This is a genomic window from Leuconostoc miyukkimchii (assembly GCF_019656055.1).
Lineage (GTDB): Bacteria > Bacillota > Bacilli > Lactobacillales > Lactobacillaceae > Leuconostoc > Leuconostoc miyukkimchii.
On record NZ_BPKY01000008.1, the window covers coordinates 57,672 to 115,342 of the forward strand.

56 protein-coding genes, 2 tRNA genes, 1 pseudogene, 1 riboswitch and 1 other annotated feature (2 of these 61 cut by a window edge) are annotated in these 57,671 nt (G+C 36.6%); of the genes and pseudogenes, 43 read left to right on the top strand and 16 right to left on the bottom strand.

What is annotated here, in order from left to right; translation table 11 throughout:
- The 3 genes in view from K5Q13_RS08825 to K5Q13_RS08835 are tightly spaced (at most 2 nt apart) and all read left to right on the top strand, a layout consistent with a single transcriptional unit that may run on beyond the window.
- Positions 1–929, top strand: the 3' portion of a protein-coding gene (locus K5Q13_RS08825) for an ABC transporter ATP-binding protein (protein WP_220741326.1). The gene continues 628 nt to the left of window position 1, outside the view; only the last 929 of its 1,557 coding nucleotides appear in the window; its start codon lies beyond the left edge, outside the window; the stop codon is at positions 927–929.
- Complete coding sequence (locus K5Q13_RS08830; protein WP_220741327.1) at positions 929–2,065, top strand: ABC transporter permease; 1,137 nt, start codon at positions 929–931, stop codon at positions 2,063–2,065. Before K5Q13_RS08825 ends, K5Q13_RS08830 begins: the two co-directional genes overlap by 1 nt.
- Before the next feature lie 2 nt (positions 2,066–2,067).
- On the top strand, positions 2,068–3,024 hold the full coding sequence (locus K5Q13_RS08835) for an ABC transporter permease (RefSeq protein WP_220741328.1): 957 nt from the start codon (positions 2,068–2,070) through the stop codon (positions 3,022–3,024).
- Positions 3,025–3,131: 107 nt separating this feature from the next.
- Here K5Q13_RS08835 and K5Q13_RS08840 read toward each other — a convergent pair whose 3' ends face one another.
- The 3 genes and pseudogenes from K5Q13_RS08840 to K5Q13_RS08845 form a co-directional block, all read right to left on the bottom strand.
- A complete protein-coding gene (locus K5Q13_RS08840; RefSeq protein WP_220741329.1) occupies positions 3,132–4,046 on the bottom strand; it encodes a lactate/malate family dehydrogenase in 915 nt (304 codons plus the stop codon).
- A 104-nt stretch (positions 4,047–4,150) separates the two neighbouring features.
- Positions 4,151–4,333, bottom strand: a pseudogene (locus tag K5Q13_RS09610) (ABC transporter ATP-binding protein); the annotation flags it as partial.
- Between the two features lie 24 nt (positions 4,334–4,357).
- Positions 4,358–5,254 carry a helix-turn-helix domain-containing protein gene (locus K5Q13_RS08845; RefSeq protein WP_220741330.1) on the bottom strand — a complete coding sequence of 299 codons (897 nt, stop codon included), beginning with the start codon at positions 5,252–5,254 and terminating at the stop codon, positions 4,358–4,360.
- Between the two features lie 112 nt (positions 5,255–5,366).
- Here K5Q13_RS08845 and K5Q13_RS08850 point away from each other — a divergent pair, with 112 nt between their 5' ends.
- On the top strand, positions 5,367–6,575 hold the full coding sequence (locus K5Q13_RS08850; RefSeq protein WP_220741331.1) for an MFS transporter: 1,209 nt from the start codon (positions 5,367–5,369) through the stop codon (positions 6,573–6,575).
- A gap of 194 nt (positions 6,576–6,769) precedes the next feature.
- On the opposite strand, the gene K5Q13_RS08855 is transcribed toward K5Q13_RS08850, so the two are convergent.
- The 3 genes from K5Q13_RS08855 to trpX are packed head-to-tail and all read right to left on the bottom strand — an operon-like array spanning position 6,770 to position 9,418.
- Positions 6,770–7,525, bottom strand: coding sequence for an ABC transporter ATP-binding protein (locus K5Q13_RS08855; RefSeq protein ID WP_220741332.1), 756 nt, complete (start codon positions 7,523–7,525; stop codon positions 6,770–6,772).
- Positions 7,518–8,417: an ABC transporter permease gene (locus tag K5Q13_RS08860; protein ID WP_220741333.1), complete on the bottom strand. Its 900-nt coding sequence runs from the start codon at positions 8,415–8,417 to the stop codon at positions 7,518–7,520. Before K5Q13_RS08860 ends, K5Q13_RS08855 begins: the two co-directional genes overlap by 8 nt.
- On the bottom strand, positions 8,414–9,418 hold the full coding sequence (trpX, locus tag K5Q13_RS08865) for a tryptophan ABC transporter substrate-binding protein (protein ID WP_220741334.1): 1,005 nt from the start codon (positions 9,416–9,418) through the stop codon (positions 8,414–8,416). The genes K5Q13_RS08860 and trpX overlap by 4 nt, the downstream gene beginning before the upstream one ends.
- 450 nt (positions 9,419–9,868) lie before the next feature.
- Between trpX and K5Q13_RS08870 the strand changes: the two genes are divergently transcribed.
- The 4 genes from K5Q13_RS08870 to K5Q13_RS08885 all read left to right on the top strand — a co-directional run bounded on the left by K5Q13_RS08870 (position 9,869) and on the right by K5Q13_RS08885 (position 13,614).
- On the top strand, positions 9,869–10,465 hold the full coding sequence (locus K5Q13_RS08870; protein WP_246574233.1) for a helix-turn-helix domain-containing protein: 597 nt from the start codon (positions 9,869–9,871) through the stop codon (positions 10,463–10,465).
- Between the two features lie 40 nt (positions 10,466–10,505).
- Positions 10,506–11,234, top strand: coding sequence for an SDR family NAD(P)-dependent oxidoreductase (locus tag K5Q13_RS08875; RefSeq protein ID WP_220741335.1), 729 nt, complete (start codon positions 10,506–10,508; stop codon positions 11,232–11,234).
- Positions 11,235–11,324: 90 nt separating this feature from the next.
- Positions 11,325–11,423: riboswitch (TPP riboswitch) on the top strand.
- A gap of 91 nt (positions 11,424–11,514) precedes the next feature.
- Positions 11,515–12,150: a thiamine phosphate synthase gene (gene thiE, locus K5Q13_RS08880; protein WP_220741336.1), complete on the top strand. Its 636-nt coding sequence runs from the start codon at positions 11,515–11,517 to the stop codon at positions 12,148–12,150.
- 93 nt (positions 12,151–12,243) lie between these two features.
- The gene (locus K5Q13_RS08885; protein ID WP_220741337.1) at positions 12,244–13,614 is read left to right on the top strand and encodes an FAD-dependent oxidoreductase; all 1,371 of its coding nucleotides are present in this window, start codon (positions 12,244–12,246) and stop codon (positions 13,612–13,614) included.
- A gap of 105 nt (positions 13,615–13,719) precedes the next feature.
- On the opposite strand, the gene K5Q13_RS08890 is transcribed toward K5Q13_RS08885, so the two are convergent.
- The 3 genes from K5Q13_RS08890 to K5Q13_RS09690 all read right to left on the bottom strand — a co-directional run bounded on the left by K5Q13_RS08890 (position 13,720) and on the right by K5Q13_RS09690 (position 15,701).
- Entirely contained in the window at positions 13,720–13,995 is a 276-nt protein-coding gene (locus tag K5Q13_RS08890) for a hypothetical protein (RefSeq protein ID WP_220741338.1), read from the bottom strand.
- 463 nt (positions 13,996–14,458) lie between these two features.
- Positions 14,459–14,899 (bottom strand): hypothetical protein, encoded by a 441-nt coding sequence (locus tag K5Q13_RS08895; RefSeq protein WP_220741339.1) that lies wholly within the window; start codon positions 14,897–14,899, stop codon positions 14,459–14,461.
- Positions 14,900–15,500: 601 nt separating this feature from the next.
- Positions 15,501–15,701, bottom strand: coding sequence for an integrase core domain-containing protein (locus tag K5Q13_RS09690; protein ID WP_373306373.1), 201 nt, complete (start codon positions 15,699–15,701; stop codon positions 15,501–15,503).
- Between the two features lie 321 nt (positions 15,702–16,022).
- On the opposite strand from K5Q13_RS09690, the gene K5Q13_RS08905 reads away from it, so the two are divergent.
- From K5Q13_RS08905 to K5Q13_RS08915, 3 genes are all read left to right on the top strand, one after another.
- Positions 16,023–16,286 (top strand): helix-turn-helix domain-containing protein, encoded by a 264-nt coding sequence (locus K5Q13_RS08905; RefSeq protein WP_220741341.1) that lies wholly within the window; start codon positions 16,023–16,025, stop codon positions 16,284–16,286.
- A gap of 236 nt (positions 16,287–16,522) precedes the next feature.
- The gene (locus tag K5Q13_RS08910) at positions 16,523–16,678 is read left to right on the top strand and encodes a class IIb bacteriocin, lactobin A/cerein 7B family (protein ID WP_220741342.1); all 156 of its coding nucleotides are present in this window, start codon (positions 16,523–16,525) and stop codon (positions 16,676–16,678) included.
- 130 nt (positions 16,679–16,808) lie between these two features.
- Positions 16,809–16,985: a class IIb bacteriocin, lactobin A/cerein 7B family gene (locus K5Q13_RS08915; protein WP_220741343.1), complete on the top strand. Its 177-nt coding sequence runs from the start codon at positions 16,809–16,811 to the stop codon at positions 16,983–16,985.
- 658 nt (positions 16,986–17,643) lie between these two features.
- On the opposite strand, the gene K5Q13_RS08920 is transcribed toward K5Q13_RS08915, so the two are convergent.
- Both K5Q13_RS08920 and K5Q13_RS08925 read right to left on the bottom strand, forming a co-directional pair.
- Positions 17,644–18,993 (bottom strand): bacteriocin secretion accessory protein, encoded by a 1,350-nt coding sequence (locus K5Q13_RS08920; protein WP_220741344.1) that lies wholly within the window; start codon positions 18,991–18,993, stop codon positions 17,644–17,646.
- An 18-nt stretch (positions 18,994–19,011) separates the two neighbouring features.
- Positions 19,012–21,159 carry a peptide cleavage/export ABC transporter gene (locus K5Q13_RS08925; RefSeq protein WP_220741345.1) on the bottom strand — a complete coding sequence of 716 codons (2,148 nt, stop codon included), beginning with the start codon at positions 21,157–21,159 and terminating at the stop codon, positions 19,012–19,014.
- A 276-nt stretch (positions 21,160–21,435) separates the two neighbouring features.
- Here K5Q13_RS08925 and K5Q13_RS08930 point away from each other — a divergent pair, with 276 nt between their 5' ends.
- Together K5Q13_RS08930 and K5Q13_RS08935 are read left to right on the top strand one after the other, a co-directional pair.
- Entirely contained in the window at positions 21,436–21,636 is a 201-nt protein-coding gene (locus K5Q13_RS08930; RefSeq protein WP_246574236.1) for a Blp family class II bacteriocin, read from the top strand.
- 150 nt (positions 21,637–21,786) lie between these two features.
- Positions 21,787–21,978, top strand: coding sequence for a hypothetical protein (locus tag K5Q13_RS08935; RefSeq protein ID WP_246574239.1), 192 nt, complete (start codon positions 21,787–21,789; stop codon positions 21,976–21,978).
- A 433-nt stretch (positions 21,979–22,411) separates the two neighbouring features.
- Here K5Q13_RS08935 and K5Q13_RS08940 read toward each other — a convergent pair whose 3' ends face one another.
- The 3 genes from K5Q13_RS08940 to K5Q13_RS08950 form a co-directional block, all read right to left on the bottom strand.
- Positions 22,412–23,137 carry a response regulator transcription factor gene (locus K5Q13_RS08940; protein ID WP_220741347.1) on the bottom strand — a complete coding sequence of 242 codons (726 nt, stop codon included), beginning with the start codon at positions 23,135–23,137 and terminating at the stop codon, positions 22,412–22,414.
- Positions 23,138–23,142: 5 nt separating this feature from the next.
- On the bottom strand, positions 23,143–24,327 hold the full coding sequence (locus K5Q13_RS08945) for a sensor histidine kinase (protein ID WP_246574243.1): 1,185 nt from the start codon (positions 24,325–24,327) through the stop codon (positions 23,143–23,145).
- A 502-nt stretch (positions 24,328–24,829) separates the two neighbouring features.
- A complete protein-coding gene (locus K5Q13_RS08950) occupies positions 24,830–25,081 on the bottom strand; it encodes a hypothetical protein (protein ID WP_220741349.1) in 252 nt (83 codons plus the stop codon).
- A gap of 352 nt (positions 25,082–25,433) precedes the next feature.
- Between K5Q13_RS08950 and K5Q13_RS08955 the strand changes: the two genes are divergently transcribed.
- Entirely contained in the window at positions 25,434–26,315 is an 882-nt protein-coding gene (locus K5Q13_RS08955) for a DegV family protein (protein WP_220741350.1), read from the top strand.
- Between the two features lie 122 nt (positions 26,316–26,437).
- Positions 26,438–27,076, top strand: a complete 639-nt coding sequence (gene trhA / locus K5Q13_RS08960) for a PAQR family membrane homeostasis protein TrhA (RefSeq protein ID WP_220741351.1) — start codon at positions 26,438–26,440, stop codon at positions 27,074–27,076.
- 83 nt (positions 27,077–27,159) lie between these two features.
- On the opposite strand, the gene K5Q13_RS08965 is transcribed toward trhA, so the two are convergent.
- A tRNA-Lys gene (locus K5Q13_RS08965) sits at positions 27,160–27,232 on the bottom strand.
- A 185-nt stretch (positions 27,233–27,417) separates the two neighbouring features.
- On the opposite strand from K5Q13_RS08965, the gene K5Q13_RS08970 reads away from it, so the two are divergent.
- The 7 genes from K5Q13_RS08970 (at position 27,418) to K5Q13_RS09000 (ending at position 34,034) form a co-directional block, all read left to right on the top strand.
- Positions 27,418–28,269: an undecaprenyl-diphosphate phosphatase gene (locus K5Q13_RS08970; RefSeq protein WP_220741352.1), complete on the top strand. Its 852-nt coding sequence runs from the start codon at positions 27,418–27,420 to the stop codon at positions 28,267–28,269.
- Between the two features lie 108 nt (positions 28,270–28,377).
- Positions 28,378–28,636: a binding site (T-box leader), on the top strand.
- Positions 28,637–28,809: 173 nt separating this feature from the next.
- On the top strand, positions 28,810–29,826 hold the full coding sequence (locus K5Q13_RS08975) for a uroporphyrinogen decarboxylase family protein (RefSeq protein WP_220741353.1): 1,017 nt from the start codon (positions 28,810–28,812) through the stop codon (positions 29,824–29,826).
- Between the two features lie 5 nt (positions 29,827–29,831).
- Positions 29,832–30,839, top strand: coding sequence for a uroporphyrinogen decarboxylase family protein (locus K5Q13_RS08980; protein ID WP_220741354.1), 1,008 nt, complete (start codon positions 29,832–29,834; stop codon positions 30,837–30,839).
- A 70-nt stretch (positions 30,840–30,909) separates the two neighbouring features.
- Entirely contained in the window at positions 30,910–31,779 is an 870-nt protein-coding gene (locus K5Q13_RS08985; RefSeq protein WP_220741355.1) for a transporter substrate-binding domain-containing protein, read from the top strand.
- A 26-nt stretch (positions 31,780–31,805) separates the two neighbouring features.
- The gene (locus K5Q13_RS08990; protein ID WP_220741356.1) at positions 31,806–32,528 is read left to right on the top strand and encodes an amino acid ABC transporter permease; all 723 of its coding nucleotides are present in this window, start codon (positions 31,806–31,808) and stop codon (positions 32,526–32,528) included.
- Entirely contained in the window at positions 32,525–33,232 is a 708-nt protein-coding gene (locus K5Q13_RS08995; protein ID WP_220741357.1) for an amino acid ABC transporter permease, read from the top strand. Before K5Q13_RS08990 ends, K5Q13_RS08995 begins: the two co-directional genes overlap by 4 nt.
- Before the next feature lie 19 nt (positions 33,233–33,251).
- Positions 33,252–34,034, top strand: a complete 783-nt coding sequence (locus tag K5Q13_RS09000) for an amino acid ABC transporter ATP-binding protein (RefSeq protein ID WP_220741358.1) — start codon at positions 33,252–33,254, stop codon at positions 34,032–34,034.
- A gap of 9 nt (positions 34,035–34,043) precedes the next feature.
- Here the strand turns inward: K5Q13_RS09000 and K5Q13_RS09005 are convergent, their stop codons facing one another.
- Complete coding sequence (locus K5Q13_RS09005; RefSeq protein WP_220741359.1) at positions 34,044–34,688, bottom strand: NAD(P)H-hydrate epimerase; 645 nt, start codon at positions 34,686–34,688, stop codon at positions 34,044–34,046.
- Positions 34,689–34,823: 135 nt separating this feature from the next.
- Between K5Q13_RS09005 and K5Q13_RS09010 the strand changes: the two genes are divergently transcribed.
- The 21 genes from K5Q13_RS09010 to K5Q13_RS09110 all read left to right on the top strand — a co-directional run.
- Positions 34,824–35,447 (top strand): carbonic anhydrase family protein, encoded by a 624-nt coding sequence (locus K5Q13_RS09010; RefSeq protein WP_220741360.1) that lies wholly within the window; start codon positions 34,824–34,826, stop codon positions 35,445–35,447.
- A gap of 48 nt (positions 35,448–35,495) precedes the next feature.
- Complete coding sequence (locus K5Q13_RS09015) at positions 35,496–37,007, top strand: peptide chain release factor 3 (protein WP_220741361.1); 1,512 nt, start codon at positions 35,496–35,498, stop codon at positions 37,005–37,007.
- A 553-nt stretch (positions 37,008–37,560) separates the two neighbouring features.
- Positions 37,561–38,838 (top strand): uracil-xanthine permease family protein, encoded by a 1,278-nt coding sequence (locus tag K5Q13_RS09020; protein ID WP_220741362.1) that lies wholly within the window; start codon positions 37,561–37,563, stop codon positions 38,836–38,838.
- A 405-nt stretch (positions 38,839–39,243) separates the two neighbouring features.
- On the top strand, positions 39,244–39,969 hold the full coding sequence (gene atpB / locus K5Q13_RS09025) for a F0F1 ATP synthase subunit A (protein ID WP_220741363.1): 726 nt from the start codon (positions 39,244–39,246) through the stop codon (positions 39,967–39,969).
- Between the two features lie 195 nt (positions 39,970–40,164).
- Positions 40,165–40,392, top strand: a complete 228-nt coding sequence (atpE, locus tag K5Q13_RS09030; protein WP_220741364.1) for a F0F1 ATP synthase subunit C — start codon at positions 40,165–40,167, stop codon at positions 40,390–40,392.
- Between the two features lie 26 nt (positions 40,393–40,418).
- On the top strand, positions 40,419–40,928 hold the full coding sequence (atpF, locus tag K5Q13_RS09035; protein WP_220741365.1) for a F0F1 ATP synthase subunit B: 510 nt from the start codon (positions 40,419–40,421) through the stop codon (positions 40,926–40,928).
- A gap of 11 nt (positions 40,929–40,939) precedes the next feature.
- Complete coding sequence (gene atpH / locus K5Q13_RS09040) at positions 40,940–41,482, top strand: ATP synthase F1 subunit delta (protein WP_220741366.1); 543 nt, start codon at positions 40,940–40,942, stop codon at positions 41,480–41,482.
- A 12-nt stretch (positions 41,483–41,494) separates the two neighbouring features.
- A complete protein-coding gene (gene atpA, locus K5Q13_RS09045; protein ID WP_220741367.1) occupies positions 41,495–43,009 on the top strand; it encodes a F0F1 ATP synthase subunit alpha in 1,515 nt (504 codons plus the stop codon).
- A gap of 15 nt (positions 43,010–43,024) precedes the next feature.
- Entirely contained in the window at positions 43,025–43,933 is a 909-nt protein-coding gene (locus K5Q13_RS09050; RefSeq protein WP_220741368.1) for a F0F1 ATP synthase subunit gamma, read from the top strand.
- Positions 43,934–44,137: 204 nt separating this feature from the next.
- The gene (gene atpD / locus K5Q13_RS09055; RefSeq protein ID WP_220741369.1) at positions 44,138–45,538 is read left to right on the top strand and encodes a F0F1 ATP synthase subunit beta; all 1,401 of its coding nucleotides are present in this window, start codon (positions 44,138–44,140) and stop codon (positions 45,536–45,538) included.
- Between the two features lie 15 nt (positions 45,539–45,553).
- A complete protein-coding gene (locus tag K5Q13_RS09060) occupies positions 45,554–46,003 on the top strand; it encodes a F0F1 ATP synthase subunit epsilon (protein WP_220741370.1) in 450 nt (149 codons plus the stop codon).
- A gap of 439 nt (positions 46,004–46,442) precedes the next feature.
- Positions 46,443–47,078, top strand: coding sequence for a LysM peptidoglycan-binding domain-containing protein (locus K5Q13_RS09065; RefSeq protein ID WP_220741371.1), 636 nt, complete (start codon positions 46,443–46,445; stop codon positions 47,076–47,078).
- Between the two features lie 114 nt (positions 47,079–47,192).
- Complete coding sequence (locus K5Q13_RS09070) at positions 47,193–48,428, top strand: NADH-dependent flavin oxidoreductase (protein WP_220741372.1); 1,236 nt, start codon at positions 47,193–47,195, stop codon at positions 48,426–48,428.
- A gap of 109 nt (positions 48,429–48,537) precedes the next feature.
- Positions 48,538–48,609, top strand: a tRNA-Glu gene (locus tag K5Q13_RS09075).
- Between the two features lie 127 nt (positions 48,610–48,736).
- Positions 48,737–51,112 (top strand): RNA polymerase recycling motor HelD, encoded by a 2,376-nt coding sequence (gene helD / locus K5Q13_RS09080; RefSeq protein WP_220741373.1) that lies wholly within the window; start codon positions 48,737–48,739, stop codon positions 51,110–51,112.
- On the top strand, positions 51,100–51,774 hold the full coding sequence (locus K5Q13_RS09085; RefSeq protein ID WP_220741374.1) for a type I pantothenate kinase: 675 nt from the start codon (positions 51,100–51,102) through the stop codon (positions 51,772–51,774). Before helD ends, K5Q13_RS09085 begins: the two co-directional genes overlap by 13 nt.
- Positions 51,775–51,899: 125 nt before the next feature.
- Complete coding sequence (locus K5Q13_RS09090; protein ID WP_220741375.1) at positions 51,900–53,402, top strand: MDR family MFS transporter; 1,503 nt, start codon at positions 51,900–51,902, stop codon at positions 53,400–53,402.
- 1 nt (position 53,403) lies between these two features.
- Positions 53,404–54,081: a DUF4811 domain-containing protein gene (locus tag K5Q13_RS09095; RefSeq protein WP_220741376.1), complete on the top strand. Its 678-nt coding sequence runs from the start codon at positions 53,404–53,406 to the stop codon at positions 54,079–54,081.
- A gap of 127 nt (positions 54,082–54,208) precedes the next feature.
- On the top strand, positions 54,209–55,657 hold the full coding sequence (locus K5Q13_RS09100) for a glycosyltransferase (RefSeq protein WP_220741377.1): 1,449 nt from the start codon (positions 54,209–54,211) through the stop codon (positions 55,655–55,657).
- Positions 55,654–56,487, top strand: a complete 834-nt coding sequence (locus K5Q13_RS09105; protein ID WP_220741378.1) for a glycosyltransferase — start codon at positions 55,654–55,656, stop codon at positions 56,485–56,487. Before K5Q13_RS09100 ends, K5Q13_RS09105 begins: the two co-directional genes overlap by 4 nt.
- 80 nt (positions 56,488–56,567) lie before the next feature.
- Positions 56,568–57,671, top strand: partial view of a phosphoglycerate kinase gene (locus K5Q13_RS09110; protein WP_220741379.1) — the 5' portion only. The gene runs 114 nt beyond the window's last position; only the first 1,104 of its 1,218 coding nucleotides appear in the window; its start codon is at positions 56,568–56,570; the stop codon falls past the right edge of the window.

Genomic DNA, 57,671 nt, shown 5'->3' on the forward strand with positions numbered 1-57,671 from the left:
CTGATACTGTGACGGTGATACGTTCAGGAAAGTCTATTGAAACATTCCCAGTAGCCGGTGTGTCGTCGCAAGAATTAGCAGATTTGATGGTTGGTCGAGAGGTTAGCTTCAAAACAGTCAAGCAAGACGTTGAAACGGGAGATACAGTACTTCGTATTGATAATATTGAGGTGCAAAATTCACGAGAAGTTACTGCTGTTAAAGACTTTTCACTGCAAGTTAAGGCCGGCGAAATCGTTGGTATTGCTGGTATTGATGGTAATGGACAAACCGAATTAATCCAAGCAATAACGGGTTTGACTAAAGTACAGTCTGGTGCTGTTATACTTCAAGGTAAAGATATTACAAATAAAAAGCCCCGACAAATTACTGAAGCCGGTGTGGGGCATATTCCTGAAGATCGGTTACGTTTTGGAATGGAAGTTGATATGACTTTGTCAGAAAACTTAGCATTGCAAACTTATTATAAGTCACCTTTGTCTAAGGGCGGCGTTTTACAGCCTACTGAAATTGATCAGGTTGCCAACAAATTAGTTAAAGAGTTTGATGTCCGATCAGCTGGGATTCAAGTGACTGCAGGATCAATGTCTGGTGGCAATCAACAAAAAGCCGTTATTGCACGTGAATTAAATCGTGATAATGAACTCATTATTGCCGCACAGCCAACACGTGGTTTGGATGTGGGTGCTGTTGAATATATTCATCAACGATTAATAGCACAACGTGATGCGGGAAAAGCAGTCTTGGTTGTTAGTTTCGAACTTGATGAGATACTAAACTTATCAGATCGTATTGCTGTTATGAATGCTGGTAAAATTGTTGGTATTGTTAATGCCAAGGACACAAATAAACAAGAATTAGGTCTGTTGATGACGGGCATGAGCTTAGCAGATGCGCGCGCAGCACTTAAAAAAGAGGTAGATGCCTAATGACTGCACAAAAAAATTCACTTTCAGTTGCATTATTTTCGGTTTTGTTTGGGCTAATTATTGGTGCCATCATCATGTTGGTGTTCGGATATAATCCCTTTTCCGGTTACACAGCATTGCTAAGCTCGGCATTTGGATCAATGCAAGACATTGGTAGTGTGTTGACTCAAATGACACCATTGATATTAACGGCGTTAGGATTTACAGTTGCGCAAACAGCCGGATTTTTCAATATTGGTTTGTCAGGGCAGGCATTAGCTGGTTGGGTTGGGGCTGTTTGGTATAGCCTAAGTTTCCCTGATATGCCTGCTTACTTCATGATTCCTAGTGCCTTAATTCTAGGTGCAGGGTTAGGCGCTTTGGCCGGTGCAATTCCGGGTTGGTTACGTGCACAGTTTGGTGCCAGCGAAGTCATTGTTACTATTATGATGAACTATATTTTGCTTTTTCTAGGTAATGATATTTTGCAAAACACCATGTCTAAAAATATTAAAGAGTCTGCTGAAACAACGAAACAAGTTGGAGCCAATGCTTCGTTACAGATTAAATGGTTGACTGACTTAACACAAGGTTCTAGCATTTCAGCAGGTATCTTCATTTCACTCATCATGATAGTTGTTGTATGGTTCATCATGAAGAAAACAACGCTTGGCTTTGAAATCCGTGCGGTAGGCTTGAATCCTGATTCAGCACGATACGCAGGTATATCAGCAAAGCGTAGTGCCATTGTTGCTATGGCAATTTCTGGTGGTTTAGCTGGTCTAGCTGGAACCATTGAAGGCTTAGGAAATTATTTGAATTTCTTTACACAAAACGGATCACCAGCAATTGGTTTTGATGGTATGGCTGTAGCATTACTAGGAGGCGGTTCATATCTTGGCGTGCTTGGTGCGGCTGCTATTTTATCAGTTTTGAAAATAGGTGGTTTAGGTATGCCAATGTCATCTGGTGTACCATTTGAATTGGTTGATATTGTAACAGCTTCAATTATTTTCTTTGTTGGTGCGAGTTATTTGATTAAATTAATGCAAGCACGTATCAAAGCGATGGATGAAAAAGCTGCCTCAACAGCTGAAGCAAAAAAAATAGCTAAAACAAAATCCGTTCAAGATAATAGTAAGAAAGGCGGTGAATAGAGATGTCATTGATGGCTATGTTCTCACTTGTAATTTCTAGTACGTTAGTCTATTCCGCACCATTAATATTCACTTCAATTGGTGGTACCTTTTCAGAACGTGCGGGTGTCGTTAACGTTGGTTTGGAAGGTATTATGGGCATGGGTGCTTTTGCTTCTGTGGTCTTTAACCTGACACTTGCTGATACGCTAGGTGCTGCAACACCTTGGTTGGGCTTAGTTGCTGGCGCTGCTGTTGGTGTATTATTTTCACTGCTACATGCGGTTGCGACAGTCACGCTTCGTGCTGATCATATTATTTCAGGTACAGTGATTAATTTGTTGGCCCCAGCGTTGGGTGTTTTCTTGATTAAGGTATTATATGGTAAGGGACAGACAATACCAATCTCTCAAGATTTTGGTTACGCTTCAATTCCTGGATTATCAAAAATTCCCGTTCTTGGACAACTATTATTTGAAAAAACATCTGGGCCAGCGTGGTTGGCTATGTTAGTTGCAGGTCTTTCTTGGTATATCATTTTTAAAACAAAGTTTGGTTTGCGTTTGCGTTCAGTTGGTGAAAATCCGCAAGCCGCTGACACATTAGGTCTTAATGTCGCACGATTACGCTATTCAGGTGTTATGATATCTGGCTTGCTTGGTGGTGTGGGCGGTGCAGTGGTAGCACAATCTATTTCGTTAAATTATTCAGCTAGCACAATTGTTGGTCAAGGATTTATGGCAATGGCGGCGATGATATTTGGTCGTTGGAACCCATTGGGCGCACTTGGTGCATCGTTATTCTTTGGGCTGTCACAATCTCTTGCGGTAGTTGGTGCACAATTACCGGGATTGAAAAATGTGCCTTCAATTTGGCTACAAATAGCGCCTTATGTTTTCACAATTATCGTGCTTGTTTTCTTCTTTGGTAAGACACGTGCACCAAAGGCTGATGGTGTGAATTATATTAAAGCTGCTTAGTGGCATCTGAATTTACTCAGTTGTACAAAATTAAATAAACAGCAGAACGCCCTAGAAATGGATACTTCCAATTTTAGGGCGTTCTGCTGTTATTTGATAGATTTAAATTATAGGTAGGCTCTTGTTTTTTCAACGATAGCGTCTGCAGAAGCTTTTAAGGCCGTTTCTTCAGTTGATGTTAACGGTAAATCAAATGTTTTGATGATACCACCACGACCAATAATCGCAGGGGTAGAAATATAACTTTGAAATTTCTCGTCGTAATGGGAGACAATGGCTTCGGTGTGTGCGTTGGATAAAACTAATTGAGCAAGTGAGACAGCGGCATGGGCAATTGCGAAATTAGTATATTTTTTGCCATTGAAAACAGTGAAACCACCAACACGCGCATCTTCTGCAACTTGGTCTAAATCAATTTGATAGGGCTCAACTAATGCTGTGATATTTTTGCCAAGTGCAGAAACTGTAGACCAAGCAGCAAATTGTGAATCACCATGTTCACCTAACATATAACCCTGAATACTACGGGGATCAACAGACAGTTTTTCTCCAAGAACACGTTTAAGACGTGCAGTGTCTAGATAAGTACCTGTACCGAAAACTTGGTTTGTGGGTAGACCGGTTACTTTTTGGTAAATACCAGTAATCACATCAACAGGATTAGAAATAACGATTAAGACACCATTGAAACCGGCATTTTTCAAATCAGTACCGACTTGTTGTACTTCTGGTGTATTTGCCTTTAGTTCTGTAAAGCGATCACCACCTGGTTTGATTAATTCAATATGGCCAAGCGCAGAAATAACAACATCAGCATCAAACAAATCCGCTGCTGTACCTGCATGAACAGTAGTGTGCTGAGCCAATAGACTGGCAGCATCACGAAAATCTAATGTTTCGGCTGCTAATTTTTCTGAATTCTTGTCCACTAAAACCAATTCATCTGCCAACCCTTGGGCAATAATAATATGTGCCACTGTTACGCCAACATGACCAATTCCGATAATACCAATTTTTCTCATGGAGCACCTCATTAATTTAAAATGTGTTATTAGTTAGATTATACACATATTTCGAAAAAAAGACAGCCACTGTTTCACGTGAAACAATGGCTGTCTTTTTTCAATTATGCAATAAAATACTTTAAAATGTGTTCTTCCGTCAATGCTGATTTTTCGTCATTGCGAACATCAAGCACGATGGCACCAGCATTTAAAATAATTAAGCGGTTACCATATTTTAATGCATCTGATAAATTGTGAGTAATCAGTAATGCTCTGAGATGGTTAGGTGTTACTGGTTCAGATGTTCTGGTACTACATGAAACAATATATCATAATTGTTTCATACGATATCGTTGGCTTAGAGGTAAATGGTACTGATAGATTTCTTTAAATACTATATAATCATCATGTTGTAGCGTTTTTAGTATTCTTATAAATTCATAACAGTTCGCTTCATCATTTTTTTGGTCTGATCCTAAATAGAGAAAAATAATCAATCTGGCAAAATCTATAGTAAGTTTAGCTGTAAAGTCAGTTATGGTACTGTAGCAAGAATTATCAGTTATTTTCTGAAAAGTGCTTGAGTTATAGTTAAAATTTGTGAGTTCAATCTGAACATAATTAAGAATAATACTAGCGACACTTTGTTCGATTATATAGGAATATTCTGTAAATCCTTTATATTTTTTATATACTTCATGAACTTTAGTCATACAGTTAAATAATCCTACTGGATCTTTTCTAAAAATGAAAATACCATCAACAAATGCTCTTAATTCGAATACTGACCAATATTTAGTTTCAGTTAAGTGGTTTTTTAATGGATAGGCAGGATCGATATTCATTTTTAAAGGATTATTACCAATAATATATATCTTGATGTACGCAATGGCGGCAAGAATCTGACTGTCTAGAGATGGATTTTTTCTAAATTCAGCATGTTTCTTCATTAACGTGTCTGTTTTTTTCTTACTAGCGTCATTATCAAGTTGACTTAAAATGCTATTAAACCAGTACTCTGAGTTGTTATAGTGAATAAATTGAAACTCATTTGGGGAGATCTCTAATCGTTTTAGAATGGCAAATAACTTTTCAGATTCAACACTGTTGTGTCCATTTTCAAATCGTGATGCGAAGTTTCTAGACACAATTCCCATATAAACTTCTTTTTGAGTTAGCCTCTTTTGTTTTCGAATTGTTTTAATCGTGGCCCCAATTGTTTTCATAAGTTATAACTGCCTCCGCTTATACCTAGTAACGTAAACTATACTACACATATTAACAAAATGTCTAGACATTTTTGATGATAAATTAGAAAAAAGGAAAGGGTGGACGATAATGTTCAACACAATTATAAAGACATCAATAATTAGTCTAATTTTTAATTTATCAATAACCTCTTTAAATTTTTTTTTCGGATTATACTTTCTGCAAATAACTCGGTCGGCTTTTATTTTTGGGACACTAACAATTATTGGACCATTGGTCAGCCTGTTACTTACACCAATTATGACCAGGATTGTAGATACAGTTTCACATAAAAAGATATTATTAATATCTCAAATCATTTCATTTGTATTTCTTTTAGTTTATTTGATCATAGTCAGTGAGCATTTAGATGTTGAGACGCTCGCATATGTCTATGTTTTAATGATTATTATCCGTGTCAGTGAGGAGTTATTTATTGTCACATTAAAAGCTTCGACTACACAATTAGTGGAAAAGCACAACTATCAAAGATTGAACGCATCAGTTCAGTCCGCTACTTCAGTCGCAAATATTATTGCCCCCGTTTTAGGTGGACTAGCATTCAGCTTACTCACATTGCCGTTTTTTATCTCTCTAATAATTTTTCTAGTTGCCGTGTCAATCTTATCCACAAGTACTCTAAAATTAGATGTCATACATAGGGTAATGGATACTGACAAGAATTCTTTTTTGACAATTATAAAATTTATCAAGAGTCGTCCAGAAATTTTATCTCTTGTTATTATTGCGATGTTTATAAATTTATTTGCTTCATCTATAACTATTGGCTTACCTGTACTTGTTATTAAGCAACTATCTCTGTCAAAATTGGTTTATAGTTTTTTGGAAAGTTTAGCTAGTGCTGCAATGGTATTAGGTGGCATCATATTGACTGTTCATACTATTAAGGATAACTTAAAAAGCATGTATCAATCGATGTTATGTTTTACTATCATCATTGTTCTGTTCGGTTTTCCGGAATTAATAACGCGTAATTATTTAATAATCATTGGATTTTTAGGGATATTGGTAGTTGTTTTTGGATTAATAGTTGTACTTGCCAATACTGCAATGACGACGTATTTACAAGTTGAAGTGCCGGAAAATAAGCAGGGTGGGATGTATTCAATCGTCAATGCAGTTTCGCAATTGTTTGTTCCTTTGGGAGGATTATGTTATGGCCTTTTGTTTGATCGCTTTGAAAGCTACCAAGTATTTATTTCATCCGGACTTGTAGCTTTCTTTATTATAATTGGATTGTTACTGCTAACGAAAAAAAGAATTGTTAAAAAGGTATAATTATGACGCCATATAATTATAGTTTTTATGCTTGATGACTGTTTTTTACCGTTTTTATATGACCAATTCCGATAATACCAATTTTTCTCATGGTGCACCTCATTAATTTAAATATGTGTTCTTAGTTAAAATATACACATATTTAAAAAAAGACAGCCATTACTTCACGTGAAACAGTGGCTGTCTTTTTTTAATTATGCAATAAAATACTTTAAAATTTGTTCTTCAGTCAATGCTGATTTTTCGTCATTGCGAACATCAAGTACAATAGTACCAGCATTTAAAATAATTAAGCGGTTACCATATTTTAATGCATCTGATAAATTGTGAGTAATCATTAACGCTGTGAGATTGTTAGTTGTGACTTGTTCATTGGTCGCTAACATCAGTTGTTCAGATGTTTTTGGATCTAATGCGGCAGTATGTTCATCGAGAAGTAATAACTCTGGTTTCACACGTGTTGCCATTAGAAAGCTGAGCGCTTGTCGCTGGCCACCTGATAGATCACCGGTAGCAGTTTGGAGACGGGTGTCTAAATTATTTCCCATTACTTGTGTGATATTAGCGTACGTTGCCAGTTTTTCTTTAGTTAAACCACGGCTACGTAAAGTACGTTTTTGACCACGTTTTTCAGCGAGTAGTAGATTTTCAGCCACCGTCATACGAGGTGCCGTACCCATTTTTGGATCTTGGAAAACGCGCGCAATGTAGTTTGTACGTGTAACGGCTGCTTCATTAGAAATATTGCGGCCATGGTGTAATAATTGTCCGGAATCAATATGTAAATTACCAGCAATTGTGTTGAATAAAGTAGATTTTCCAGCACCATTTGTGCCTAAAACAGTGATAAAGTCACCTTCAAATATATCAAGATTGAGTGATTTGAGTATTTGTACGTTGTCACCAACAGTCACAACAATATTTTTTAGAGAAAATACAGGTTCAGTCATGTGTGGTAACACCTTTCTTGATTACTGAGTCGAGCTTAAGTGCACGACGTAGACGTGGTAACATCATTGCAACGGCCAAAACAATGGCCGAAATAAGATTTAAATCGTTTGTTGAGAAACCAAGTCGTAGCACGGCGAGTAGCACCAGACGATATAAAATTGAACCAACAATAACGGCAACAAGGCGTTCATTGAGTGATAAATCACCAAAGGCCACTTCGCCAATAATAATTGAAGCAAGTGCAATGACGATAATACCAATACCCATGTTAATATCAGCGTAGCCATTATTTTGAGCAATGACGGCACCACCAAACGCAATCAAACCATTGGATAACATAAGTCCCATAATCGTCATACGGTCTGTTTTGATACCAATAGATTGTGCCATTGTCGCGTTGTCACCTGTGGCGATAAAGGCTTGGCCGATTTCTGTTTGTAGGAAGAATACCAGGGCAAGGGTGATAATTGTAATAATAATGAAACCAACAAAAACTGAGTCAAAATACTTTGGTAAATCTTGTAAAAATGCTGATGAGAAAATAGATTTTTGATTTAGGAGCGAAATATTAGCAGATCCCATAATCCGTAGATTGATGGATAGTGAGGCAGTCATAACAAGAATTCCGGCAAGTAAAATTGGAATACGACCTTTGGTGTAAAGTAGTCCGGTTATTAATCCAGCGAGAGTTCCTACAATAAATGCTACTAAGGTTGCCAAATAAGGATTGATCCCATGAGCAATCATGGATACGGCAGTTGAGGCACCTAATGGAAAGGAGCCTTCAACCGTCATATCTGGAAAGTCTAAAATACGGAAAGTTAGAAATAAGGCAACGCCTAGAACAGCCCAAAGTAGGCCCTGTCCAATACTAGATACAATCATACTCATTTGAATACCTCTCCTTTGGTTTCAGCATCTTTAATCATGCTATCAGGTAATTTTAAACCTAATAGTTGTGCTTGTTTCAAATTAACAACCATGTCACCTTTTGTAATTGTCTTGACAGGATAAGTTGCGGTATCTTTACCTTTCAAAACCTTGCCGGCCATAATGCCAGCTTGATAACCAATATCATATTGGCTGACTGAAATGGTTGCAACACCGCCATCTTTCACCATTGTATCAACAGCAGGAATAACAGGAATTTTATTTTTATTTGTCACGTTAATGAGTGTTTTCATTGCGCTTGCAACACCATTATCTTGTGGTGCGTAGACAACATCGACTTGACTAGCCATTGTTTCAGCAACTAATTGCATGTCATTTGTGGTCGAGATAGTGTACATTTTAACATCATAGCCGGCTGCTTGTGCTAGTTTGGCCATATTTTTAGCGTTGTATTCACCGCCATGATCTGAAGTTGTATAAATGATACCAAGTTTTTTTGCATGTGGGACAACTTGTTTGATGACGCCAAGGTGTTGTTCAAGCGGTGAATCTCCAGATGTGCCAGTGATGTTATTACCAGGACGTTTTGTCGTTTTAACCAAATCTGAACCTACGGGATCGGTAATGCCGGCTAAAATTACTGGGTCTGTACCATTTGCTGTTTTAGCTAAGGAAAGTGCTGCTGGCGTTGCAATACCTAATGTCAAATCAGCATTCTCGTTAGCGAATTTTTGTGACATCGTTTTTAAATTAGATTGATTGGCTTGTGCATTTTGGTAATCAATTTTAATTTTGTTACCGGCATAACCTTGTTCCTTTAAGCCTGCAATAATGCCACGATGAATTTCGTCTAATGCGGGATGAGTCACCAACTGCAAGATACCGATGGTGGGCACATAATTTTTCTTCTTAGCATCAGCTGTTGGCTTACTTGTGATAACAAAGGCAATGGCTAGGAATGCCACGATAACAGCAATGCTTGATAGTAGACGTTTGTTCATAGTAAATCTCCGAATTCTTTCTAAAATAAAATTGACCTTGGATGCCATACAAGGCTTTCCAAGGTCAAAAGAAAAGTCTGCACGGCATATTCCCATACAGACTCGAGTGTGTCACAAAATACGTCGGTATGGATAAAACAAATGTTTTAAACATCAGCTTTATCCGTTACCGAAAAGCTGATTTACCGACGCCACCAGGCATTGTTAAGTTGTGCTGATATATTTTGCATGATTATTCTCCGAGTTGTTTATGGATTAAGAATACTAAGAATTTAATGAGTTGTCAATAGTTAATCTGACATTTTTTGATAATGAATCAAATAAATAGATATGTGACGTAGTTATAGGCATCAAATTTTCATAACTTAAAATTTTCTTATAAGAAAATTTTGGGAACACGTCTTATTTTTATTGTATGATAAAGTGCAGATAAGTTAGGAGATTTGGTAGTTGATAGAAAAGAAACAAGATACTTTTTCAGAAGTTCAAAATTTTGGCCGTTTTATTAGGAAAATTAGAGAAGATCGTCACATCAGTGCAACTGATTTAGTGAACGCAACAGGGGTCTCTCGTAGCGTGATTTCAAAATTTGAACGTGGTCAGACAGACATTCAATTTAGCAGTATGATTAAAATTCTAAGTGCATTGTCCTTGACGCTTGATGACCTATGTTACAGTGAGGTATTTAGTGGTTTTGAGGTCAACGAATTAATCGAAAAGGCATATGCTTATCAAAACGACATAAACAGTTTAATTAGTATTTTAGAAAAATTAAACCAGCGTGATATTTTATTGCATCAAGAACAGGTTTTCAAAATTGTGTTAGAAGTACGAATCAATAATTATGATATAGTGCCAAATGAGGTAACAGAATACTTCGATAATCTATCTGTATTATGGCAGTTTGATGCTTATTTAGCGATACTTGCTGCACCTTTTTTACCAGAAAGAATTGGTCTCAGAATCCTACGTCAAACATCACGATATATGGCAGGCAGACCAGCGATTATTGATGAAGTTGCGCTTATATTTGCCAACAAAAAATAATGAGATGACACAATTTATCTTGAAAGTAGGTATAGAATTAATGAAAAATATTGTGATCACCGGTGGTTCATCTGGTGTTGGTTTAGCCATTGCAAAAGACTTGGCAGTAGACAATAACCTCGTCATCGTAGGACGAAATCTAGCTAAAGCGATGCATGTTAAAAAACAATTAGGCAGTCATGTGAACGTTGTAGTGGGGGACTTGTCACAACATTCAGGTGTGAAAGCAGTTATTTCAGGTATTGAAAACCTTGTTTCACATGTTGATGTTTTGATACATTGTGCGGGCATTGTACCTAAAACTGCAACAGATAATATTAACTATAATTTGTTATCGCACTATTATTTAACACTAGGATTAAGTGATATGTTGCATGAGGGGCGTGTTCTAATCGTCACGGGTAATCCTCTTGCCGTTAAAAGGATACCAATATCTGAAAATCAGAGTCATGCATTGTCTCGAGCAGCATGGCTTTTGACACATAAAACCTTGTTAATGTATTTTTTAGCAGAGAAACTGAAAAACCAACAAACTACAGTCAACAGTTTTTATCCAGGTGATGTACGTAGCAATCTGATGCCCTACACGCAAACATTGCAAAATACTGAAGTGCCTGTGGGAAAATATTTAGCTACAAGTACAGATGTTGTCGGTATCACAGCAAATTTTTTTGATCAGCAAGGCAATCCTGTCCTACTAAAATCTAATAAATATCAATTTGAAAATGCTGAAAAAATAATAGGTCGTTACTTAGAACAGCCTATTTAAAGTACACATGAAAATAAGCCATACTTAAAATGATTTTCAAAGAAGATTGACAAATAAAAATATCGTGATAGTATTGACCTGTAATTGAATATAAAATATCTGGGGTGCCAAAAGGATTATCTTGGCTGAGAAATACCCATATAACCTGATCGGATTAGAATCTGCGTAGGAAGATATGACTAATAATAAAAATTTATTATTAAGCTGTTTTTGCGTATGATTTAACGTGAGAACAGCTTTTTTGTCGCTTAAACTAAGCCAAAAATGAGGGAAGAGACATATGAAAGACCACACAATAGACTACAAGCTTTATCTTGTCACAAATCGATATGACTATTCAGATGATCAATTTTTAGACATTATTACAACCGCTTGCAAAAGTGGCGTGACGTTGGTGCAACTTCGGGAAAAATCTGTCAGTTCAAAACGTTATTTTGAATTGGCGTTGGCAGTCAAAAAAATCACGGATCGATTTAATGTGCCATTAATTATTGACGATCGTGTTGATATTTGCTTAGCGGTAGATGCTGCTGGCGTGCATATCGGTGATAGTGATTTGCCAGTGACAGTTGTACGTCAAATGCTTGGTCCGGATAAGATTCTAGGTGTATCAGTTAAAAGTGTTGAAAGAGCAGATGAGATAATCACACAAGGCGCAGATTACTTTGGTGTTGGCGCTATTTATCCAACAAAAACTAAGGTAGTTACCAAACATACGAGTATTGAAACACTAAAAGCGATTGTTTCGCGTGTTAATGTGCCAGTTAATGCTATTGGTGGTATCAAAGAACACAATATTAAAACATTACAAGGATCAGGCATAGCAGGTATTTGTGTTGTGAGTGACATTATGCAGGCTGATAATGTCGAAAGTAAGGTAAAACAATTGCTACAAGCAGTCGAAAAAATTATTTGAGCGATTCATAGCAAATAATTTGTTTTTTATTTAGAATTGTTCTAATATAGTAATTAGATCAACCAATTACTATATTAGGAGGAACTAGATAATATGTCAAAAACAAAAGTTGTTATAGTAGGTGCATCACATGGTGGACACCAAGCGATCTTAGAGTTAACGCGACAATATCAAAACCTTGATATTAAGTTATTCGAATCCGGTGATTTTGTGTCCTTCATGTCATGTGGCATGGTATTATATTTGGAAAATAATGTCACTGATGTTAATGACGTTAGAAATTTCCGACCAGAAGAAATGGAACAATTAGGCGCATCGGTCTATAGCAGTCATGAAGTGACAGCAATTGATGCTGATAACAAGACAGTGACTGTTAAGGACCACACTAATGGCACAATAGAAAAATATGATTATGATAAATTGATTTTAAGCTCAGGTGTCACACCAAAAAATTTACCTGTGCCAGGATATGATTTAGAAAATGTTTACCTCATGCGTGGTAAAGATTGGGCGACTAAAATAAAAGCAAAGTTAGATGATCCGACAGTTGAGAATATCACGGTAATCGGTGCTGGTTATATTGGTATTGAAGCTGCTGAAGCCAGCGTTAAGGCAGGCAAAAAAGTCACGCTAATTGATATGATAGAACGGCCTTTGGGAAATTACTTGGATGCTGGGTTAACAGCTATTTTATCGCAGGAATTAACTAATAAGGGTGTGGAAATTGTTACCGGAGCTCGGATTGAAAGTTATGAAGGTGATGGTAAAGTTACCGCGGTGCAGACAGATAAAGGTCAATATTTAAGTGACGTGGTTATTCAAGCAGCTGGTGTCCAACCAAACACTGATTGGTTAAAAGGTGTTATTGACTTAGATGAGCATGGTTGGATTAAAACCGATGAATATTTGCGCACTAATGTTACAGATGTTTACGCTGTTGGGGATGCGGTTTTGTCATACTCAATTCCTGCACAAACTAAATTACCTATTGCTTTGGCATCGGTCGTGCGACGTGAAGTACGTTATATTGTAGCTCATTTATTTGAACAAAATCCAACAGTGCCATTTTCCGGTGTTGTTGGTTCATCAGCCTTGAGTGTGTTTGACTATCACTTTGCAACTTCCGGACTAAATACAACCACAGCGCAAAAAGCTGGTGTAACAATAAAAAGTTCTTTTTATAAAGACACATTACGACCTAACTATGTGCCAAGCGAAAAAGGTAATCCAGATGTTTACGTGGGGCTAAATTTTGATCCACAGACTCACCGTATTTTAGGTGGTGCAGTGCTGTCAACTTATGATATAACAGCTCAAGGAAATGTTATTGCATTAGCTGTCGAACAAGGACTGCTATTGGAAGACTTAGCACAGGCTGACTTTTTCTTCCAACCAGGATTTGATCGACAATGGAGTTTGTTAAATCTGGCGGCACAACATGCGCTTGGAGAGCCCCAATTTTAGACATACTAAAACCCAATAACTTTTGCGACATTTGTGCTTGAAGTTATTGGGTTCACATCATTTATTAAAAATAAAGCGCGACCTTTTTCATTTTTATAATAAATTTTAGTTTTCAAAAAGTCTTAGGTTGTAGAGTATTCCCATGAACCAATCTTTTTGGTGTAGTTTTTTGAGTAGTATGCGTCCGTCATTTGATAGTTTACCATTAAGTGATAGTCTATGAAGCGAATTCGTCACAAGTGATACTTCTCGATATTGGGATACATTTTTTTCATTTAGTTTTTTAACGGCATCGAAGATAATCTTTTTTTCATTATCGTTTAAACCTAGGTGGCTTTCTACAAAGTCTACTAAGAATTTTTGGTTATCTGTTTTAAACACATTAATCTCCTGTTTATAGATATTGTCCTTTTAAGTAACGATATAGTATCTATCGTTACGTTGATATCGATCAGAACTGTATGAAGAGGTGCATATTTTGGATACCTAGCGGCTATATTTTTCCATTTAATCAAATAGTATATTTTTTAAATTGATAAACGTTTGATTTATTAAAGTTTATCATGAAAAAATTTTTTTAACAATTCCACTGAGAATACTATACAGTGATTACCTTAAATTACTACGGTTGTGGACAGTCTTATACTTTTCGATTGGATTCGCCAGTGCCTATCTTATTAAAAAGTTAGATAAAAGAAGATAAGATAACAGCTCAAGTTAATGTAGCTGTTCAACAAGGACTTTTAGAGCCAAAATTTTATGGCAGTTAAAAAAGCGACATAACTAAAAATAATTTTAAACTTAAAGTCTTGCAAGCATGCTCAGACGGAAAGTGTAGTTATGGCTAGTTACCAGAATCATCGTATGTTTCTTTTGTGTTTGAATAAGTCATTTTGGTCCAACCAGCCGTTTGTGGATCAACCCAGTGATGTTCGCCGTTCGAATCAGTCACATCAAAGGGACCCTCACCAACATAATAGCCGCCACCGTTTGGATCAACCCAACCAGTTTGTGTAGGCGGGGTGTCGTTTGGGTCGGCCAAAGGTCCAATTCTCATTTGATATTCTGGACCATTAGGACGGGATGAACTAGTTGCGGTGTTACTAGTTTGAGTTGATTGCTGCTTTTTTATTGTCCGTTGGCTGAGCTTTTTTGACGAATGAGTATATTGATTACGCGGGTGTTGTAGTAATATATAACTACTAAAAATGACAACTAAGGTAATAATAACTAATATTTTTACTTTTGAGTATTTTTTTGTATGGGCATGATTATGTTTAAACATAAAACTCCTTTGCTCTAGAAAAATTAAGCTGACAGTGGTTATCGGTTAACAACATAATAGTAAGAGTACCATGCAGGATTGTAAGATGCAAATGTCAGTATTTATCTTCTTTCTTAATTAAAGTATAAATTAAGCAATATGCTGTACCCTCAGTGCTAAAATAATACAATATGATTAATTAAATCATAAAAAAAGCTATGCGTTAGTCATTTTCAATCAAGTTTAAAAGTCAAATAGTAATAGTGCATAGATCTAATTTTGACTATTTTTAAGCTTAGTGGTAATCGTCATTGATAGTTAGAAGATCCTCGAATCAGCGACTGTCGGTCGCTATGTGATGAGTTTTGTTAGTAGTGGTGCAGCAGTTGGTATTCTAAGCGTGGTCAATATTGCTACGTTAGTTTTTATTTGCTCATCAGTCAATATTTCGAAGTATTGACTGATGAGCAACCTTTCAGTGCAGTAAACAGACCATTGAGGTCATTTATATATCAAACACTACTTCATGAGCGTATATTGAATATATTCGTTACGCAATGATAAACGTTATATGCTCATAAGTTAATAATTCGGACTATTTTTTATCTAAGGCTGTATTTGTTTAGGCTACTTTCATTTTTCGATTGACAATACTGATTCTGTCGATGCTGAACCAATTAATATACTTAGCTACATCCAATATCAGGTGAGCAATCGATGGCAATCTAAATTGATGAATCATTTCATGCTTTAATAATGAGTGAAAACTTTCAATTTTTGCATTATTGTATGGATGCCCCAACTTTGAATATGAATGTGTAATGTGTCAGGTTGTGACGATTTAAACAGTGCCTGATGTGTTTTAACCTTATTTACTTATAAAATAAAATTAAATTACAAGGATTTCTATTGAGCACACTATAGAAAATAGAGCGATATACGTGGTTGATACAAGCGATATGATTCTGAATTATACCTTGAGCAGAGAAAGTCCTAAAAAATTAGGACTTTCTCTGCTCAAATCAAACTGATTGCCCTTGTTAGAGTTGTCGAATTTTTTTGTTTTCGTATTATATTTATAGAATTAAATTTTTTATATGAAAATAAATACTTAGGTATAGTTAATAATTGATAGGAGAAAGACATGGGTACTTTGAAAAAGTATATGATATTGAAAGAAAATCATTTAGTTAATATCTATGGTGGAGGGGCAGAGCATATTGGGACAAATCTGTTAACTCTTAGAATTACGTCTGGTGTTACTAAATATGAAATAGCTGAAGAATTACATGTTGATCCAACTTCTATTACACGTTATGAAAACGGTTCCAGAGTACCAGATATTGATACCCTTATTAAATTTTCAAAATTATTTAAAACTAGCGTTGAGAATATTATTTATGAATAATACCAAAGTGGTATCGCGTGTAATATAAATATTTGTTACTATTAAAACAAATAAAGGAGGAAATAATTATGAAAAATACTTCGCAATTGCAGGTATTGAATGATACGGTATTATCAGAGACTGTGGGTTGGACATCCATTGCTGATTATTGGTGGATCTGATGCTGAAATTTTTGTAGCTGGAGTAGCCACAGAATACTTAGTAAATAAACGTTAATATAATAAAAGGTGATTTTTATGAATAATGGAAAATTAAAAATGTTAAGCGAACAAGAATTGTCTGAAATTAATGGTGGTGTGTTCTTTATTCCACCTTTGGTTGTTCTAGGTGGTGCATTTACATCTGGATTTGGTTTCGGTGTGGCAGTTGGATTGAACAAAGTAAAGAAGTGATAATAATGAGACAAATATTTTCAGGTATTTTTTTAGATAATTACGATATATTTAGTACGATATTACAAATATTATTTATCGTTAGTTTTGGAATTGGCGTATTTGTAGGCTTAAATTAAAGGGAGAAAAAATGAATTCATTGGATAAGTTTAAAGAACTAAACACACAGGAATTAGATGATATAAATGGTGGAATTGCACCACTTGTAGTAGCTGGAGCAATTTATGCAGGGAAAGCAGCTCTAGGTGCTGGTGTATTTGGTGCTGGTTTGTATGCTGGATATAAATTTGCAACTAAATTTGGTTAATAGAAATAATTATTGATAATAATATATACTAAAGTGAATTAGCATAACACAGATTATGTAAAGTGGAAATCGCCAAACCTTAATTGAATAGGGTCTGGCGATTTTTCTGTGATTTAGAATTGTGATTTTTCTTGTTAGGAATTGGTCTACCTCTTAGAATACTGATACACTCATTTTTACCTTTGTGAATTTTTAATCTGTGAGAGGTTTATGAGCTGTTGAATTTAAGTGTGATTTTTAGTTTTTGTAAAAGGCAAGACGGTCAAGGCACCTCCAAAAAATAATTGATTGAAACAGTCGCTGACAGCCATCGCCATTTAATTTTCTATACCCGAAGTCTAGCGTCTAACTTACTCAGAACAAATTGTGTGGTAACGCTAGTGAAATGGCGATGTTTATTCGCGACATCTAGTGACAAAAATCCGTGCGACCTATGTTTCATAACCTATTTTAGAATAAATAAAAAATAGGCGAAGATAATATCCGTCGAGAACGATCATCACCTTATATGTTAATAAGTTTTATTCTGTCCAAGTTATCAAGTTCACTTCAATGAAAATATAGACGTTGAAGTTTTTTATGCGCGGTGCTTAAAAATTCGTATAATTCACGTGGTGTATTCACTAGCTACGATGTGTAAGGTTAGCAACATATCTCTTTAGCTAGTTAATTTATTTTTCAGGTAAATAAACCAGGTGCTCTTGCCTGTAATAACACTAACAGTACCTTCTTGACCATAATGAACAGTTGAATAGTCGTTATGCTTCAAGTGTAATGTTGCATCGACTTGATAAAAATTACCTTGTTTAGTTGACACAGAATGGGTGGCGATCTGAGAGATATGCCCAGTCAATGTTGATTTCGTATTGTTGTTTTGTGATAAGATGTAGCGTACTAATTGTCCCTCAGATATGTTTGTAATTTCCGATGTGTTGATATAAAAAGTTACTTTCAATTTGGGTTTCTCAGTTAAATTGGGGTAAATCTGTGCAATATTTGTACCTTGTGGCATATAATGCGTTTTTGTTTTATCAACTAGTAGTTTCACCGTACCTGTTTCTGGGGAAATGATAGCATTGTTAGAGCTATCTTGGGTGGCTTGATGCTGAATTTTTATTTGTTTCATTTCCTGTGTTACAGTACTGAGATCTTTGGCAACAGTACTTAACTGCTGTGATTTTAAATCGGATAATTTGTCTGGTAATGTATTGGGTGGTAGTGCGTTTTCAGAGGGTAAAGAGTCATACTGTGTTTTATAGTTAGCTATAGCATCTTCTAACCGATCTATTTGTTCTTGTAACGTACTGATAGTATGGCGTTTTATGCTAGCAGATTCTTCAGAATTACGAGTTGCTGTTTGATCCTTATAATCAGAAAAAATGCGATAATAATCATTTTCTGATGACAAGTTCGTGTTATTTTGGATAGCAAGTAATAATGACTGGTAATGATTGAGATTGTTTTCTTTCTTGGTTAATGAACTTGTGAGAACGTTTTTTTGTTGGGTAGCACGATTTTGACTATCTAATTGTTGTTGATAATCATTGGATAGTATATGAGTTTGAGAAAGATAGTTTTGAAATGCATCAAAATAGCCATAGGCGTCTGACTCGGAGAAAAGATTTTTGTCGTCACTTAAACTTTTTTTATAGGTTAATAATGCTTTTTCGCGTGCTTGCAGGTTTTGAAGACTAGCATTTTCGAGTTTTAAAGTAGTATCGGTTTCGCTGTTTTGATATTTGATTAGCATATCACCATGACGTACAGATTTTTTTGATATTAAATTGTTTTTGATGATGGCATTGTTGCTTGTAGATTGTATTGTAGCCAATATTTTATCTGGATTAATTTCACCAGTGCTTCTGACCACAACTTCTTTATGCGTAAAAGAAGCTAAACCGATTAGTAGCAGTAATAGGATCAGAGTTGGAAAGATGATTAGCGTTGTAAAGTTTTGATAACGTTTACTATAAAATTCCGAGCTTTCTAAGAGTTTTTCATTGAACATGTTGTTACCTTTCGATGATTAACGATTAACTAAATGATAATATTGTGCTTGATTGGCAAGCAGTTCGTTGTGAGTACCATCTTCAACAATAGTGCCTGATTCAAGTAAAATAACGCGTTGTGCTTTTTCAGCAATAGTTAGGCGGTGAGCGATGAATATAATTGTTTTATTTTTAATTGTGAGTAAGCTATCGATTATTTTTTTCTCAGTCAATACATCGAGATTACTGGTTGATTCATCCAAAATAAGAATAGGAGATTGACTTAAAAGTGCACGAGCTAAAGCTATGCGCTGCTTTTGTCCACCAGACATGCCACCATCTTCTGAAATCTCAGTTTGATAGTTCTGAGGCATGCTTTCAATATCGTTTTTGATGTCCGCTAATGTCACAGCAGTTAATATATCTTCTTGTGTCGTGCCATCAGGGGCACCAAGTGTGAGGTTATCCAATATACTACCGGTAAATATATAAGGATTTTGAGGTAAGTAAGTCACATGTCGCCTGAGATTTTGACGATGAATGTGATTAATATCTTGGGAACCGATTTGGATGTATCCACTGGATGGTGACATAAAGTTAACTAACAGCTTGGCTAGCGTTGATTTTCCTGATCCACTAACACCTACAAGAGCTATTTTTTCACCAAAAACTATTTTAAGAGAAAAGTTGGTTAGAATAGGTTTCTGATAGCCATATTGATAGCTCACTTTATTTATTGTGAGATCATATGAATTATTTTGTTGTAATTCTTGTGACTCGTTCGCTTTAAATTCGGAATCGACTAAGTAAACTTCATTCAATCGCCGGTTTGCAACAGTTGCGGTTTGTATTTTGGTTTGTAAATTAATAATATTTTGAAATGGTTCGGTAAAATAACCTAATAGGGCATTATATGTGACTAATTGGCCAACACTAAGTTGATTAGAAATAACTAGTTTAGCACCAAACCATAGGACGAGGATATTAATAATAAGCTGGGTCGACTGTTTAATGCTATTTTGAATTGCTTCAATCTTTTGATGTGCAAAAGATTTTTTTAAGTAATCGACAAATTCTCGGTCAATTTTTTGATAATTAGACTTTTCACTTGTTAGTGATTTGATCGTTTCTATGCCATTAATATCTTCAATAATCGACGAGCTCAAAGTCGCATTACTCGCCATTTGTTCTTGATTGAGACGTTCAAACGGTCTCATAAAGGTATAGACAATTAAAAAATAAACTGGAAATGAAATTAAAGAGAGTAAGAATAGTTGTATGTTTTGAACAGCTAAGACACTACCAATGATAATAGTAATACCTAAGTCTAAGAATAAAGAGAGAATTGTGTTAGCCATTGCATCAATGATAGCATTAGCGTCATTAAAACGTGTTACAATTTCACCGGTTCGTCGTGTGGCGAAGAAATTAACTGGTAATTCAAATAAATGGCGAATATAAGACAGTATGACTTCAATAGATAGACGTTGCCCCATAACTGTTAGTAAGTAGGTTCGAGCAAAACCAAGTACTTGTTGTAGAATATAGGTGGCAATCAATCCTAATGAAACAATAGTTAAGGTGTTAGCTTGTCCGTTGGGAACATAGGCATCAATGACAAGTTGCATGTAGTATGAACCAGCAATGCTAATTAGTGTGATTAATAAAGATGCAGCAATGATGTTAAAAATCAGTGCTTTTTGTCGACCAATAATAGGTAAAAATGATTGAATACTGCTCTTGTTTTCTTTAACTGGCTTGTATTCTGGGGAAGGGGACATAAATAGTGCAACACCCGTCCATTCTTTAGAAAAATCCTGCAGAGTCATTATTGTTTTACCAACTGTTGGGTCCGGATCTGCGATCATAATTTTATTTTTATTGATATGGTATACGACATAATAATGTAAATATTTTCCGTTTTTATCAACATGAGCGATAAACGGCATTGGTAGATCTTTCATATCGAATAGTGTCAGATCGGCTTTAATAGGACGAACATCCATGTTAAATGATTCGGCTGCCTTCACCAATCCTAAGGCAGTTGTTCCTGATAGTGATGTTTGACAGCGTTCACGGATACTTGCTAATGAGATATCAGAACCGTATTGTTTTAAAATCATCGCAAGTGCGGATACACCACAATCTTTTTCTTCTAGTTGTGATATATAATCAAATCTCTTCATTTTATGTATAGTCTCCCTTAAAATAGTACCAGTCTAAATTTTATAGGGAAAATACATTCTTTTTACAAAATAAACGCCAATGGTAGATATTTTGACGTGAATGGCTGATTTCAACCTTTCAGTGCTGTAAACAGACCATTGAGGTCATTGATGTATCAAACGTTATTTTATCAATGTATATTGAATGTATTCGTTGCGCAACGATAAAAAACGACAGTTTTTTATACTTTGGTTGTAAACGCACTAGTGAGATGGATAGAACGAAGGATGGAAGTTATGATAAGCGATTTTGAACCAATAAATGTTGAAAAATTAGAGACAATAGTTGGTGGGGTAATGACTGGCAGAGGTCTTGCTAAAGCTATTGGAGCAGGAGCTCTTGGCGGCGTTATTAGAGGAATACCAGGAGGCATGTTTGTTGGTGCACATGTTGGTGCGGCAGCGGGAGCAGCCACTTATGCGGTAACTCATTATTAATAGGGGCCGTTCTAGCAACAATTATATTTTGGGTATTTGATTTTATCTTACGTGGGTTTCTTGGAAAATTTAAAGAACGTTAAAATTATTTTTAAAAATTATAATGCACAATCAAATTAAGTATTTATATTAAAAGATAAATTAATAGTTATGCAAAAAAGTGTGATTTGTAAGATTGCTATCAAAGATGCAGGAATGGTGATAGCAGCTATGCTTCCAAGTATGGTTGTTGCATATTCTTTTCAAATATTTTTGATGTCCTTTGATTTTATTATTATCAGCAGTGCTATTTTTTATATTTTATTTATCTTATACACATACTGGGAAGAAAAGGGTTACTAAATATGCTGAAAAATGATAACAATTAATTTCAACAGTAGTATTTGAAATTATGACCACAGAAGGAGGGTATATGATTAATAACTTATTAATTATAGCAGTTGCCATTCTAACCATTCTCGGTTTTATTGCTAGTGCATTGATAATAACATGAATGACTGTTATCACAATACTGCTTTATATTGGATTTTTACAAAAAATGACAATTATTTATTGCTGTATATAGTAACACTAGTTGGTTGTGGCGAATCATTTCTTAAGTGAGTTATTCACCAAACATTTTTTTCAAACAACCATTTGTTTCTAAATCAATAATTTTAACTGTTTTTTGTCTGTAGCTGTTCGGTTAATCAACATAATAACGTATAGCTTAGGTTGATATACACAGCCAAAAACCGATGACAACGTTATTAGTAGCATTGTTATCGGTTTTTAGTTATAAAATACTTATCAATGCTTTCACTTTTCGGCGTGAGATTAAGCAGGTTGATTGATTCTTAAAAATAATGACATTGCTAACTTTATCGATCTGTTCAATATTATTAATATTGACAAGATAAGCACGATGGCTACGGAATAAACGGTTATCCATGGTTGCAATGTCTTGTAATTGGCCAGTAAATTCAATACGTTTAGTCATGCCAACGAGTATAATTTGTCGTGTCCCTGGTTGTGTTTCAAAATACAGAATATCACTAAAAGGTATTTTAAAGTTGGCTTTTGGTGTGTTGAATTGGAATAAGTCAAGTGGCATATCTACGTTGAACTGTTGAACGATATGTTGTAAATTATTTTCTAGTTGTTGTTTAAAATTTTTAGCATCTTGGTCTTTTGCAATGAAATCTAGTGCAGATACTTGATATTTAAAAGTAAGTGGTAAAAACTCAGAGTGTGTTGTCACAAAAATAATAATGGCATACGGATCATGCTCTCTGATTTGCTTGGCAACCTCGAATCCTTTTCTATCGGAACCTTTGAGTTCAACATCAAGAAAATAGATGTGATGTGTACCGCGACTGGTTAAATTAGCTAGTAATTGTTCTGGTCTAGAATAGGTACTGATCTGTTGATGTGGCCAATTATTTGCTTGCATAATTTCAACTAAGTAGCGTTTTAATTTTTGTTGTTGTATAATGTCATCTTCTAAAATATTGATTTGCATAAGAACTATCCTTGTGTAACCAATGTTTGGTTGAATATATGATTGGCATGTGCTGTTTCTAAATGTGCTTGTTCGTATTCGATTAAAATTTGTTGCACATTGTGTAGACCTGTGCCATGGTCGTTTCCTTTTGTTGTGACACGATGCTTAAAAATTTGGTGAATAGGGCTTGTTTCTTCGGTGGTGGCATTTTCAATGATGAGGCGATTTTCTTTTTGTGCCGAATCGATAATGACGGCAATATGAATAAATGCGTTGACATTTTTTTCGCTTGCTTCGATAGCATTATCAAGTAAAATACCAAGAATTCGGATATAATCCAGTGTATCCATGTGACAGCTTGTCCACTGTTGTTCAATTTCAATTTCGGTATGAATGCCTTTTTCCAAAGCATAGATGATTTTATGAGATAAAAGGCTTTTAATAGCAGGGATTGTAATGTTTGATAAGGCGCCTAGAGAATAGTGGTCGTGATTCAGTATATTGGGTGATTTTTTTAATACGTTATTATATATTTCGCGAATTTGTTTTATATCACCCTTTTGGATACTTGTTTCCAGGCTAATGATTAAATTGATATAATCGTGACGAAAGCCATTAATGTTTTTGTAAAGCGTTTCAATTTCCGTTGTGTAATCTGTTAAGTTATTTAATTGTTGTTGCCTTTGTTCTGCTAATTGCAAATTAAAGTAGTTTTGGGTAGTGTTTTTAAGATAAATTAATAGTGAGATTAAACTAATAGCAAAAAAAATATTAACAGTAGCTTTATACTCGTTATTTTTAAATAGTGGGATTAACAAGTAAGATAATAAACTTATAGATAAAAGTAAGTTTACGAATCGAAATTGATTATTTTGTTGAAAATATTTATTTTTTCGGATAATTATTAAGTTTGGGGAGATTAGTTTAATAATGAAATATTGTAAAATGGCGATAATGACTGGCGATAAAATTGTTTCGTACATAGTTGTTGTATTATATGAAAGGAATTTTATCGGTAAAAAAATTGTACCAAGTGATTGAATAATAGTGCCAAAAGCTGATACGCTAAGTACAGCGTATAGTCCGTAAAAGTATATAAGGGGAATACTTTGAGCTCGTCGGTTAAACGTGAAGCCTAACATAACTAATAAGCCTACTTGTATAATGTGACTCCATACACCTAGTTCATATGCTGTGAGCATAGTCATTGTTAGAAATACTAAATAATATCCTATATGCCATTGTATTTTACTTATAACACAAAAAACGGTGAATTTTATAATTGATAAAAATACCAGACCAAACATAAGGTGAATTAAAATTACTAAATTCAAAACAAATCCCTCCAAATATACTAATATTTTACACTAAGAAGTAAACGTTTACCATAAAATATCAGTAACAGATACGAGACATGTCGGTTGTAGGTTTATTTGATATTATGTATAATTTGTTAAATCAATGGAAAGGAGAATTTATATGGTAGAAATAGAAAATGTTGAAGAATTAAGTGAAGAGGCATTGGTGTGTATTGAAGGTGCTGGCTTCTTAAACCAGTTACAGACAATACTTAATAAATCACAGTTTTTCGGAAAATAATTAATCACTGCGTTGTGTTTTAATGTGACATGTTTGATGATATTTATAACGCAAAAATAGACTAAAAAGCATTGATTGAATTTTTCAATCAATGCTTTTTAGTCAATGATGTTATTTTTTCTGCTGTCGCACACGCATTACCACACGAATTAATGACAAGACTAATGTGATATTGAACCAAAAACCATAGAATTGTGTGAGGGGGCTTGTTGTGAATGTGAGTGCTAAAACAGCCAGTAAAACTGATTTCATGGTGACACGTTGAAATTCAGATACTGTGACTTCAAATCGAGCGGGTTTGAACAACGAAAAGATAAAGAGTAACAAAACGTAAATACTTGGCAAAATGTAATATGAAAACATGGGATCCTCTCAAAATGATTGCTATTAAAAAATCAATCATCATATTTTCACATGAATATGACAAAAAAGCAATGGGCCAAGCATTTTTTGCTCATCATGCTTAAAATTGTTAAAATGATAGTTATGAAAAAACAACGATAAAGTCTAAGTGAACGAGTGATTGTCGGTTTTACCATATTTAGTACAACGATTGTCCAAAGCGCGCAACAGTCATTTTACAAGCAATTAATTTATCTCATGGTACAATTGATTGGCAGCATGCTGTGTTTTATGTTGGACAGCGCACTGGTAATGATGAATTAAATAACAACATTAACAGACTATTAATAATCTGTTTGTTTAGGAGAATAAAATGTCTAAAATAGCAATAATTAGTGATTCAGCTTCAGCAATACCAGCAGCAATTCGTAATCGTTATCATATTTTTCAAGTAAACGATCCAATTATTTTTGGAGAAGAAGTATATAAAGAATCAGTGGATATTCATGATCTTGGTGAATTAGTTAAGATGATGAAGGATAAAAAAATGGTAGCTTCAACATCGCAACCGGCGCCCGGAGATTGGGAAGAGGCTTTAAATGTTGCTAAGTCATCTGGATATGACCAAGCGTTGATTGTGCCTATTTCTTCTGGATTATCAGGTGCCTACCAGACAGCAAGTCTAGTAGCAGAATCATGTCAAGATCTCTCTGATGTTCGTGTATGGGACTCGAAGTTTGCCGTGATGGGATCGGGCATGCAAGCTGTCATGGCAGCCTTTATGGCTGAAAAAGGGCACACATTAGATGACATCATTGCTGCTCTACAAACTTTACAGCAGACCTTTGATGTACGTTTTGTTGTCAATGATATATCACACTTACAACGTACCGGCCGTTTGTCCCGTGGTGCAGCTTTGGTTGGCGGGTTACTTAACATCAAACCAATTTTATCAATGGACATTCAAAATGAAGGTAAAATCGGTGCAGTCGGTAAGGCTCGTAAAATGAGTGGTGCGTTGAAAGAAATTAAGATAGCACTTAACCAATATTTAACACAAGTTGATTTTCCGGTTCGGGCAATTGTTGTAGATGGCAATGATCCTAAACTTGGAGATAAGTGGCTTAAGGATTTACAACATGATTATCCGACAGTTAAGTTTGAACGCGGAGTCATTGGTGCCTACATTGGTGTGCATACAGGTGATGGCGCAATGGGTGTCTTATGGGCACGTGATTGGGAAACTCTTGTCTAAAATGGAGCGACTCTGAGTGAGGTATTGACGCGTTAACTCACGAATACGATTGTCAAATGATGCTATCTTGTGACCAATCATGTTATAATATTAACATTAAATTGATTTACGGGGACAACTAAATGCAACGATCTAAACGTTACCAAATTACGTATGAAGTTTTAAACGCGGTGACCCATGGACTCGGATTTTTGTTAGCCGTGTTAGCTGGCATTGCTTTAATGCTTCACGTTTTAAGACGACCAGTGACAACGTTGGAAATGACGGCCATTGTAATATATATCAGTACTATTGGTTTCTTTTTGCTCGCCTCAACGCTTTTCCACTCCTTGGTCTTTACGCGAGCAGCTAAACTGTTTCAATTCTTTGATCATGCGGGTATTTACTTTGTGATTTTGGGTAGTTACACGCCGTATACTTGGTTGCTTATCAAAGGCTGGCAAGGTTGGACAATTTGGGGTGCGATACTGACAATGACTATTGCGGGTTTTACCTATGATTTGTTCTTTGTCGGTCGTTGGCCGTGGGTGTCTGTTACTATCTACATGGTGATGGGGTGGTTAATTGTCTTAGCAATGCCAGTCTTATGGGGTGTTTTGTCACCTGTTGCCTTTTGGCTTTTAGTTGCTGGTGGCATCACCTATTCGGCAGGAACAATTTTTTATCTCATACCAAAAATCCCAATGGGTCATGTCTACTGGCATATATTTGTGTTAATTGGTGCAGGCCTAATGTTTGTCAGTATATATATAAGTTTATAAACAAAAAACCGAAGCCAACGCTTCGGTTTTTTAACACGATAAAAGGTATAAAAAAAACCAATATTTCTATTGGTTTGATCTAGTGGACAGCCAGGGGCTCGAACCCTGGACCCACGGATTAAGAGTCCGTTGCTCTACCAACTGAGCTAGCTGTCCATATATTATTTGATGTAAACAACATATAATATAATACCATGTGCTTTTTGAAAATGCAATACTTATTCCTTGGTATTATAGTACGAACACTTGTTTTATGGCATGCTTTGGTAATTTAGTATAGAATAAAAGAAGTTTAATTGGAAGGGAATTTGTTAGCATGAGTTGCTAACAATATAAATAACATGCTAGATATTATTAAATCAATTATTATTGGAATTGTGGAAGGTATTACCGAGTTTCTACCTGTATCCTCTACTGGACATATTATCTTATCTGAAGCATTACTAGGTATTCCTGGTGGCCATGTGTGGACAGAGACATTTAAACCAGTTTTTGATTATTCAATACAATTGGGTGCGATTTTTGCTGTTATCCAACTTTATTTTCATAAACTTAATCCGTTTTCGCCAAAAAAAACAGCCCGCGAACAGTTTCAAACATGGCGTTTGTGGATTAAAGTTGTAGTAGGTGTCATTCCTGCCGTCATATTTGGCTTTTTGCTGAATGATTTCATGGATGCACATCTCTTAAATCTTTGGGTTGTGTCGGCAATGCTGATACTTTATGGTATTTTGTTCATTGTAATCGAAAATCGACAAAAGGGTATTGCTCCCAAAGTAACGGATATCAATAAAATTAGTTTCAAGTTGGCCTTTTTCATTGGATTATTTCAGGTTTTGTCACTTGTTCCAGGAACGTCTCGTTCGGGGGCGACAATTCTAGGCGCTATCATTCTAGGCGCTTCAAGATTTGTTGCAGCAGAATTTTCTTTCTTTCTATCCATTCCAGTCATGTTTGGTGTGACGATACTGAAGGTTGGTAATTTCTTGCTAAAAGGTGGTCGATTTACAGGTATGCAAAGCTTAGTGATGTTTTTTGGCTTTGTGACTTCTTGGATTGTTGCTTGGTTTGCGATTAAAATCATGATGCGCTATATTCAAAATAACGATTTCAAAATATTTGGATGGTATCGGATTGCTGTTGGTATCATATTCCTGATTCTAGGTATTTTAGGTGTTATCACAGTAGCTTAATAGTAGAAAGAAAAAGTACAAATAGTTATTTGTACTTTTTTTATAATGTTTTTATTATTAAAATAAAGGTATTGACATCAAAAAATGAGTAGTATATAATTACTCTATCATATAACGATGAAAAGATAAGTACATTTGAAAATGATTGTATAGAGAGCTAATGTTTGGTGAAAGTTAGTATCATGGCAATTTGGAAAATGGTCTTGGAGTTAACAATATGGTGAGCTAGCGATAGTAAATCATATTCGGGTACACCCGTTACAGTGTCAGAGTATCGAAAAAATTAGGTTTTTTTCCGTACTTAGTAAGTGTTAACTAGCAATAGATAACAGAAAACGGGTGGTAACACGATAACTTCGTCCCGCAGCTTTAGTAACTAAAGCTGCGGGATTTTTTGTTGTATAAATGTAAAGGAGACCAATTTAAATGCATTGTCCAAACAAACAAAAGTTGATATGGCTAAAAGGATTGGGAATAGTTTGTAGCCGAATGTGATGTTATAAAGATGAAATCATTACTGTTCATTTAAGAGGAGATTATATGAGTCATTTAAATAACATATTTGCAGTTCAAGATACAAATCGCGTACTGGCTAGTTTCTGGTATCATTTTTCTGATACTTCTGGGGTTGACTTAGATGCATTTAAAGATCCTGAAATTCTTGACCGTAACGTTGCGGGGACAAAACATTTAGTTGAAACGGTGGCACCTGATTTTGTGAAATTAATGAGTGAAGGTTTGTTTCATTACCAATTTAATCATAAACGGGATGTGCAGCCAAAAAATATTTACCAAAACTTGGCACCAATTGATGATAATCACCCGTGGTTAATTAAAACCGGTGAATTGGTTGCTAGGCAAAAACAAGTTATTGGGGATCGTTTATCCTTTTACAATATTTTTTCGCCGACAACATTATTGAAATGGGCATTAGTTAAGCAATCAGATGGTCTTCATGACAAAGCACATGCTGATGAGGCATTGGCAGACGCCATTTTGATTGATCGAGACGAAGTTAAACGCGCCTTGCAAGTGATTGCAGCAGACGTGATTAAACAAGTCAAAGTAGCTATCAATTCGGGTGCGGATGGCATATATTATAGTACGCAAACGATACAAGATGAGCGATTGAATGAAACGGACTTTGAACAATTCGTCGCCAAAACAGATCAACAAGTACTATTGGCTGCCAACAACATAGCGGATACAAATATTTTGCATATTTGTGGTAATGGTGGTGCCAGAAATCCACTAGACTGGTTTAAAGATTATCCAGCAGCAGTTGTTAATTGGTCAACAGACATCGAAGGTGTCTCATTAAAAGAGGGCAAACAAATTTTTAAAGATCGTATTGTTCTTGGTGGCTTTGGTAATACTAAAAAAGATATTTTATACACGGGATCACAATCAGATATTCAAGAATATGTCACGGATTTAATTCGTGACTCTGGCAAAAATAATATTATAATTGGTGCGAATTGTACAGTACCACGAGACATTGATCTCGCACATTTAACATGGGCGATTCAAGCTGTAAAAAAGGGAATAGAGGCATAAAACAAATGAGTAATTCACAACAAATACTAAAAAATTCGACCACTCAAATACCTGTGAGTTTTTGGCAACATTTTGCTGAAGACGAAACAATTGACGCGTTAACGCATGCAGAGGTTGATGGCATCAATATTTCAGGGCACGAGCAATATATCTCAGAATTAGCTCCGGATTTTGTAAAATTGATGAGCGACGGGTATTTTAATTTACCTTTAAAGGGTGTAACAGATCCTAAAAATATTGATGATTTAAAGCATATTCAAGAAATTTCTGATGATGATGAATGGTTAGTTAGACAAGCGCAATTAGTTCGTGAACAGAAAAAGGTCATTGGCGATCGCAAGGGATTTTATAATATATTTTCACCACTTACCATTTTAAAATGGGCATTATTTGATTCAGAAACAGAAAATGCACTCAAAGGTGATGAACGCTTAACAGAATTTTTCATCAATAATCCAGAAGAAATTACACATGTTTTACAAGTTATCGCAAAAGGTGTCATCAAACAAGTTAAGATTGTGGTGACAACTGGCGGTGCAGATGGATTATATTACAGCACACAGGAACTTCAAAATAGTGCGTACAACAAAAAATTATTTGATACCATTCAAAAAGGCATTGATTTATCTGTCATTGCAGCAATTAATGAAGTGAGTGACATCAGCATTTTGCATGTATGTGGTTTCAGTCATACAAGTAATCATTTAGAGTGGTTCAAGGATTATGATTTACCAATTGTTAATTGGGCTGTTAAATTTGAAAACGTGAGTTTAAAAGAAGGTCAAGAAATTTTTCAAGGTAAAGTCGTCTTGGGTGGTTTTGGGAATACAACGCAAGACGTTTTATACCAAGGGACAAAAGAAGAGATAGAAAAAGAAGTCGATACATTACTGTCAGATCTAGACTTAGAACGTGTCATTATTGGTGCTGATTGCACTGTACCACGTGATACACCAGTTGATCATTTGAAGTGGGCTATTGATGCAGTCCATCGTGTGTCATTAGTGTCATAAAAATATATTTAATAGAGAGCTTGGGATATGTGAGTTAAAAATAACTTACAGTAGATGAGGAGAAGTTTATATGGTAAGCAAGAGAAGTACAATTATTGGTTCAGTTGTTGCAGTAGTTATTATTGGTGGTGGACTAACCATACGCCAACTCAACGCGGACAGTAATAAATCAAAAACAGCCGATCGTAAAGTTAGAACAATCAATGTTGCGCATACGCAAGACTATGTACCATACGATTACGTTGAAAATGGTGTATCAAAGGGATATGAAGTAGATGTCTTAAAGGCTGTTGACAAGTTACTACCCGATTACAAATTTAAGTATAATCCAACATCCGATGAAGATTTATTAGTCGGTTTGGATTCAGGTAAATATGATGTTGGTGTTAAAGGTGCTTGGTGGACGAAAGAACGTTCTGAAAAATACATCTTACCAAAGCAAGCTGTTGGCGCCTCAATTATTGGTATCACTTATAGAAAGGCAGATAATTATAAAACATTTGCTGATTTTGCCAAGAAGTCAGGCAAGTTAGTGCCAATTTCACCACAAAATGGTCAATATTCAGTTATTCAAGACTGGAATAAAGCACACAAAAATGAACAAATTGATTTAAAAGCAGCAGATCAGTTTAAATCTGGGGATGCTTACAACTGGGTATTAGAAGGCCGTTATGATGCATATTTCGACGTGAAGGTTAATTATCAAAACTCTGTTGAAAAGAGTGATGGTGCTTATCATAGTGCCGCAGATAAGTTAGCATACACACCATATAAGGGTATCAAAACATATCCAATAATCAGTCGCAACAACAAGGATAATAGCCACTTTGCTAAAGAATACGATCAAGCCATTAAGAAGTTACAAAAAAATGGCACACTGTCAAAGTTGTCTCAAAAGTACTTTAAAGAAAATGTTTGGGACTTTGTAGGTGATAAATAACCTATAACCAACAAGAGGGAGTAAAAATGCCACCATTTAGTTTTGAATTTTTTTTGTCAGTGTTTGGTGAAATATTACCTTACTTGCCAATAACGTTACTAATTATCATTTTATCTATTATTTTCAGTTCGCTGTTGGGGAGCTTTTTAGCAGCTGGAGGAATTAGCCGATCATTATTTTGGCGTACAGTGACACAAAGTTATGTTTTTGTTCTACGTTCAACGCCACCTATTGTGCTACTTTTTTTAGTATTTTATGGTTTCCCTAAACTGCTGTTACTATTTCTAAATATTAATGTTAATGGTTGGCAAAAATCAGTGTTTGTTGTCATTGCCTTGTCATTACTATTTGCTTCTAATTTAGCAGAAGTTTTCAAAGCGGCCTATTTAACGGTTAACACGGGGCAGCGTGAAGCAGCCCTCATGGCTGGGTTATCAGAATGGCAAGCATTTTATCGTATTACGTTACCGCAAACTATTGTTGTTGCATTACCTAATTTTGCCAACACGGTTGCAGCGTTAATTAAGGATGCAGCACTGGCTTATGTGATTGGGTTAGTTGATATGATGGGAGCTGGTAATAATTTAATTGCTAGGAATTTTGGACACCATTCCTTGGAAACTTATTTGGCATTAGCTGTTGTTTATTGGGTTATTTTTATCATTGTTGAGCAAGGAACAAAATATTTAGAGAAGTATTTGAGTAAAAGCCGTGCTGTAGACACGACACAATCGGGGGTAACTGCATGAATACGACTTTTTTAATTCATACATTTTGGTTATCTATTAGTGGCATCCCCTTAACAATATTAATTACTGGCGCAGCATTGTTGCTCGGATTACCGCTTGGTTTTGGTCTTGCTTGGATTAAAATTAGAAAAATTAAAGTGTTATATCCATTGGCTGTGGCGTATACATCACTCATTCGCGCGACACCGATGGTGTTACTTATCTTATTATTTTATAGTACATTACCTAGTTTTCTAAATGTCATCATTAACAAGCACTTTCATTTAGGTATCAAAGTCTTTGACATTAATCCTGTCATTTACGCGATTATTGTGTTTGCGTTGATTGCCATTGCTAATTTGTCTGAAGTGTTCCGGTCAGCTATTCTAACAATTGATCCTGGACAAAAAGAGGCTGCTTTAATGGTCGGTTTATCACCAACACAGATTTATCGTCGCATTATTATACCGCAAGCGCTGGTCTCGGCAATACCTAACATAGGTAATTTAACATTGAATATTTTAAAGGGTACTTCGCTTGCCTTTATGATGGCTGTTCCAGAGATAACGGCTGTGGCGAAAACTGCCGCATCGTATACCTATAATTACACAGAAGCATATATTGATATTTTTGTCATTTATTTTATTCTAGGTGCAATTCTACAGGTTATATTTAAGTTCTTGGAGCGTTACTTAGGTCGTCACAAATTGAAGCGTACAGCGTGATAATGATAAGGGGTTTGATATGTTAACAGTTAAAAATTTCAAAAAAAAATACCATCAACACGAGGTGTTAAAAGGCATAGATATGACAATTGAAAAAGGGGATGTGGTTGCATTACTTGGACCATCTGGTTCAGGTAAAACAACATTTTTACGTGGATTAGCATTCTTGACACCTGGTGATTCCGGAAATATTATATTTGATGATCAAAAAATAGATATTCAATCTGCAACTGCCAATGATATTAAGCAACTTCGTCAAAAAATGGGTTTTGTTTTTCAAAATTTCAACCTGTTTGCTAATAAAACAGCATTACAAAATGTGGAAGAAGGATTGGTTATTGGTCATAAGATACCTAAAGCAGAGGCTAAGCAAATAGCACAAGAAGCTTTAAAAAAGGTTGGACTATTAGAATTTTCAGACCATTTTCCAAGTCAATTATCAGGTGGACAAGCACAGCGTGTTGGAATTGCCCGTGCGGCAGCACTTAACCCAGAAATTATCTTACTCGATGAACCAACAAGTGCATTAGACCCTGAACTTGTGGCCGATGTTCTACAAGTCATTAAGCAACTAGCTGATGAAGGAAAAACAATGATTGTAGTCACTCATGAAATGGCATTTGCCAGAGATGTGGCAGATAAAGTTGTTTTCATGGATCGCGGATTAGTGGTTGAACAAAATGAGCCCGCTGAATTTTTTGATCATCCAAAATCACCACGATTAAAGGAGTTCTTGAGTCGAATTAGTGCCGCCAGCGTCGCTAATAATAGTTTTGAATATGAGAAATCGTCAGTTAACTAAGTTGTTATATTATGTCAATGAGAACTCAAAGTCAGGTGGTAATAGTAAACCAATGTCTTTAGTAACAACGTGACCAGATAAATAGCCACCAGTATGCTGTGTTAATCCTAATTTATTATAGCCAAATGTAACAGTGGTGTGAGCCTTTAGAGCAGCGCCACGCACATCACCAGTTGTAGCATCAACACCAGTTGGTATATCAACTGCGATAACGGGTTTTTCAATATGATTGGCTGCTTTAATCATTTTCTGTAAACCTTCTGGTAAAACATTATTTAAACCAACGCCAAAAATAGCATCAATGATTAAAGTTGCCTCGTTAAAGTCGCTTTTTTCTGAGCGTGTTAGACCGTAATTTTCAATAATGTGAAGCTGGCGTAACACGCTATCCTTAGCTCGGCTGATGTTGCCTACAAATTGTAATGAGACGTTAATCCCTTGTGCATATAGCAATCGCGCAATCGCCACACCGTCGGCGCCGTTATGACCCAGTCCGGCCAATACTAAAACATTATCTAGATTAAAATTACCAGCGCCAATGACATCAATTACCGACAAAGCCGCTCGTTCAATGAGCACATCTTGCGGCATACCAATCGTTTCAATGGTATAGTCGTCAATCTTTTGCATTTCAATAGCAGTTACAAGTTGCATGTTAGTCACTTTTCCTTATTAATCTTAATTTTATTATACAGGATAACGCCGAGCAAAGGGATGAGTTTTATTTAATTCGGTAATGTTCGGGTCTAAATTTGATACAATATAAGATAAATATTTTGGAGGCTTACGATGCAGCATTTAGATTACAGTCAACAGGATTCTTGGCGTCAATCTGACGATACGCCATTGCAATCACCCATCGCCATCAATACTACAACGACACAGTCAACAAAAGAGTCGGATTTAGCACTGACCTTTGATGGACAGACAGTGTATGATGATCGTGTTGTTGGAGAACAATTTTTGGTCACTGGTGAGTTAAAGATTTCTGGAGAAACCTGGGATCTAGAACGTATTCATTTTCACGATGGCGCTGAACATGTTATAGATGGTGTGAGACATGATTTAGAAATTCATTTTGTTTATCGACAAGGGGAACGTATTTTAGTTTTGGCAGTACTTGGAGATGTTACAGATAAGTCTATTGATACACATATTCAAGAAATATTTACAAAACCAATAGATGCAAAATTAATCGCTGATTGGTTGCCTGAGAAGCACTCATATTATCGCTATGTTGGTTCACTGACGACACCTCCCTTAGGTCCTAAGGTTATCTGGATAGTGCTTTCCGAACCAATTGTGGTTAGTGCTGCTGATTTAGCTGTTATACATGAACGTTATCCTAATAATCATCGTGATATACAAGATATTTCGGATCGTGATGTGTTATCTGTTCATGTCGAAAAATGATACATCGTATTGTTGTGAAACACTGCTATATCAGGTAAACTAGAGGTTATGGAAAACTTTCAAGAACAATTAAAAAATCGCAGAACATTCGCTATTATTTCTCATCCGGATGCGGGTAAAACAACCTTAACAGAACAATTATTGCTTCATGGGGGTGTCATTCGTGAGGCGGGAACAGTCAAAGGTCGTGGATCACACAAGCTTGCTTCCTCTGATTGGATGGCAATTGAACAACAACGAGGTATTTCCGTTACATCATCGGTCTTGCAATTTGATTACGATGGCAAACGAATTAATATCCTAGACACACCAGGGCATGAGGATTTTTCAGAAGATACCTACCGTACTTTGATGGCTGTTGATTCAGTTGTTATGGTTGTAGATGCCGCTAAGGGTATTGAACCACAAACAAAGAAATTATTTGAGATTGTTGCCCAACGTGGTATACCAGTATTCACCTTATTCAATAAAATTGATCGTGATGCACGACCACCATTGGATTTAATGGATGAATTAGAAACCATCTTGGGGATTCAGGCCTATCCAATGAATTGGCCAGTTGGTTCCGGACAAATTTTGCAAGGCATCTATGATTTACAACAAGATACTTTGGTACCTTTCAAAAATGCTGTTTCTCATCCTGAAGTTGTTGAAGAAACGATGGATGAAATCGAACTATTACGTGATGCGGGAAATGCTTTTGATGAAGAAGCAATTGCACATGGAAAGCTCACGCCAGTATTTTTTGGTTCAGCACTGGTCAACTTTGGTGTGACAGAATTCTTACGGGAATACTTAAAGTATGCCCCAGCTCCAGCCCCAATTACTGCTGTCGGTGGTGAAATTGTGACACCAGATCGCACACAATTTACTGGTTTTGTGTTCAAAATTCAAGCAAATATGGATCCTCGTCATCGTGATCGCATAGCTTTTGTACGTATTGTGTCTGGTGAATTCGATCGTGGTATGGATGTCATATTACAAAGAAACAGCAAAAAATTAAAATTATCTAATGTTACACAATTTATGGCGGAAGAACGTGAAAACGTTCAAACTGCGGTGCCGGGTGATATTATCGGTGTGTATGATACTGGTAATTTCCAAATTGGTGATACGATTTATGCTGGTAAAAAATCAGTGCAATTCCCAGATTTACCAACCTTTACACCCGAATTGTTTAATCGTGTGATTGCCAAAGATGTGATGAAACAAAAATCGTATCATAAGGGCATTCAACAACTTGTGCAAGAAGGAACCATTCAACTTTACAAATCGTGGCAGGGTAGTGACTATATTATTGGTGCTGTTGGTCAACTACAATTTGAAGTATTTCAGTTCCGTATGGAAAATGAATACAATGTTGAAATACAGTTTGAACAAATCGGATCAAAAGTTGCACGTTGGATTTCTCCTGATCAATTAGATGAAAAAATGGCATCGAGTCGTAACTTATTAGTAAAAGACCGCTATGACCAACCAGTTTTCTTATTTGAAAACCGATTTGCCATGAACTGGTTCCATGACAAGTATCCAGATGTTGTATTAGAAGAAAAAATGTAAGTCGTAATTGAATAAACAATGTGTTTTAAAATTGAAATAGATGAATAATCTATTTTAATTTTAAAACACATTGTAAGCGCTTACAAATAATGATATAATAAAGTCAACAAATGAAGGAGGCCATGAATGACGCAAAATAATTCGACAGAAATTGAAACTTCATGTGCTATCATCTTGTAGACACTAGTTAATAAAAACAGCATTCTTAAAAGAATAACATTGATAAGTGATTTGAATGATTAACTGGTATCACGAAGATTCGTCTATTGTAAAAAATGTACGAACAAGCAGACATTATATGTCTGGACACCAATGAATAATGAGCAAAATGACGAATTGGTAAGAAGCGAGCTGATAAATGGATGTAGAAATTTCGGTATCAACTTTGCGTTTGCAGCGCAAATAATAATTAAATAAACTATAGAACCTAACATGGTCGAACACTATGTTAGGTTTTTAGTTTATACTTAAAATGTTTGAGATTTAGTCAGAACACCATTTAAGTATTTTAGGAGGAGACGCAGGTTTTTATTAGAACTTGCGCAACATCGTCATGGCAACAAAAACAAACAATGCAATTTATGATTTACATGATAAACCACCGTTTTTTACTTGGTTAGGATTATCACTGCAACACCTATTTTCGATGTTTGGTGCGACTGTGCTGGTGCCATTATTGGTGGGATTGAATCCAGGTGTGGCCTTGTTCACTTCGGGTGTGGGTACTTTGTTGCATTTACTTATTACACATGGTAAAGTACCGGCCTACATGGGATCAAGTTTTGCATTTATTATCCCAATGGCATCGCTTATGAAAACAATTGGGTATCCTGCTGTCGCACAGGGAATTATCTCTGTTGGTGTGGTTTATCTTATTGTGGCGTTCATTATTACATTCACAGGCACAGGTTGGATTGATACTATTTTCCCAGCAGAAGTTGTTGGTCCCATTATTATGGTGATTGGCTTAAGCTTAGCGGGTTCGGCTGCCAGTTCAGCGACAACAGTTAATGGTCAATATGATTGGAAAATCTTTGTTGTCGCACTTATAACATTGTTAGCAACAATTGCCTTTAATATGTTCTTAAAGGGATTTTTAGGTCTGTTACCTGTGCTACTCGGTATTATTTTTGGGTATATCGTTGCATTGTTATTTGGATTGGTTGATTTATCGCCAATCGCCACAGCGCACTGGTTCCAGCTACCTGACTTTGAAACTTTCATTGGCAAAGATGGCTTCAAGTTGTATCCTGCAGCCATTTTAAGTATGGCACCATTAGCCTTGGTTACGTTATCAGAACACTTAGGTCATTTAATGGTATTATCCAAAATTACGGGTCATGATTTCTTTGCTAATCCAGGATTGAAACGGACATTAACGGGTGATGGTACGGCTTCTGTTGTTGCTGGTTTGGTTGGTGGACCTGCTGTGACATCATATGGCGAAAATATTGGTGTCATGCAACTTAGTCGTGTCTATTCCGTATGGGTTATCGGTGGTGCAGCATTCTTTGCTGTTATCTTTAGTTTTGTAGGTAAACTATCAGCACTTATTTCAACTATTCCAGGAGCTGTAACTGGTGGTGTTGGCTTTATGTTGTATGGTGTCATTGCTGCGGCTGGCTTACAAGTCATTGTTGATAACAAGATAGATTACAGTAAGAAACGTAATTTGATGATTGCGGCGCCAATTTTAGTTGTTGGTATTGGTGATTTTCATTTGCAATTAGGCGCACAAGTTAATTTTTCAGGTGTTGCCATTGCAACGTTATTAGGTATCGTTTTGAACTTGATTTTACCAAAAATAGCAGCAAGTGAAAAAGAAATGTAAGAAATCCGGCAAATTTGCCGGATTTTTGTTTGTTTTATCACAATATGTCACATTGTAAAGTAGTATTTTAAAAAATGCGAGGGCAAGTTGATATTGAAAAACATCACAAACACTTTTATTAAATAAGTATAATATTTTGTGAAAAAACCCAAAAAAACCGCAGATATGGACGAAATAATCAAAAATTTTAACAAGATATAAATAATTAAAATTCAAACATATTTTAATAATTAACCTTAAAAAACTAACTTATTAGGTCTCTGAATCAGAAGAGACCATTTCTTTGTGAAAAAGTGCCATAAAATGGTTGTATTTCATTTTGAAAAGCGTATTATAGGTTTATATGTTATGACGAGTAGCCGTTTACGACCATTTCGCCAAATTTATTAAGAAAGGAGAGAGCGCATGGATGAACCTACGGCACCGTTTGAGTTCCTGGGCCTCACGTTTGATTGGGGTACAATACTTTCAACGTTGCTGGCTATGGCAATCGTTGTGATTGTATCAGTTGTGCTGACAAGAAACCTCAAATTAAAACCAGGTAAGCGACAAAACATGATCGAATACTTACTTGATTTCACTAATGGGGTTGTCAATGGGCAGTTACCAAAGAAACAAGCACGCCAATTTGGTTTGTATGCATTTACATTGTTTTTCTTCATTGTTGTATCAAACGAAATTGGGTTGTTGTTGCAATTGCAAGGTGGTAATGGTGTGACCTATATTAAATCACCAACTGCTACGCCAATTGTGCCAATGACGTTGGCTATTATGTCTTTGGTAGTTGCACATGGTATGGGTGTACAGAAACTTGGATTAAAGGGATACCTTAATAATATGTTACTGACACCTTATACTTGGATGTTGCCTTTAAACATCATTGAGCAGTTAGCTAACTTCTTAACGTTATCACTGCGTCTGTTTAGTAATATTTTCGCTGGGGAGATGGTACTAACACTCGTTGCTAAAAGCTTAGCATGGCCAGGCCATTTTAATGGTTTTTGGTCAGTGCTAGCATTGCCGATTGAAATGGTCTGGCAAGGCTTTTCACTCTTTATCGGTGGGATACAAGCCTACGTGTTCGTTATTTTGACAGGTGTATTTATTGCTCAGTTGTCAGGTGAGGAGTAACAGGTCTAAGTAAATGAGATTTGTGCCACAATTTGACTAGTAATAATCAAGTTATGACACGAGTTGGTTTGCTAATTACGCGGGAGCGTTTCATCTAATCAAAATGGAAATGTGTACGGTAACGTGTGTTACTTGGTTTAAATACATGATAGGAAATACATGTTACTGTGCACTCTAATAATAAGGAGTAATCTCATGGATTTACACAATCTTGGTGTAATCGCAGCCGGCCTTGCAGCCGCTGGAGCCGCTATTGGTGGTGGTATTGGAAACGGTGTATTAATTTCGCAATTCTTGGCAGGTATGAGTCGTCAACCTGAACTTGAGAGCCGACTATTGTCACGAATGTTCTTGGGTGTCGCATTGGTTGAAGTTATGCCAATTTTGTCAATTGTCTTCGCCTTCATGTTGATGGGTAGATAATCACAAGTATATAGTGGAGGAAAATCATGTTTGGTTTAACAACCTTAGCAGCAAACAAAATACCACTGGGTAATATGCTGTTCATTATCATTTCATTCCTCGTGTTGATGGTTATTTTGAAGAGAGTGGCTTATGAGCCAGTGACAAAAGTTCTTGATGAACGTGCAGATAAAATTTCTGCAGACATTGATGATGCTGAAGCTGCGCGTCAAGAAGCTGAGAAATTAGCATTGCAACGTCAAAGTGAATTGACTGTTACACGTCAACAAGCGACAAAAGTAGTAGCTGATGCAAAAGCAAGCGCACAAAAGCAAAGTGATTCATTAATTGCTACTGCTTCAGATCGTGCTACTTTAATTAATCAACAGGCACAAACTGATGCTCAAAAGCTCAAGGAAGATGCTATTTTTAACGCAAAAAACGATGTCGCAGCGTTATCAGTGGCAATCGCTTCAAAGCTTATGCAAAAGGAACTATCGTTAAATGATCAACAAGCATTGATTGATGCTTACATTTCAGATTTAGAAACTAAATAAGGAGTATTGGGATGGCAAAAAATCTTAAAGATATAGCTGACCAGTACGCTAAAGCGATTTTTGAATTATCTAGTGAACGAGATAACATTGAAGAAGTAAGGTCAAATCTAAAAGCATTACAAGATGTTTTAAAGGATAATCCGAATTACATTGAGATTGTAACGTCTAAAGATCTTGATGAGGCTTCACGTGACAATTTGTTACAAACGTTGACCAAAGGCGCAACAGAATCAATTCAAAACTTGGTAAAGTTACTGGCCTATAACAAGCGTTTAAACATTTTGTCTCAGGTTGTTGATGCTTTCAATGACCAGTATAATGAAGCAAATGGGATTGTAGATGTTACGGCAATCACTGCTGTTGCACTAGATGATGAACGTTTGAACAAATTATCAGTTGTTTTCGCCGCAAAGACAGGTGCAAAACATGTAAATTTGAAAAATGTTGTAGATGAAAGCATACTTGGTGGTGTAATTTTGAAATCAAAATCAACGCTGATCGATGGTAGCTTACAAACAAAAATTGCCAAAATGAAGGCACAATTATTAGGTTAGTGAGGAAGAATAATGGCTATTCAAGCTGAAGAAATTTCTGCTTTAATTAAGCAACAGCTCGAAAAGTTCGACACAACGCTAACTGTAGAAGAAGTAGGAACTGTTACCTATATTGGTGATGGTGTGGCCCGCGCAACTGGTCTAGCAAATGCTATGGCTGGTGAATTGCTCGAATTTGCCAATGGCACATTCGGTATGGCTCAAAACCTCAACTCAAGCGAAGTTGGAATCATCATTCTTGGTGGTTTTGATGATATTCGCGAAGGTGATACAGTTAAGCGTACTGGCCGCATTATGGAAGTGCCGGTCGGCGAACAATTAATTGGACGCGTTGTTAACTCTTTGGGTCAACCAATTGATGGATTGGGTGAAATCAAAACAGACAAGACACGTCCTGTCGAAGTTAAAGCACCTGGTGTGATGCAACGTAAGTCTGTTTTCGAACCGTTGCAAACAGGTATTAAAGCAATCGATGCCCTCGTTCCAATTGGACGTGGACAACGTGAATTGATTATCGGAGACCGTAAGACAGGTAAGACGTCTTTGGCAATCGATACAATTTTGAACCAAAAAGATCAAAATATGATTGTTATCTATGTTGCTATTGGTCAAAAAGATTCAACTGTGCGTACACAGGTTGAAACTTTACGCCAACTCGGCGCAATGGATTATACAATTGTTGTTAATGCTGGACCTTCGGAACCAGCGCCAATGTTGTATTTGGCACCTTATGTTGGTGCTGCCATGGGTGAAGAATTCATGTATAACGGTAAACATGTGTTGATTGTTTATGATGATTTGTCAAAACAAGCCACAGCTTATCGTGAGCTCTCATTGATTCTTCGTCGTCCGCCAGGACGTGAAGCCTACCCTGGTGATGTCTTTTACTTACATTCACGTTTGTTAGAACGTGCAGCTAAGCTATCAGATGAACTAGGTGGTGGATCAATGACTGCACTACCATTTATTGAAACACAAGCTGGTGATGTTTCAGCATATATCCCAACCAACGTTATTTCTATTACCGATGGTCAAGTTTTCTTGGATGCTGATCAATTCTATGCTGGTGTTCGTCCTGCTATTGATGCTGGAACATCTGTTTCACGTGTTGGTGGTGATGCGCAAATTAAGGCAATGAAAAAAGTTGCCGGCACACTTCGTTTAGATTTGGCTTCATTCCGTGAATTGGAAAGCTTTGCACAGTTTGGTTCAGATTTGGATTCTGCAACTCAAGCTAAGTTAGCTCGAGGTCGTCGTACAGTTGAAATTTTGAAGCAGCCATTGCACAAGCCAATGCCAGTACAACAACAAGTTGTTGTATTATATGCTTTGACACATGGCTACATTGATGATGTTGCGGTTGAAGATATTCAACGTTTCCAAGACGAATTAATTTCGTATGTTGATGCCAATGCAAATGACTTGTTCAAGACAATTGTGGAGACAAAAAATTTGCCTGAAGAAGCTGCCTTGAACTCAGCAATCGAAGCCTTTAAGGCTGGATTTGCTGGTTCGACAGCGGAATAATAGGAGGACGCTGCAATGGCTTCTTTGCAAGATATTCAGCGTCGTATTTCATCCACTAAAAAGACGCGTCAAATTACGAGTGCCATGCAAATGGTCTCAACGGCTAAGTTGAGTCAAATTCAACGTTATAGCAAAGGCTATCAGTCTTATGCTGCTCGCTTAGAAGCAGTTGTGGAACATCTGGTTTCTGCTCATCTTTTTGATAATGCAGATGCTAAACACATTCCATTGATTGCACAGCGTCCAATTCAAAAGACTGGTATCTTAGTTGTCACATCAGATCGTGGATTAGTTGGTTCATATAATGCTAATGTAATTAAGCAAACGAATCTTTTAATGGAACGATTGAATTTGGATACCACTAACACGAGTATTCTTGCTGTTGGTGGAAATGGTGCCGATTTCTATAAAAAGCGTGGCTTTGAAGTTATTTTTGAGCACCGCGGTGTCTCCGATGTACCATCATTTAACGAAATTCGTTCAGTTGTTAAAACAGTGACAAGTTTATATGAAAGTGAAGTGTTCGATGCCCTTCATGTGGTATATAATCACTTTGTAAACCGTTTGACTAGTGAATATCGTGATGTGCAATTATTGCCATTGACTGGTGATACATTGGATGCCATGGGTGGTACTGAAGCTGAAAAAGCAGAATTAAACATTCAAAGTACGTATGAAATTGAACCAGATACAACTGCTGTTTTGAATGTTGTATTGCCACAATTTGCACAAAGTTTAGTGTATGAAGCGGTTCTTGACGCAAAAACGGCTGAACATGCAGCCTCATCGACAGCGATGAAGGGGGCTACAGACAACGCCAAAGACCTTATTGGTCGCTTGGAATTGCAGTTCAACCGTGCACGTCAGGCAGCAATTACGACCGAAATTACGGAAATTACAGGTGGTATGGCTGCTCTTGAATAATCAGGATGTCAATGATAGTCCTAAAAACTATCGTTGGTACAAAATAATACAAGAGTAGACGTATCAACTATATTAAGATGAACTGCTTTTGAGCAGAAATGCGTTTTTAACGCATGATATTCAAATGATTGTCACTCGAATTTATGGACACGTTTTAATATCATGATATCGTTGCTAACGCTCTAAACTGAAAGGAAAACGACAATGAGTACTGGAAAAGTCGTACAAGTGATTGGTCCGGTCGTCGATATTGCGTTTGAAGCAGGTCAAAAAGTACCTGATATCAATAATGCGCTTAAAATCGATAAGGGCGAAGGCCAGACATTGACAGTTGAAGTTTCATTGGCATTGGGAAACGGCGTAGTCCGGACAATAGCCATGGACTCAACGGATGGACTCCAACGTGGTATGTCAGTAACTGATACTGGCGATGCAATTACAGTACCAGTTGGAGAGGCTACATTGGGTCGCGTTTTCAATGTGTTAGGGGAACCAGTGGATAATAACGGTGACATTAGTGCCGAAACACCACGACACTCTATTCACCGTGAAGCACCTAAGTATGATGAATTAGCAAGTTCTACGGAAATTTTGGAAACAGGTATTAAAGTTATTGATTTACTTGCACCTTATGTCCGTGGTGGAAAAATTGGTTTGTTCGGTGGTGCCGGTGTTGGTAAAACCGTTCTAATTCAAGAATTGATTCACAATATCGCCCAAGGGCACAATGGTATTTCTGTCTTTACTGGTGTCGGGGAACGTACCCGTGAAGGTAACGATATGTACCATGAAATGGAAGAATCAGGCGTTTTGAAACAAACAGCCATGGTTTATGGTCAAATGAACGAACCACCTGGTGCACGTATGCGTGTTGCTTTGACAGGTTTGACAATGGCTGAAAACTTCCGTGATGATGAGGGTAAGGATGTGTTATTGTTTATTGATAACATTTTCCGTTTCACTCAAGCTGGTTCTGAAGTATCAGCTTTGTTGGGACGTATTCCATCAGCTGTTGGTTATCAACCAACATTGGCAACAGAAATGGGACAATTGCAAGAACGAATCACTTCAACTAAGAAGGGTTCTGTTACTTCAATTCAAGCCGTTTATGTGCCAGCCGATGATTATACTGATCCGGCACCTGCCACAACATTTGCGCACTTGGATGCAACTACTAACTTGGAGCGTTCATTGACTCAGCAAGGTATTTACCCAGCGGTTGATCCTTTGGCTTCGACTTCTTCTGCTTTGGACCCACAAATTGTCGGTCAAGAACACTACGAAGTTGCTACTGAAGTGCAACGTACATTGCAACGCTACCGTGAATTGCAAGATATTATTTCAATTTTGGGTATGGATGAATTGTCAGATGAAGAAAAGACAACGGTTAACCGTGCCCGTCGTATTCAATTCTTCTTGTCACAACCATTCTCAGTTGCTGAAACGTTTACAGGAATTAATGGAGAATACGTGCCAGTTGCTGAAACTGTACGTTCATTCAACGACATCTTGGGTGGTAAGTATGATGACTTGCCTGAAGATGCTTTCCGAAATGTTGGTGCTATTGAACAAGTCGTCGAAAAAGCCAAGACAATGGCCCAATAAGGGGGTATTGATAAAATGGCAGATGAAACAGCTACAGTAGCCTCAACAGGTATCACGATACAAATTGTGACACCTGCTGGCGAAGTATATAATGAAAATAATGTTGAACTAGCCATTGTGAATACACAGGGTGGCCAGATCGGTATTATGCGTAAGCATGTCCCATTGTTAGCTGCATTGACAATTAATGAATTGTTTGTCAAAAAGAATGGTCAAACTGATACTTTGGCTGTTAATGGTGGTATCGCTGAATTTTCTAATGATGTATTAACGGTGGTGGCCGATAGTGCTGAGACATCAGGTACGATTGACTTAACCCGTGCGGAGAGTGCAAAGGAACGTGCGGAAGCACGTATTGCTCATGCACAAAACGATAATAATGATGCGGAATTGAAACGTGCTCGCGTTGCTTTGATGCGTGCAGTTAATCGTATTCATGTTGCTGCAATTAGACAAGGTAAATGATCAACAGAAACAAATATCCACTAATTTAGTAGATACTTTATAGTTAAAGCCGAATGAATTATTCATTCGGCTTTTTATGTTGAGCGCAACGTCAGTTACAGTAAATAGGTAAGATGACACCAATATTTGGCAAAAGCTAGGTATTATGGGAGAATTTTTACAGTTTTTTATTCTTAAGAGCCATGTAAAAGCCAACAAAATATTTTTTTATTACCGGATTGAGTAAGAATTAAGGTAGGATAACGTGGAATATAAAATGAGAAATCTACCAAATTTACAATTTTACATCAAATAATAAACAAATTTATACACAATGTTTATTAAATAACAGACCGTAATGTAATTGACATCATCTCGATGTTTGGCTATTATATTCAGAGCATAAACTATTCTACATAACGTAAAGAGAACTTAAATCAATCTATGAGGTAGAAAATACATGTTTAGTTTTAAAAAGTCATTAACATTAGCTGCTGGAGTTGCCGGTGCATTTGCATTTGGTGCTTCAAACGTTAGTGCAGATACAACAAATAATACACCAGCGGACTATGTTGTTAAGTCAGGCGATACATTAAACAAGTTGTCCCAAGAATTCAAAATTTCTGTTGACGATATTGCTACAAATAACAACATTAGTGACGTTGATGTAATTTTTGTAGGACAACGCTTACTATTTACTGAAAAAGCCCCAGTGGCACAAGCCCCAGCAGCACAAGCTCCTGCAGCTCAAGTGACACCTACTTCACCAGTAGCACAAGCCCCAGCTGTACAAGCACCTGTAGCTCCTGTTGTACAAGCTCCAGCACAACCAGCTGCACCGGCACAACAACCAGCTGCTGGCTCAACATCTGCTGCATTGGATGCCTTGATTAATAAAGAATCAAGTGGTAATGTAAACGCATCAAATGGTCAATACTTCGGTATCGGTCAATTATCACCACAAGCACGTGCACAATATGGTGGTAACTCTACTGACTATAATGACCAATTAAATGCTATGAAGTCTTATATTAACGCACGTTACGGTAGTGCTGAAAATGCTTGGGCACATTCACAAGCAACTGGTTGGTATTAATTATTTGGAAAGAATCGCTTCGGCGGTTTTTTTTATTGCCTATAGAACAGAATTATCTGTTTAATTTATGACGAATTGTTCGCCTATGATACTAATTTTTTGTATAATAAAGCTATGCAAATTAACTATGATTTTTTAGACAATTACACTTTCAAAAATAAAAACATGACATTGCGGAATCGGGTTGTCATGGCACCGACAACACTTCGTGCGTCGTTAGAAGATGGTAGTGTCACAGACAATGAATTAAAGTATTATCAAATGCGTGCTCAGGGTCCAGCAATGATTATTACAGAGACCGCTTATGTTAACGAAAGTGGTCGTGGCTGGGAAGGTGGTATTTCTGCTGCAAATGATGATAAGATTCCGGGATTGCGTCGGTTGGCCAGTACAATTCAATCTGGTGGGGCTAAGGCAATTCTTCAAATTTTTGCTGCAGGTCGGCAAACTACTACTGCTATTTTACGAGGTGATCAACCGGTTTCTGCTTCGAATAAGCCATATCCTAGAGAGGAAAGTGAAACACCTCGTGCTTTAACACATGCTGAAATAGTACAAACAATTGATGACTTTGCTCAAGCAACAAAAAGAGCCATTCTTGCGGGATTTGATGGTGTGGAAATTCATGGGGCAAATCTTTATTTAATACAACAATTTTTTTCACCTGACAGTAATCAGCGTCATGATATATGGGGAGGCACAGTCGAAAAAAGAAGTCGTTTTGGACTAGCTGTGGTAGCAAAAGTTGCACAAATAATTGAAAAGTATGCGGAAAAACCATTTTTACTAGGTTATCGGCAATCTCCAGAAGAACCGATGGATCCAGGTATTACACTGTCAGAGTCAATAGACTTTGCAAAAAAAATTGTAACATTACCAGTTGACTATCTTCATCTCTCTTTAAAGGATGGTTTCCAAACGCCTTTTGCAAACAAAGTTGATCAAAAACGTGTGATTGATTATTATCGTGCAGCGTTACCAGTTGACTATCCGTTAATGGTTGCTGGCTTACTGAAACAACCTAAACAAGTTGAGGAAATAATGGATGCAGGTGTAACACTTGCAGCGTTAGGTCGGGAATTAATTGTTGAGCCTAACTGGGTGCAAAAAGTTGCAGGTCATGATTTAAACGCGATTCGCTATGCAATATCACCATCTGATTTTGAATTACTCGGTATCCCAAAACCACTAGAAGAGTGGCTGCTAACACGGTTTAGAAATGGTTTACCAATTACGACGGATCTGGGATTTGATCCCAAACAGCCTTGGCGATATTATAAGGAAGTTGTTACACAGATGCCTAAACCGATTGATCCCACAAAGTTAATGACGTTAAAGAAACGGTCATAGTGGATAATATCGGAAAAGTAGTATGGATTATAAAAAAAGTGTTGACGTGAATAATGTTTCTTGCTATACTAATATAGTTGTCTGATAGATATCAGGCATCACTGACCATGGCTCGTTGGTCAAGTGGCTAAGACGCTGCCCTTTCACGGCGGAATCGAGAGTTCGATTCTCTCACGAGCTATAAAAAGTCGCAACCTCGGTTGCGGCTTTTTATGTATCATCATAAATTATATTAGGCCAGTTTTTTGTAATTTGGTTGTATAAAGCGTATAATTAAAGCACTGAATTTGAAGAGAGTGGGAGTCATTTTGGACAATCAAATTAAAATTGATGAAACGCAATATCTTGATAAAACGTTACAGGCAATGCAAAATTCGCTTAGTAAGACCATATCAGAAATTAAACAAACCAATAAAAGTATCAACTCAGTTGCCCAGAGTTGGGGGGATGTCCGTTTAAAAACAGATACTTATTCTGGCATTGTTGAGACCGCTGCATCAATTCGACAACAACAACAGATGTTATCTGAACGTGAAAATTCTAAAACACGCGCTGAACGTCGATTTGCAACGCTAACCAAACAAATTGAAAAACCATACTTTGCACGGATAGATTTTAATGAATCAACTAGTCAGACGACTGAACCTGAAACAATTTATATTGGACTGGGTTCATTTAGTGACGAAAAAAATGATTTTTTAGTCTATGATTGGCGTGCGCCGGTAGCTTCTATTTATTATGATGGTGGCATTGGCGATGTGACTTATTTGACACCAGATGGCACCCAAAACGCGACAGTAACATTGAAACGCCAATTTCAAATCGAAGAGGGTGTCATTGTGACACTTTTTGATACAGAAGAAGCAATTGGTGATGCAATGTTGATGAATGCCTTATCTGGTGAATCATCTACTAAAATGAAATCTATTGTCACGACGATTCAAAAAGAACAAAATAAAATTATTAGAAATACTTCCTCTGATTTATTGTTTGTGCAAGGCGCAGCAGGATCAGGTAAAACAGCTGCTGTGTTGCAACGTGTTGCGTATTTATTGTACCGTTATCGTGGGAAATTGACATCGGGACAAGTTGTATTATTTAGTCCAAATCAGCTATTTAATGATTATATTGATAATGTTTTGCCTGAACTTGGCGAACAAAACATGGTACAAATGACATTTTATCAATACGCATCGCGACGTTTACCTAAAGTGAATGTTGAAACTTTGCAAGAACGATTTGAGATAGATACAACAGAACCTCAAATAAACCTTGCAAAAGGTAGTTTGGCTATGTTTAATGCTGTTACAGCTTATGCTGAGCATTTAAATCGTTCTGAGATGAAAATTCGTAGCGTGATGTTTAACGGCGAGCCGCTTATTTCTAAGGAACGCATTTCAGAAATTTACTATCAATATAATGAAAATTATAAACTTGCGCAGCGATTAGAAGCGACAAGAGATACCCTCATGCGTATTTTGAGCTCTCATATCGGCACAGAAGCGCGTAAGGATTGGGTAGAATTAGCAATCGAAAATTTATCCAAACAAGAGTACGATGAAATCGTTGGTGCTGGGAAAGTACGTATGGGTGATGATCAAGAAAACGATGCAGCAGCAAGAACCCGACAAGCCCAGCTTGGTGATGGTCCTAAAGAACGAGAATTTGCAAGTGAAAAAGCAGAGCGTCAATTTTTATCAAAGCAAATTGTGACTCAAGCATTGAAACCATTAGCACGTCAAATTCGTCGTGCTAGTTTTCTCAATATTAATGCGCAATTTATTGATTTCTTACGTCAAGCACATCATTATATTGACTTATCACAATTTAATATTACGCCATCTGAGTGGCTGGCTCATGTTGAAACTGTGATTACATCGTTGAAAAAACGACAGTTATCTTTAACTGACACAACCTTATATCTATATTTGTACGATTTGATTACTGGCAAAAATGGTGAGCGTGATATTCGTTTCTTGTTTATTGATGAAATACAAGATTATACCCCGTTTCAATTGGCCTTCTTGAAATTTAGTTTTCCTAAAGCTAAGTTCACGGTTTTGGGTGATTTGAATCAAGCTATTTTTACAAAAGATGATGCAAAGAATCTACAAAATGATTTTGCGTCACTATTTGATAGTGATCGTGTTGAAAGTATCAAACTAACGCAAACATATCGTTCAACACAGCAAATTACCGATTTTACTAAATATATATTACGTGACGGACAAGATATTGATGCTTTCAATCGTGATGGTAAAAAGCCCATATTATATACATTACCAAATGAAACTGATATGTTAGCGCAGTTACGTGCACAATTAGAAGAACACGATGTAAACAAAGATACGACTGCCATTATTACAAAAACGCGTGCTGATGCACAAGCACTTGCAGCACAGCTCGATAGTCAAAATGTCACTTTAATTCAATCAGAAAATCAAAGGTTAGCGCAAGGTACGATTATTGTGCCGTCTTACTTAGCCAAAGGGTTGGAGTTTGATGCTGTAATCATTTGGCATGCTGACGATACACGTTATGGTGATGAATCCGATCGTCGATTATTGTATACGGTGGCAAGTCGGGCAATGCATACTTTGACGTTAATTGCAGCAAATGATGCATCGCTTTTGATTAATGATGTGCCAAAGAATCTTTATGAGGTGAGGCAATGGATCAACTGATTCGTATAATTAATCAGCGATTTCAAAATACGTTCATGACTATCGCAGTTGCTGGTTCGGTATCTGTTGGGAAAAGTACATTTGCTGCTGGTCTTGCTCAGAAATTATCTGCAAAGACAACAGTTATTAGTACTGATGATTTTTTGATGCCAAATCATATATTAAAAGAAAAAAAACTTTTTGATCAAAAAGGTTTTCCAGAAACATATGATCTAAAAAAATTAGTGGAAGTAATCACCCGTTTTAAGTCAGGTGATACGTCAGTGAAAATACCTTATTACACACAGGAATTAGCAGATATTCACCCAGAAACAATGCAGACAATTCAGAGACCAGAAATTCTAATTATTGAAGGTGTCGTAGCATTGCAGATTGATCAAATAGATTTTAAAATCTATCTAGATGCAGATCTAACAGACATTAAATCTTGGTATTTAGCACGTACATTGGAAATGACAGCACTAGCTAAAAATGACCCAGCTTCGTGGCGTTATCAATATGCACAAATGCCAATTGGTACATTTTCAGATTTAGTTATGAAAATTTGGGATGAAACCAATCAAGTTAATCTTGACCGCTTTATTTTACCAACGAAACAATATGCCGATGCTGTGGTAGCATTGGATAAAAATCATGATATTAAAAGTATTACTATAAGATAGTTAAAAACATTGTCAACTTTGTTGACAATGTTTTTAGTTAAGCGTAACATAGCTTAGGTAATTAAACCAAATACTTTTAGATAGTAATTGGTAAATTAAGTATAAGATGTAAAGAAGGAAAAACTATGAACAATGAAATACTTGATAGACATGGGAAACCAGTGAATCGTTTGGGAATGATGCTTGTCTTACTCGTTGGTGTATTTTCAGTAATGTTGATGCAAACAGCACTAGGTACAGCATTACCATCTCTAATGAAAGCATTTGATGTTAACGCATCAACAGTTCAGTGGTTAACGACTATTTTTTTGATGGCTAATGGTATTATGGTACCAGTATCTGCCTTTTTAACGACACGAATTCCAACAAAAACATTATATCTATCAGCTTTGACATTGTTTACTATCGGTACATTTGTTGCATTTATTACGCCAACGAATGCATTCTGGTTGTTAATGGTGGCACGTGTGCTGCAAGCAATGGCTGTTGGTATACTGATGCCTCTTATGCAGGTTGTGTCATTGTCATTGTTTGATGCAGCGTCACGTGGTCGAGCTATGGGACTTGGTGGTTTAGTAATTGGTATGGCACCGGCTATTGGACCAACATTATCAGGATGGATACTTGAAAAGGATCATACATTCTTAGGTTTCACGCTACAAAATTCATGGCGATCTATTTTTGGTATTGTCTTACCAGTCGTTATTCTGGTTATAATAGCATCGTTCTTCTTATTTCATGATGTACTACCAACAAGAAAAGTAACCCTAAACGTACGATCACTCATTGAATCAACTTTTGGTTTTGGATTGGTACTATACGGTTTTGCGATGGTTGCTACAGATGGTTGGGGTAGTTTGAATGTTATTTTACCATTGATTATTGGTCTTATAATTGTCATTGAATTTATATGGCATCAATCAAAGATGGACAAGCCATTCTTAGATATGTCAGTTTTCAAATCAAAACAGTTTACGATTACTACAATTCTAGTATCATTTGTTATGATGGCAATGATAGGTGTTGAAATGGTTTTGCCAATCTATATGCAAAACATTCGAGGTCTAACACCACTTCACTCAGGATTAATTCTCTTACCTGGTGCTCTAATGATGGGCATTGTGTCACCAATTGCTGGGTCGTTTTATGATAAATACGGGGCAAAACGACTAGCTATGACGGGATTTACAATACTAATTATTGGGACAGTACCGTTAGTCTATTTGACAGCTAACACGCCAACATTATATATTACAACATTGTATACATTACGTATGTTTGGTATTGCCATGACAATGATGCCATTGACGGCTTCAGCTATGGGCGCTTTATCAGCTCAAAATGCTGCACAAGGAACGGCAGCTAACAATACAATGCGTCAAATTGCATCATCTCTTGGCACCGCAGTTTTGTCATCTGTTATGCAGTCTGTTACGAAGAATAATATGCCAAAAAATAGTTTGAGTGGTCAAGATCCGTTGCTTTTTCAGCGTCATGCTATCGATGCCACACTTAATGGTTTTCATGCCGCGTTTATCCTAGCAGCTGTGTTTGCTACAATTGCCCTACTAGTAACATTTCTATTACACAGTGGCAAAGTAACTGTACAAGCAAAGAAGGAGTTGTAATATGATTATATTGATTCTGGCATTATTTGCAATTTCGGCTTTTTTTGCCAATATGACAATTAAAAATTCTGGGATGCGTTATACAGTGACATTGGTGCTGCTTGGTGGTTTAATCATAAGTGTAGTAGCCTTGGTGGCTAATATGCATGATTACTATGGTATGAAATCAGTCACAACGACAACAAAGAAAGAAATTTATTCAGCAGGACAAAGTAATCAAAATTTCGGAATGCTTTTGTATCAAGGTGTTGGCACTAATGGTCAGGAAAATGTTTATATTTACAAAACATCAAAGACAGACAAAAAAACAACGCTTGCTAAGCCTGATTTGAATACGACTTCAAAAAAAGTAGATATATCTGGCAATAAAGCTTATCGCGTTGTTAAAACAACACGATATGAGTACAAAAATAATGGCTTTAAGTTCTTGTTTGGCATTGCTGGTAACAATAAACAGCTCAAGCATCGCCGCGTAACATATCAAGTGCCTCCAACATGGGTGGCGCTAACAACAAAGCAGGCAAAGTCATTAGCAAGTAAATTAACACCCAAAACAACTGCAGAGCGTGTTTCGGCAGCTGCGCAACAAAAACAACTAGCTGATTTAGCAAAAGTTGATCCAGATAAAGCGGCTACACTTGAGGCTAATCAGGTTAAAAAGGTATTACAGCTTGATTAATTAGACATAAGGCGATGGTTTCTATTTCAGAGACTGTCGCTTTTGTGCTATGATAATGAAAATACAGATAACAATCAGATATATCTCAAGAGGCCAAGTATCAAATGAAACATGAGGAGGTTGTGCGATGAATTTTTTTGTGAATAAGGGTATGGGCCACGGTAATAGTGGTGTTGAGCATGCACAATTCTATCGCGCTGAACGTTTTCGTGAGAAAAATATACCTTATAAATTAGTTTTTACTGATCATTTACCAATGCTACATCAACATATGAAGGAATGGCACATAGCAGAAGATCAAGTGATTAGTTTATACGACTATTTGCTAAGTGATGATCCAGATGACTATTTGCGTGTAGGTGAGCACAATACGCATGAATATTATGAAGATGTATTATGGGATACGACGAATACACAAAGAATAATTAAACGCCAAGCGACGGGCAACTACACAGAAACTATTCAGCGACGTAAACGTTATCTTCAAGAAAAAAACGGTTACCAAGTAACAGATGATCGTTTGATACTTGAAAATGGCACTAAGCGCGTTTCTTGGCATTATAGAACAGACAAGTCAAATCAACAAAGTATCACCAACATTCGAGTGGATAACTTCCGTGGTCATTGCTACTTATTCACAACTTTTGAAGAATTAGTAGATTTCTTTTTTTTAGACTTACAAAGACGATTTACAAATAATACTTATATCATTGATCGTGGATCTGAAAATGAAGAAACGCTAACACGCATGAAACAAAATGGTGTACCGCTGAAAATTGTAGATGTTGTGCATGCTGCCCATTTTATAACTTGGTACGATAACCATCCATTATGGAATAATTATTACCAATATATGTTTGATCATATACAAGATATTGATCGCGTTGTTGTTTCCACAAAATTACAAAGAGATGCAATGATATCGGAATTAATAACTAGTAGATCTGAAAATGTTGCAAATAAAATTGTTACGATTCCTGTTGGTGGCGTGTCCTCTTATTCACCGCCGAAACATTGGCAAGGGAATGTTGCTAAATTTGTCACTGCCTCACGCTTACACCCAGAAAAACATATTAATCATATTATTCAAGCCATAAAGCAATTGCGTGTTGCAGGTATGCCTGCCGTTTTAACAATTTATGGCACGGGTACCGAGAAAAAACAATTAACAGCGCTCATTAAATCTTTGAATCTAGAGTCCTCTGTGCAGTTAAAAGGATTAAGTCAAAATATGGTAACGGACATGCAGAACTACGATGCTTTTGTATCGGCTTCTTACTCCGAAGGTTTTGGTTTAACATATATTGAGGCTATGGGGAATGCGTTGCCAATTGCAACCTATGCAAACCTTTATGGTGCACAGGAATTGGTTCATGATGGTGTGAATGGCTACTTAGCTTCATTTTCCCATCATGATACAGATGAGTTAACAAACATACGTAATCTTGCAAATGCCATGCAACGTGTGTTTGAAAACTATGATCAGCTCTCAATTGGTGCAAGCAAGCTTGCCGTTCAGTATAAAAATGAGGTTATAGCAAAGCAGTGGGAAGATATTATGGTGGATCTGACATGACAGTTGAAATTATTAATTCATTAGCTTATGCCGATTTTCCGGGGATTGCTTGGCAAATAGAACAAGTGAAATCTGGTAGGCGTGATGCGCTTTGGTTGGCAACACCTCATGAAGATGCCGCCTATTTACTGACAAAAATGGGAATCAATCCCACAAAAGTTTATGATATGTATGCACAACGATACCTTGAGGATGTGGATAGTAGAAAGGGTATTTGGTGGACGGATTTACCGGTACCGAATAATGCACAATTCATCATTAATCAAGATCATACTAAGAGTGTTTTTAGTCATGGCCATGAAATAGCCAAAATCCGCTGGTTTAGTAGCTCAAAACGTATTGTTCAGGCAGTCGTTTGGTTTGATATTGATGGCAAAATTGATTATAAAGACATTTATAGACGAGATGGTAAGTTATTTGCTAAGCAGTATTTTAGTGATGGAGAATTGCTGGAGTCAGATTTTTATTTTGGTCAAGAAGCGATTCAAGTAAAAGATTTTTATTTTGAGAAACAGCGTAATTTTGTGTATGCTAAAGAACAGAAGTATAAGAATGCTGAAGATTATATCGCTAGTACTGGCGATCAATCACCACAAGAGACTTTTGAAATCACACAACTGGGTCGTGAGTTGGCATTTGCCCCGAAAAATACGATATTGACCTTGGTTGACGGCGTTTTAGATGACAAAGGCAAAGTACATCGCAACTTGGCTATTTTATTGGAAGATAGCACATGTAAAATTCAGCAAGTCAATGTCACACAACGTGATTTTGATATCTTGAAAACACAAAATTTCCCGACAAATAAATTACGTGTTAAAAGAATTTGAGTAGCATTTCACATATCACAACACAACAAGCATTTTTTGTTTTATAATAGACTTGTTACAATAAAATTTTGGAGGCTATCATGGCTAAATTGACTGTTTCAGATTTGGAACTTTCAGGTAAGAAAGTATTGTTGCGCGTTGATTTCAACGTGCCAATCAAGGCGGGCGTTATCGGTAACGATAATCGTATTGTGGCAGCTTTGCCAACAATCAAGTATGTTCTTGAAAATAACGGACGAGCAATTTTGTTCTCACATTTGGGTCGTATCAAGTCTGAAGACGACAAGAAAGAATTATCATTGGCACCTGTTGCTGCACGTTTGGGTGAGTTGTTGGGCAAGGAAATTAAATTTGTCCCACAAACTCGTGGTGCAGAATTAGAAGCTGCTGTTGAAGCTTTGCAAGACGGCGAAGTTTTGATGGTTGAAAACACACGTTTTGAAGATGTTGTTGACGGCCAAGAAGTTAAAAATGAATCAAAGAACAATCCAGAATTGGGTCAATACTGGGCATCATTGGGTGATGATTTGTTCATCAACGACGCTTTTGGTACGGCTCATCGTGCCCATGCATCAAACGTTGGTATCTCAGCTAACGTTTCACAAGCAGCTGCTGGCTTCTTAATGGAAAAGGAAATCAAGTTCTTGGGAGAGGCTGTTGCTAACCCAGTTCGTCCATTTGTTGCTATCATCGGTGGTGCAAAGGTTTCTGACAAGATTGAGATCGTGAAGTCATTATTGGCTAAGGCTGACAAGGTTATTGTTGGTGGTGGTATGGCTTATACATTTGATGCTGCTAAGGGTAATAAGATTGGTAATTCGTTGTTTGAAGCTGATAAAGTTGAGTTAGCTAAGCAATTGATGGCAGAAGCTGGCGATAAGTTAGTTTTGCCTGTTGATTCAATTGCTGCTGATGCTTTCTCAAATGATGCAAATACTGAAGTTGTTGATGCAGAAGCTGGTATTCCTGATGGTTACATGGGTCTTGACATCGGTCCTAAGTCAATCAAGTTGTTGCAGGATACTTTGTCAGACGCAAAAACTGTTGTTTGGAACGGACCAATGGGCGTATTCGAAATGCCTAATTTTGCCAAGGGTACATTGGCAATTGGTGAAGAATTAGTTACTGTTACTGAAAATGGTGGCACAACAATCGTTGGTGGTGGAGATTCAACCGCTGCTGTT

What these genes read in the sequence shown, in the direction of transcription:
- K5Q13_RS08830 (WP_220741327.1), top strand. Translation starts at nt 929, where the DNA reads ATGACTGCACAAAAAAATTCACTTTCAGTTGCATTATTTTCGGTTTTG.
- K5Q13_RS08835 (WP_220741328.1), top strand. Translation starts at nt 2,068, where the DNA reads ATGTCATTGATGGCTATGTTCTCACTTGTAATTTCTAGTACGTTAGTC.
- K5Q13_RS08840 (WP_220741329.1), bottom strand. Translation starts at nt 4,046, where the DNA reads ATGAGAAAAATTGGTATTATCGGAATTGGTCATGTTGGCGTAACAGTG.
- K5Q13_RS08845 (WP_220741330.1), bottom strand. Translation starts at nt 5,254, where the DNA reads ATGAAAACAATTGGGGCCACGATTAAAACAATTCGAAAACAAAAGAGG.
- K5Q13_RS08850 (WP_220741331.1), top strand. Translation starts at nt 5,367, where the DNA reads ATGTTCAACACAATTATAAAGACATCAATAATTAGTCTAATTTTTAAT.
- K5Q13_RS08855 (WP_220741332.1), bottom strand. Translation starts at nt 7,525, where the DNA reads ATGACTGAACCTGTATTTTCTCTAAAAAATATTGTTGTGACTGTTGGT.
- K5Q13_RS08860 (WP_220741333.1), bottom strand. Translation starts at nt 8,417, where the DNA reads ATGAGTATGATTGTATCTAGTATTGGACAGGGCCTACTTTGGGCTGTT.
- trpX (WP_220741334.1), bottom strand. Translation starts at nt 9,418, where the DNA reads ATGAACAAACGTCTACTATCAAGCATTGCTGTTATCGTGGCATTCCTA.
- K5Q13_RS08875 (WP_220741335.1), top strand. Translation starts at nt 10,506, where the DNA reads ATGAAAAATATTGTGATCACCGGTGGTTCATCTGGTGTTGGTTTAGCC.
- thiE (WP_220741336.1), top strand. Translation starts at nt 11,515, where the DNA reads ATGAAAGACCACACAATAGACTACAAGCTTTATCTTGTCACAAATCGA.
- K5Q13_RS08885 (WP_220741337.1), top strand. Translation starts at nt 12,244, where the DNA reads ATGTCAAAAACAAAAGTTGTTATAGTAGGTGCATCACATGGTGGACAC.
- K5Q13_RS08895 (WP_220741339.1), bottom strand. Translation starts at nt 14,899, where the DNA reads ATGTTTAAACATAATCATGCCCATACAAAAAAATACTCAAAAGTAAAA.
- K5Q13_RS08905 (WP_220741341.1), top strand. Translation starts at nt 16,023, where the DNA reads ATGGGTACTTTGAAAAAGTATATGATATTGAAAGAAAATCATTTAGTT.
- K5Q13_RS08910 (WP_220741342.1), top strand. Translation starts at nt 16,523, where the DNA reads ATGAATAATGGAAAATTAAAAATGTTAAGCGAACAAGAATTGTCTGAA.
- K5Q13_RS08915 (WP_220741343.1), top strand. Translation starts at nt 16,809, where the DNA reads ATGAATTCATTGGATAAGTTTAAAGAACTAAACACACAGGAATTAGAT.
- K5Q13_RS08920 (WP_220741344.1), bottom strand. Translation starts at nt 18,993, where the DNA reads ATGTTCAATGAAAAACTCTTAGAAAGCTCGGAATTTTATAGTAAACGT.
- K5Q13_RS08925 (WP_220741345.1), bottom strand. Translation starts at nt 21,159, where the DNA reads ATGAAGAGATTTGATTATATATCACAACTAGAAGAAAAAGATTGTGGT.
- K5Q13_RS08930 (WP_246574236.1), top strand. Translation starts at nt 21,436, where the DNA reads ATGATAAGCGATTTTGAACCAATAAATGTTGAAAAATTAGAGACAATA.
- K5Q13_RS08935 (WP_246574239.1), top strand. Translation starts at nt 21,787, where the DNA reads ATGCAAAAAAGTGTGATTTGTAAGATTGCTATCAAAGATGCAGGAATG.
- K5Q13_RS08940 (WP_220741347.1), bottom strand. Translation starts at nt 23,137, where the DNA reads ATGCAAATCAATATTTTAGAAGATGACATTATACAACAACAAAAATTA.
- K5Q13_RS08945 (WP_246574243.1), bottom strand. Translation starts at nt 24,327, where the DNA reads ATGACTATGCTCACAGCATATGAACTAGGTGTATGGAGTCACATTATA.
- K5Q13_RS08950 (WP_220741349.1), bottom strand. Translation starts at nt 25,081, where the DNA reads ATGTTTTCATATTACATTTTGCCAAGTATTTACGTTTTGTTACTCTTT.
- K5Q13_RS08955 (WP_220741350.1), top strand. Translation starts at nt 25,434, where the DNA reads ATGTCTAAAATAGCAATAATTAGTGATTCAGCTTCAGCAATACCAGCA.
- trhA (WP_220741351.1), top strand. Translation starts at nt 26,438, where the DNA reads ATGCAACGATCTAAACGTTACCAAATTACGTATGAAGTTTTAAACGCG.
- K5Q13_RS08970 (WP_220741352.1), top strand. Translation starts at nt 27,418, where the DNA reads ATGCTAGATATTATTAAATCAATTATTATTGGAATTGTGGAAGGTATT.
- K5Q13_RS08975 (WP_220741353.1), top strand. Translation starts at nt 28,810, where the DNA reads ATGAGTCATTTAAATAACATATTTGCAGTTCAAGATACAAATCGCGTA.
- K5Q13_RS08980 (WP_220741354.1), top strand. Translation starts at nt 29,832, where the DNA reads ATGAGTAATTCACAACAAATACTAAAAAATTCGACCACTCAAATACCT.
- K5Q13_RS08985 (WP_220741355.1), top strand. Translation starts at nt 30,910, where the DNA reads ATGGTAAGCAAGAGAAGTACAATTATTGGTTCAGTTGTTGCAGTAGTT.
- K5Q13_RS08990 (WP_220741356.1), top strand. Translation starts at nt 31,806, where the DNA reads ATGCCACCATTTAGTTTTGAATTTTTTTTGTCAGTGTTTGGTGAAATA.
- K5Q13_RS08995 (WP_220741357.1), top strand. Translation starts at nt 32,525, where the DNA reads ATGAATACGACTTTTTTAATTCATACATTTTGGTTATCTATTAGTGGC.
- K5Q13_RS09000 (WP_220741358.1), top strand. Translation starts at nt 33,252, where the DNA reads ATGTTAACAGTTAAAAATTTCAAAAAAAAATACCATCAACACGAGGTG.
- K5Q13_RS09005 (WP_220741359.1), bottom strand. Translation starts at nt 34,688, where the DNA reads ATGCAACTTGTAACTGCTATTGAAATGCAAAAGATTGACGACTATACC.
- K5Q13_RS09010 (WP_220741360.1), top strand. Translation starts at nt 34,824, where the DNA reads ATGCAGCATTTAGATTACAGTCAACAGGATTCTTGGCGTCAATCTGAC.
- K5Q13_RS09015 (WP_220741361.1), top strand. Translation starts at nt 35,496, where the DNA reads ATGGAAAACTTTCAAGAACAATTAAAAAATCGCAGAACATTCGCTATT.
- K5Q13_RS09020 (WP_220741362.1), top strand. Translation starts at nt 37,561, where the DNA reads ATGGCAACAAAAACAAACAATGCAATTTATGATTTACATGATAAACCA.
- atpB (WP_220741363.1), top strand. Translation starts at nt 39,244, where the DNA reads ATGGATGAACCTACGGCACCGTTTGAGTTCCTGGGCCTCACGTTTGAT.
- atpE (WP_220741364.1), top strand. Translation starts at nt 40,165, where the DNA reads ATGGATTTACACAATCTTGGTGTAATCGCAGCCGGCCTTGCAGCCGCT.
- atpF (WP_220741365.1), top strand. Translation starts at nt 40,419, where the DNA reads ATGTTTGGTTTAACAACCTTAGCAGCAAACAAAATACCACTGGGTAAT.
- atpH (WP_220741366.1), top strand. Translation starts at nt 40,940, where the DNA reads ATGGCAAAAAATCTTAAAGATATAGCTGACCAGTACGCTAAAGCGATT.
- atpA (WP_220741367.1), top strand. Translation starts at nt 41,495, where the DNA reads ATGGCTATTCAAGCTGAAGAAATTTCTGCTTTAATTAAGCAACAGCTC.
- K5Q13_RS09050 (WP_220741368.1), top strand. Translation starts at nt 43,025, where the DNA reads ATGGCTTCTTTGCAAGATATTCAGCGTCGTATTTCATCCACTAAAAAG.
- atpD (WP_220741369.1), top strand. Translation starts at nt 44,138, where the DNA reads ATGAGTACTGGAAAAGTCGTACAAGTGATTGGTCCGGTCGTCGATATT.
- K5Q13_RS09060 (WP_220741370.1), top strand. Translation starts at nt 45,554, where the DNA reads ATGGCAGATGAAACAGCTACAGTAGCCTCAACAGGTATCACGATACAA.
- K5Q13_RS09065 (WP_220741371.1), top strand. Translation starts at nt 46,443, where the DNA reads ATGTTTAGTTTTAAAAAGTCATTAACATTAGCTGCTGGAGTTGCCGGT.
- K5Q13_RS09070 (WP_220741372.1), top strand. Translation starts at nt 47,193, where the DNA reads ATGCAAATTAACTATGATTTTTTAGACAATTACACTTTCAAAAATAAA.
- K5Q13_RS09085 (WP_220741374.1), top strand. Translation starts at nt 51,100, where the DNA reads ATGGATCAACTGATTCGTATAATTAATCAGCGATTTCAAAATACGTTC.
- K5Q13_RS09090 (WP_220741375.1), top strand. Translation starts at nt 51,900, where the DNA reads ATGAACAATGAAATACTTGATAGACATGGGAAACCAGTGAATCGTTTG.
- K5Q13_RS09095 (WP_220741376.1), top strand. Translation starts at nt 53,404, where the DNA reads ATGATTATATTGATTCTGGCATTATTTGCAATTTCGGCTTTTTTTGCC.
- K5Q13_RS09100 (WP_220741377.1), top strand. Translation starts at nt 54,209, where the DNA reads ATGAATTTTTTTGTGAATAAGGGTATGGGCCACGGTAATAGTGGTGTT.
- K5Q13_RS09105 (WP_220741378.1), top strand. Translation starts at nt 55,654, where the DNA reads ATGACAGTTGAAATTATTAATTCATTAGCTTATGCCGATTTTCCGGGG.